This window comes from Neorhizobium descurainiae (assembly GCF_051400715.1).
GTDB lineage: Bacteria > Pseudomonadota > Alphaproteobacteria > Rhizobiales > Rhizobiaceae > Neorhizobium.
This window is the reverse complement of record NZ_JBLFFK010000026.1, coordinates 1-55,690: the sequence shown is the minus strand read 5'-3', so window position 1 is coordinate 55,690 and position 55,690 is coordinate 1. Positions and strand designations below refer to the sequence as shown.

Genomic DNA, 55,690 nt, shown 5'->3' with positions numbered 1-55,690 from the left:
TCATCCCGCTTTTCGAGGGTGATCGTCTCCTCGTTCGGCCTCAGGCCGTACCAGGCCGGACCGTTGAGCGAGGTGAAGGCTTCCAGCTTGTCGAGCGCATCCTCTTCCTCGAAGACATGCGCCAGGCAGCTCATGGTGTTCACCGAGGTATAGATGCCGGCGCAACCGCAGGCGCATTCCTTCAGCGGATCGACATGCGGCGCGGAATCCGTGCCCAGGAAGAAGCGCGCGTCACCCGATGTCGCGGCGGCCCGGAGCGCCAGCCGATGGTTCTCGCGCTTGGCGACAGGCAGGCAGTAATAATGCGGGCGGATGCCGCCGACCAGAATGGCGTTGCGATTGATGATCAGGTGATGGGTGGTGATGGAGCCGGCCAGATTGCCCTTGGACGACTTGATGTAATCGATGCCGTCGGCGGTCGTCACGTGCTCCATGGTGACCCTGAGCTCCGGCAGACGCCGGCGCAGCGGATCAAGAACCGTCTCGATGAAGACGGCCTCGCGATCGAAGATATCGACTTCCGGCGTCGTGACCTCGCCGTGCACGCAGAGCGGCAGGCCGATCTTCGCCATGCGCTCCAGCACCGGCATGGCCTTGTCGAGATCGCGCACACCGCCGTGGGAGTTGGTCGTGGCACCCGCGGGATAGAGCTTCACCGCTGAGATGAGGCCGCTCTTCCTGCCCTCCTCCACGTCGTCCGGATCGGTGTGCTCCGTCAGGTAGAGCGTCATCAGCGGTTCGAAGCGATCGCCCTTCGGAAGCGCCGCGAGGATGCGTTCCCGATAGGCCCTGGCATCCCCTGTCGTCACCACCGGCGGAACCAGATTGGGCATGATGATGGCGCGGGCGAAATGCCGGCTCGTGTCGCCGATCACCCCTTGCAGCACGGCGCCGTCGCGCAGGTGGAGATGCCAGTCGTCGGGGCGGCGGAGGGTGAGCGTCTTCATGGGGAAACTTCCGGAACTGATCGATGCGCCCCCATACCACCAACGGCTCGCACAAGACAATCCAAAGTGATGGGGTGGCGCCCGCCGTACCCCGATCTGTCGAATACCGACGTTCACGCAAATGTGCAGGATAGGAGGGAAGAAACCGTCACGAAAGCTCAAGACAGCAGGAACCGCCGCCCGCTTTTCTGCGTTCGTACGCAATCTGAAGAATCAGTTAAATCGGAGCACAGAATGAAATCCCGTGCCTCTAAAGTCAACAGGGGTTTTGTGATTGCCACAGGCACTGCCGTGGCGCTCTGCGCATTCGCGGCTTCTCCGGGCGCCGAGGAACGGGCCGGCCTGCAGCTCGTCCCGGCCGTGCAGACGGAATGCGACCGCCTCGCCGGCAGTCCTTACGACCAGCAGCGCAACAGCGAGTTTGCGCCGGTCGGCATCGACGAGATCGACGGTTCGGCGGTCGATGCCTGCCGGACGGCCTATGAGGCGACCGGCAATCCGCGTTTCGCCTATCAGCTCGGCCGCGCGCTCAACAAGACCCAGCAAGCCGACGAGGCGATGAGCGCTTATGATGCCGCCGTACAGGCCGGCTATCCGGCCGCCAAGGTGAATTTCGGCATGCTGATGGGCCGGCTCGGCGACGAGCGGGCCGAATTCCAGCTCTATTCGGAAGCGGCGCAGAGCGGCAACGTGCTCGCCGCCTACAATCTCGGCGTCGCCTATCGCGATGGTCTCGGCACGCAACCGGATGTCCAAAAGGCACTTCAATGGTTCGAAAAAGCCGCCGGGGAAGGCGACGACACGGCCGCCTTCAACATCGGCGCGATCTATGACGAAGGCCAGCTCCTGCCGCAGGACGACCAGACGGCGATCGCCTGGTACGATCTCGCCGCCCAGCGCGGCAACACGGATGCGATGATCAATCTCGGCCTGATGTACGAGGCCGGAGAAGGCATCGAAGCGAATGCCGTGAAGGCCGCGGAAATGTACCGCCAGGCTGCGGAAAACGGCGATGTCTTCGGCGCCTACAAGTTCCTGCAGATGCAGGAGCAAGGCATCGTTCCGGCTCCCGTCACCCCCTCCGCACCGGAAGGCGTCAATTCGCTGGTGCTGAAGCCAGACGACCTGAAGCAACCCGCCGCCGCCGGCAAGGAAATCTGAGGTTCAGATTTCGAAGGTTCAGATTTCGAAGGTTCAGATTTCTCCGGCGGACGGACCCCAGACGTCGGTCATGGCAAAGCCTTCCGACAGCGGATCGAAGGGATCGAGCGCCACCTGGTGCAGGCCGAAGGTAAAGCCGCGGCCGGCGATCGTGGGAATGATCGCCGGCTTTCCCGCAACCGTGGTTTCCGCCGCCAGTCCCACTTCAAACTGCGAGCCGATGATCGATCGCGACTGGAAGACGTCTCCGACCTTCACCTTTCCTCGCGCATGAAGCGCCGCGAGATTGGCTGAATTGCCGGTGCCGCAGGGCGAACGATCGGCCCGGCCCGGCCACATGGTGGTGCAGGTGCGCACCGTGCCGTCGGCCTCCGTATTGCGGAACATCACATAAGCCACGCCGGAGATAGCCGGGATTTCCGGATGCACGACGGGGATTTCCCGGTTGATGAGGTCCTTCAGCACCATGCCGGCCTGGACGAGAGCGGCGGCATTGCCTTTCTCGATCGTCAGATTGATCTGGCCGACGTCCACCAGCGCATAGAAGATGCCGCCATAGCAAAGGTCGAGCGTGATCTCGCCCCAATCCGGGGTCCTGAGCCGGACGTCGAGCTCATGCACAAAGGACGGCACCATGGTGAGCTTCACCTTTTCGCAGCGGCCGTCCCGGCAGGTGGCGACCGCCTTGACGAGGCCGGCAGCGGTTTCCAGCGTGACGATCGTCTCGGGCTCCTTCATCTCGACGATGCCGGATTCCAGAAGCGCAGTGGTGACGCAGATGGAATTCGAACCGGAGCTCGCATGCGCCTGGTCCGGCTGCAGGATGATGAAGGCGGCATCCGCGTCCGGATGCCTTGCCGGCAAGAGCAGATTGACCGAGCCGATCGGCGCGCCGCGCGGCTCCAGGCAGAGGAAGCGGCGGAGCTCCCGCCCTTTCGGATCGGTATTCAGCCAGTGAAGCTGGGCGGCCACCGTTTCCCCCGGGATCTTCGGCACGCCGCCCACCGCGACCTTGCCGATCTCGCCTTCGCAATGGACGTCCAGAAGCTGGATCGTGCGCTTCCATCTCATGAGATATGCTCCAAATCAGACGTGCCGGGTGATGCCGCCATCGACGCGGATGTTCTGGCCGGTGATGTAGCCGGCGCCGTCGGACAGCAGGAAGGCCGCCGTCTTGGCGATCTCCTCCACATGGCCGACGCGCTTCATCGGCACCTTGCCGGCGGTTTCGGGCTTGTGGTTCAGGCTGTCGATGTAACCGGGCAGGATGCAGTTCATGCGGATGTTGTCGGCGGCATAACGGTCCGCGTAGAGCTTGGTGAAGGCGCCGGCCGCAGCGCGATAGGTGCAGGATACCGGAAAGACCAGCGAGGGCTCGTAGGCCGCGAACGTGGTGATGTTGACGAAGGCGCCCTTGCCCTGTTTCAGCATCACCGGCGTGGCGAGCCGCGCCATGCGCACCAGCGACAGGATCATCATGTCGGAACCGAGCGTCCAGGCCTCGTCGGCGATGTCGAGCAGGTCTCCCTTCGGCGGATGGCCGGTATGGTTGACCACGGCGTCGATCCGCCCGTAGGTCTTCATCGTCAGGTCGAAGATCGCCTGGATGTCCTCCGCCTTCTCCGCCACGCCGCGGGAGGCGACGCCGCCGAGCTCCGCCGCCAGCTTTTCGCAGCTTTCCGACGGCGACATCAGCGCCAGCCTGTAGCCCTGCCCGTGCAGTTCGCGGGCGATCGCCTCGCCCATGCCGCGTCCGCCGCCGGTGATCAGCGCCACCTTTTCCGTCTCAGCCATCGGATTCTCCTTGAAATTTCGCCGCCCGAAGATCGGCATCCGCGAACAGATATCGCAGCCCCGCGGCTTTGCCTACCGCCTTCAGCCGGTCGAGATACCGTTTGATATGGCTTTCGATGCGCTTTCCTTCGGAGCCGTCGACACTCGCCCGGGCCTGCGACCACAGCCCTGTCTGGAAACCCAGATAGCAGACTTCGAAAGCAGCAAGGACGTCTTCACGCAGATCGCAATCGGCTTCCCGCATGACGAGCTCGGCAAGGCGGTTGCGCTCCTCGCCCGTGAGTTCGAATTCCACACCGGCACCCGCGACATCCCAGGCGATGTCCTGACAGCCGACGAGATCATGGGCGGCATTGTGGTCCAGCGCATCCGTCTTGATCAACCGGCCATCCGCCGTCAACAGCCATTCCCACGGATGAAGCCGGTTATCCGTATCGACCCGACGCAGCCGCCCGCGGAACCGGTTCGGCGAGCCTATCAGGCGCCTCAGCTTTTCCGCCGTTTCCGGTGTCGCCGCTTCCCCAATATTAAAGGCAGCCATATGGCAGAGATCATGGATCGACGCGCCGCCACCCGGCGCGGGAAGATGGCGCGCGCGAAAGCCGAGATAGCGGCCGAGATGCTCCACAAGCCGCGGCCTGTCCATGCTCACCCTGTCGAGGGACGCTCCGGAGACCCATTCTTCAACGATGAACCCGTAACAGGTGCCGGCAATTTTCGGAATAAACCCCGCTTCGCTCAGCAAAGCGCCTCTTCTCGCCTTGTCCGCATCGGCTCCGCAAAGGCCGGCAAATTTGACATGCCAGGCCTGCCCGTCGGCTTCCATCAGGAACTTGCGTTTTTCCATTTGCGTATAGCTCGGCGGCCAGAGCGAGGGATCATCATGCGGGAGGGCGCGCCACGCGCCGCCGGACAAATCCCGCCATGACGGCTTCGCGACGCCCACGGTATCGGCCGCCCATGTCTGCAGTCGATGTTTCGGGTCCCGGGCCTTGAGAATGAGGTCGTCGAAACCGACGACATGGCGTGGCCGTTCTTTCCAGCGCATCCGGTGGAGCTCGCTTGAATGGGGTCCCGGATCGCCCCCGTGGCTGGGGAAGAAATGAAGCCGGCCCGGCGCCACGCCATTGGCCTGCAGCCAGTCCGCGACGCTGCCGAACGAGCTCCCCGACAATCCCGGCCCTTCGTCGACGATGGCGAAATCGGTTTCAGGGTCCGCGAGAATGCGCCGGGAAAGCGCAGGCGTCACTTGCACGCGCCGTTCGAACGGGTGCCCCGTCGGCCGAAGCGAACAGGCAGGCCCGGCGCCGAGCGCCGCGGAAACCAGGGCCGCAAGCCCGGTGCCTATGCTGCGGATCCCGATCACGACCGTTTTGGAGGTCAATTTCGAGATCGACGCCGCTTCCATATAACTCTCGGGATACAGCGCATAAAAAGCATAACCCTCCGCCCGCTTCGTCCGTATCGGCTCGGCGCTGTCCAGATATTCCAGCCTGTCTGGCCAATCCTCGGGGAGCAGCAATTCCCCGACAAAGCCGTTCCGCCAGGATTGGAGAATTGCCCGGGCCTGTCCGAGCAGAAGTTCTGCGCCCGCATCCTGAACCTCGGACACATCGTCCGCGCCCTTTATGCCGAATTCCCGATCGGCCAGCCCCTGGACCAGTTCCCCCGTCCGGATAAACGCTTGCACCAGTGTTTCATGACGCTGCCGGCCGGGCTGCCTATCGACGGAGGCGGCCATCATTCCTGCAATCGATGCGCGTATCGCCGCTGCGTCCTCGATGCGCTCGACATCGTCATAGACCAACATCCGGTCCTTCCTCTCCGTTGCAGCGCATCGAACGCCTGAAACGGGAAGAGCGATCCATGAGGGAAGATTAAAAGTGAGGCATCTGGAACTGTTGCGGCTTCCCGTTGTTAGCTTTGTAGATCCTGCAGCTCGCAAATGCCGGAGGGAAGCATGCGTTCGAAATCCATTCGCGTCGGATTGGTGGGTGTTGGCAACTGCGCCTCGTCATTGGTTCAAGGGCTCACCTACTATCGTAACGTCCGGGAGAACGAACCGGTTCCAGGCCTCATGCATATCGATCTCGGCGGATATCATGTTAGCGATGTCGAAATATCCGCCGCGTTCGATGTCGCGGCGACCAAGGTCGGGCACGACGTTGCGGAAGCGATCTATGCGGAACCCAACAACACCCAGCGTTTCGCGGATGTCGCGCCGACCGGCATCGAAGTGAACCGCGGCCGGACGCTGGACGGGATAGGGAAATATCTCCGCGATCGCATCGAGGAGTCGGCCGAGCCGGTGGCCGACGTCGCGGAAATCCTGCGGCAGACCCGGACGGACGTCCTGGTCTCCTATCTGCCGGTCGGCTCGGAGGAAGCGACGAAATGGTATGCCGAACAGGCGCTCGCAGCCGGCTGCGCATTCATCAACTGCATTCCGGTGTTCATAGCCTCCAAACCGGAATGGCAGCAGAAGTTCGCTGCCCGCAAGCTGCCGCTCATTGGCGACGACATCAAGAGCCAGGTCGGCGCAACGATCGTCCACAGGATGCTTGTCAATCTCTTCCGGGAACGCGGTGTTCGGATTGACCGGACCTACCAGCTCAACTTCGGAGGAAACACGGATTTCCTCAACATGCTGGAACGCGAGCGGCTGGAATCGAAGAAGATTTCCAAGACCCAGTCGGTGACGAGCCAGCTGGACGTTCCGCTCCCCGCCGATGACGTCCATGTCGGACCGAGCGACCATGTTCCCTGGCTCGCGGACCGCAAATGGGCCTACATCCGGCTGGAAGGCACGACTTTCGGCGGCGTGCCGCTCAATGCCGAGCTCAAGCTGGAAGTCTGGGATTCCCCCAATTCCGCAGGCGTGGTCATCGATGCGATACGCTGCGCAAAACTGGCGCTCGATCGCGGCCTGGGCGGTGTCCTGACCGGCCCCTCCAGCTATTTCATGAAGTCCCCGCCACGGCAATTCACCGACCACGAGGCCCGCCGGCGAACGCAGAATTTCATCGACGACCAGGAAGACGTCCTGCGCGGAGCGGCGGAATGACGGTGACGTTCTTCCTGGTGCGTCACGCAGCCCATGACGATGTCGGGAGTTTTCTGGCGGGCCGGACAGGCGGCATTTCGCTGGGAGACGCAGGCCGCGCGCAAGCCCGGTCTCTGGCGCAACGGATGCGGCGCGAAGATATCGGCGGGATATATACGAGCCCGCGCGAACGCACCCGGGAAACGGCGGCCGCCATCGCATCGGCTTGCGGCCTCGATGCGCCGGAGATTGCCGTCGAGCTGGACGAGGTGGATTTCGGCGCCTGGTCGGGAAAGACGTTCGCGGTTCTCGATGCCGACCCCCTGTGGCGCCGGTGGAATACCGTCCGAAGCCTCACGCGCACCCCGGGAGGCGAAACGATGCTGGACGTACAAAGGCGGGTCCTCCGCCTCATCGAGACCCTGACGAACGGCAACAGTGGCCGGAGATTGGCTCTGGTGTCCCATGCCGATGTCATCAAGGCGGCCGTCAGCCATGTCCTGGGGTTGCCGGTCGATGCCTGGCCCAGATTCGAGATCGCGCCCGCCTCCATAAGCACGCTCGTGGTGGGCGATTGGGGCGCGAAAGTGATGACGCTCAACGAAATAGCCTTGGAACCCAATCCTATCGGGGAAGACACATGATCGAAGCTGCCATGATCTGGAACGAGCCGAACAACAAGTCTCACTGGGATCCGGAAATCGATCCCGAATGGAACCTGTTTGCGCAGATGGCAATTCTCGCCGCCGATGCCATCGCGGAAAAAAATCCGGAGCTTACCAAGGTGCTCGGGGGGATATCGCCGATCGATCCTTTCTTCATCGGCCGCATGAAGGATTACGGCGTGCTCGACCATGTCGACGCGGTCGCCGTGCACGGCTTTCCCCTCGACTGGAACCTGTGGCAGATTCACGAATGGCCGGAGAAGATCAACGAAATCCGTGCCGTTACCGACTTGCCGATCTGGGTGAGCGAGGTGGGCGTTTCGACCTTCGGCGCGGAAGAAGTGCAGCTATGGGGCCTGAAGCGAACCGCCGAACTGCTCAAGGGCAAAGTCGAGCGGTGCCAGTGGTACAGCCTCTACGATCTCCCCCGATCGTGGGAAGCGACGACGCGCCACCGGGAAGCCGAAGGCTCTTCCTATTATCGGCACTATTACATGGGCATCCTGCGGGAAGACGGGACGCCCAAACCGGCGCTTGACGAGTTTGCGAAGCACACGCCGGAACTCGGGCTGGTGCAATGGTTCCATTTCGAGGACCCGCGGCTGGACGACGCTGCCGCATGGATGAAGCGGCTGGGTGTGAAATCCATCCGCACCGGCCTGTCCTGGGCCGACCGGTTCCGGCCCAATGCGCTCGACTGGTTCGACCGGCAGATGCGCGCACTTGAGGATTTCGACGTCACCGTCACATTCTGCTTCACGCCCGAGCACAGGGGCATAGCACCGCATCACACCAGCGCACCGCTCGTGCCCGAGGAATTCGCCGAGTTCTGCGCGGAGATGATCGATCGATACGCACCGCGACAGGGTAGCGGATACGTGTCGCGCGCTGCCAGGTCGGCCGCGCGGCTGCTGGGGCTCGAATCACGCGCCTCCCTCGGAGCCCGCTAATCCGAGCCGCCGGGCAATCCGGCCAACCGGTCCCCGCGAGTAGGCCAGCCCCTGATAGAAGGCCAAGGCAGCGCGGGCCCAGAGAATGTAGAGCCCAGGGCTATGAAGCAGGCGGGCAGCCAGGAAAACCCGGTGGCTCCAGAAGCTGATCCCGCAACGCATGATATAGATCATCTTGCGCTGCAAAGTCAGATAATGGCTACCGGCCTGGACGCGCTTGCGCGGGCGCAGACCGAGACGGGGCCAGGTCAGACGGAACGAGAGGCCTTCCCGTCGCTGACGGAATCCGGCAGCCTGGGTGGCGACCACGAAATCAGCAGCCACAGGCGACAGCGCGATCCGGTTCGCACCCATTCCCGCGCGGAGAAGGGCGAGAAGCACCTGCGACCGGACGAGCACGACGTTCGTTCCCCGTCCATCCGATGAATAAGGTTCCTTCCAGGCGTCGCCGAATGCGATATCGGCCGTTTCGGCAACCACGTCGTCGCAGAAATTGCATGCGGAATTCTGGAAGAAACCTGCCCCCCAATCGCCATCGGCCAGGTGCCACCAATCCCGGGCACGGATCTCGCCGTTTCCAAGCGTCAATTTAGCCCGGTACCAGTTCGCCGGCCGGTCGGGGGTTTTCACCCGGTAGTCGAGCTGCTTCACGCGGCTGATGTCCTCCTCCATCTGCCAGGCGAAGCTTTCGGCCATGCGCGCGCTCTTCATGTGGCCGCAGAAGAGCCCAAGGGTGAAGACCACCCGCTCCTTCAATACCGGATCATGGGCGCAGGCCAGCCGCACGGCCTTGATGAAGCAGGGAATGGCGACCACCGCATACCGGCCCGGCGTCTCCCGAATCTCCCGGAGCACTCCGGAAAACTCGACCGGATAATATCGGGACTTGGCGCCCGCCTGAAGCTCCTGCAGATCGCGCGACAACGTATAGTGGAACAGGCGTCCCTCCGTGTGCGGATCATCGCTCTGCCTGACATGCGCGACGCCATCGACAAGCCCGCAACGCAGGAGTTCCGCCGCCACCCAGGTGACCATGCCCCCGGAACTGCCGTTCGCCCTATATTCGTCCTCCACGACATGGCCGACATAAGCGGCCTCGAAACGGCCGAGCAGGGGGTGCCGGTCCTTCGCGGACGGGAAATGCTCGGCCGCCAGATCATCCTCGTCCCGCGCCGTAGGGGAAAACGGACAAATCCGGGCAAACTCACCATCTCGGCCGCGCAACCAGGCTTTCGGACCTCGCGGCTTCAATTGCCCATACCGGTCGAGCTGCATGCGGACATCGGGCCGTGCCGAGCTTGCGGCGCAAGAGCCGCAACCGATGCAGAGGCCGGATTTGACGATATCTCTGGGCCTCACGCTTGCCGCGAGCCGGTCCTGTCGAGCGGAGCTATTGCAGGACATGGCTGAGATAGGCGTTGGAGGCATGGCGCAGGGAGGAGATCCGCTGCGAAACGCCCGCTGGAAGGGGATTGCCGAGAATGACATCCAGATGCGTTGGCTTCATCTCTTCGGTCATCACATGATCACCCGCTCCGACCGTCAGCGTCAGGTCGCGGATCTTGTTGGAGCGATAGTCGGACAGCACACCTGCAAACGGCTTGTCTTTGACGAGCGAAAAGACGCATCCATGAAAGAAGTTCGTCACGACCGCCTTTGCTCCGGCAATGAAGCCGGCGAACTCTTCCGGTCCGGCATCGATCCATTGCTCGTCGGCCCAATCGTTCCGGTAACCGATGCTGACCAGCGGAAGGCCTCGATCCTTCGCCCATTGCCGGACGGCGTTCCGAAACCAGGCGGGAAAGCTGTGTCCATAGACGGCAACATAGTCGGGCTCTCGCACGCCACCGGCCTTGGCACCTATCGCCTCCGGAAACTGGAGGCACGGGTCCAGAACGAGTTCCGGCTCGAAACCCAGCGTGTCGCGAATGAGCCGTTCGGAATGGAGGTCGCGGACCGAAATATGGGAGAACCTGCGCAGCTTTTCCGCCCAGCCTTCCAGTATTTCCGAAGACGCGAGGCTTCCGAAGGTCGCCGCATAGGAGGCGAGACGCCCGCACCGCAGACCCTCTCCATAAAATAGCGGGTGCCCGCCATACCAGGGATGCCGAAGGTTCCAGACCTCGTCGCTGCCGACGATGACGAGCGGAAAATCTTCCATCGCCGTCGCATCTTCCAGTGAAAACGGAGAGGAAAGCGGCAGCGCGGCGAACGATTCGAAGAACTTGCGGATCTTCGCCTTGTAGAGCGGAAAATCTTCCTTCGGCGTTGCGGCAGGAAGCAGCGGCTGCAGGGCGCAGCGCCATTCCGCGCGATTCACGCGATCGGATGTGTGTTCCAGGAGAACGGCCTCCACCCCCATGGAAGCGAGACCTTCGGCAAGGCAGCGCGCCTGCCAGTAGGAGCCATAGTTTATGCAGCGATGGAATGTCAGAATCCCGACCTTGAGCATGTGTCCCACTGAAACAGATTGAATATTCCGGATAACCGGTCAGCCCCCTTTACGTTCCAATCGGCCGAGGTACCTCCCGGCGTCGAGGCCTTTCCCGTGCCGCTTAACAGGTTGCCTTCCGAGCCTGCCGCCCTACCTTGCAGTATCGGGAGAAAAACGATGCTTTCGGTACGATGGGACAAGCCGGTTCTGGTCGGCGACAATCTGATTTTCGGGCCATTGGAGGCTCACAAATTCATGATGTCAGGCTGGCCGAACATCAAGGACCGCGAATTCGCGATCGCGGAGAGCACCATTCTCGCCGCTCTCGACGGCAGGAAGACACCGGACGAAGCGCGCGAAAAGTTCGAGGCTGCGCTGAAGAGCGCGCAGCTCAACTGAGCCGACGAGGAAAGAAGCCGGCTGCGCCGACCGAATTCTATTTCACGCAGGCCGCCGAAGCATTGTTCTGGTTGGCCGTAGAGCCGTTTTGGGCAGCCACATCAGGGTCGCACTTGTTTGGCGGCTGGGCTGTGTGTCCCGGGGTGCTTCCAGTCGTGCCGTGGTCGAGTTGCCCACCCGTTCCGGCTGTCGATCCGCCGGTATCGTTGGTATTGCCCGGCCCCGTCGTCGCTCCCGTCGCGCCCCCGGCCGTATTTCCGGACGTGCCGCCGGTCGATTGCGCAGATGCGCTGCCGGCAGCAAGAAGAATTGACAGGGCGGCAGCGGAGATCAGTCTGGTCATGGTGCACCTCGTTGGCAGGTCTCGGCTACCGAACCTGAGGGCGGCCAGCATGTTCCACGGAAACCGTTGCCATCCTCCGGCGAAGGACGCGATCAGGGTGGCAATAAAAGACCGGTCAGCCGCGTTTCAGGGCGGTGACTTCCAGCTCCACCTTCATCTCTTCCATGGCAAAGCCGCAGATGATCGTCGTGTTGGTGGGGCGCGGATCGGAGAAGGTTTCGCCCAGGACCCTGGAGACGGCCATGACGTCGTCTCGGCTCGCCAGATAGACCCTGACCCGCACGACATCCGAAAGCGACGACCCGGCCTTCTGCAACGTCTCGGAAATCGTCTTCAAAGACTGGCGCGCCTGCTCGGCTGCGTCACTGGAAATCGTGCCTCCGTTCGCAAAGTCATAACCGGCCGTGCCGGATACGAAGACCCACGGATCCTGCACGACGGCGCGGGAATAGCCCGCCATTTCCTCGAAGCGCGAGCCTGAGTTGATCGTCCAGCGTGCATCCGGCATGAATTTTCCGCTCCATCCATCTTGTTTGATCACATGATCACGACTAAGCTCCCCAGTCAACAACCATAACGGGGAACATGAATGACCAAGGAGCCCTTGCCGCTTGCCGGCAGGCGGATATCGGGCCGTCTGGACATCAGGAATGCCGTGCGCAGCTTCAACGCGGTGCGCGCGGTCGACGGCGTTTCTTTCACGGCGGAACCGGGCCGGATCACAGGCCTGATCGGCCCGAACGGCGCCGGCAAGACGACGCTCTTCAACGCCATCGCCGGCGAGCTTGCGGTCGACAGCGGCGAGATCGCGCTCGATGCGGAACGCATCGACGGACTTCCCCCGTACAAGGTGTTTTCCAGGGGACTTGTCCGGACCTTCCAGATTCCCCGTCCATTCGGAGGCATGACCGTGCTGGAAAACGTCATGCTGGTCCCGGCAAGACAGCATGGCGAGCGCTTCTGGAACACATGGTTCCGGCCGGGCCTCGTCGCCCGCGAGGAAAAGGCAAACCGCGAAAAGGCCCGCGCCATCATCGAATTCTGCGGGCTCTCTCCCGTGGAGAAACAGCTTGCGGGCGCCATCTCCGGCGGACAGCAAAAGCTGGTGGAGCTCGCCCGCGCGCTGATGGCCGATCCGAGGATCATCCTGCTCGACGAGCCCGGGGCCGGCGTCAATCCCGCGCTGCTCGACACGATCGTCGACCGGATCGTCGAACTGAACAAGCGCGGCATGACCTTCCTGATCATCGAGCACAACATGGATTTCATCATGTCGCTCTGCGACAAGGTGGTCGTCATGGCTGCAGGCAAGGTGATTGCCGAGGGCTTGCCGGAACAGGTCCGCGCCGACCGGATGGTCGTCGACGCCTATCTCGGAGGGGCCGCGGCATGAGCGCCCCCCTCCTCGAAGTCCGCGACGTCACCGCCGGCTACCGTCCGGACCTGCCGATCCTGCATGGCGTGTCGCTTCATGTCGGGGCGGCCGAGATGGTAACGGTGATCGGTCCGAACGGCGCCGGCAAGTCGACGCTCGTCAAGGCGATCGCCGGCCTCGTGCCGATTTCGACGGGTTCGGTCGCCATCGAAGGTACCGAAGTCACCAATCTCCTTACCCACAAGCTCGCGACCGCCTCGATCGCCTACGTGCCGCAGACGGCGAACGTATTCACCAGCCTGACGATCGACGAGAACCTGAAGCTCGGAGCCTCGACGCTATCCAAGGCCGATGCCGGACGCCGCATCGCCAAAGCCTATGAGGATTTCCCGGCGCTTACCCAGTATCGGGGCCAAAAGGCGAAAGTCCTGTCCGGCGGGCAGCGGCAGATGCTCGCCGTCGCCCGCGCGCTGCTTACCGAACCGCGTCTGCTGATGCTCGACGAGCCGAGCGCCGGCCTCTCCCCCCTGATGGTGAGCGAGGTTTTTTCACGCCTCAAGACGCTGATTGCGACTGGAGTCTCCATTCTGATGGTCGAACAGAACGTCAAGGCGGCGCTCGCCATATCCGACCGCACCTATGTGCTTGCAGAGGGCCGTAACCGCATCGACGGCGCTTCGGCCAAACTCGCCGGCGACACGGAAGTCGCCGCCATCTATCTCGGCGCCGGAGGTCGCAAACGCTGATGCTTCAGGCTCTCGCGGACGGAATTCTCACCGGATCGATCATCGCGCTCGGCGCGATCGGTCTGACGCTCACCATGGGCATCCTGCGCTTTGCGAACTTCGCCCATGCGGAACTCATCACCTGGGGCGCTTACATGGCGCTCGGCGTGCTTGCAATCACCGGCACCTTCGCCGGGCCGATCTCCCCCTTCTCCTTCGGCCTGCCGCTCGTCTTCGCGACCCTGATCGCCGTGGTGCTGACGGCGGCGCTGGCGCTGTTGATCGACCATCTCGTCTTCCGGCCCCTGCGCAGCCATACCAGCCACATGACGGTGGTTTTCGCCTCCTTCGGCGTATCGCTTTTGGTGCGCATGGTGATCCTGCTGATCTTCGGCGGCAGCGCGGCATATTATTCGAACGAATTGCAGATCGCGGTCCGGGTGATGCCGGGGCTGCGCGTCATGCCGGACCACATCTTCACCCTGGCACTCACCGTCGTCATCGTCGTAGCGTTGCATCTCTTCCTGCAGAAGACCCGGCTCGGGCTCTCGATGCGGGCTCTCGCCGAAAATCCGGATCTCGTCCGCATCAACGGCATCGACACCCGCGTCGTCGTCCGCTGGACATGGGTCATAGGCGCGGCTCTCGCCGCCGTTTCCGGCGTGCTCTACGGGTTGACGGTGCAGCTCCGGCCCGAGATCGGCTTCCAGCTTCTGCTGCCGCTTTTCGCCGCCGCAATCCTCGGCGGGGTCGGCAATGTCTTCGGCGCCGTCATCGGCGGCCTGATCGTTGGACTGGCTGAATCCCTCTCCGTCCTTTTCGTTCCGGCCGGCTACAAGATGGCGGTGCCCTTCTTCATCCTGCTCGCGGTCCTCTACGTCCGGCCGAGCGGCATCTTCGGCGCCCTTCGCGGAGGTGCGAAATGAGCGGTTATCTCGCCTATCTCGTCTTCTTCCTGATCGTCGCGCTCACCTATTCCATCGTGGTGATGGGGCTGAACCTGCAATGGGGCTATACCGGGCTCTTCAATGCCGGCGTGGTCGGCTTCTTCGCCATCGGCGCCTATGGAACCGCGATCCTGACCGGCCCCGACCGGCCAGAGCTGATCGGCGGCTTTGCCTTACCCTTCCCGGCGGGCGTCGCCGGAGGGATGATCCTTGCGGCACTCGCGGCCCTTCTGGTCGGGCTCGCGACGCTGAGGCTGCGGGAAGAATATCTCGCTATTTCCACCTTCGGCATCGCCATCAGCATCCAGCTCGTCGGCCTGAACTTCGATGCGCTGACGGGCGGTGCGCAGGGCCTCACCGGCATTCCGCGGCCGCTGTTTTCCACCCTCGGCACGCCGGGAGCCTACAATCTCTTCTATCTCTGCCTGGTCGGCGCGATAACGGCAATCGTCTTTGCCGGCCTCCAAGTCGCGCTGCATTCGCCCTGGGGCCGCCTGCTGAAAGCCATCCGTGAGGACGAGACCGCCGCCGCATCGCTCGGCAAGAACCCGGCGCTGGTCCGGCTGCAGGCCTTCGTGCTCGGTTCGACGCTGATGGGACTGGCCGGCGGGCTCTATGTCGGCTTCATCGGCTATGTCAGCCCGCTCGATTTCCTGCCCCTCCTCACCTTCCAGATCTGGGCGATGCTGATCGTCGGCGGCAGCGGCAACAATCGCGGCGCGATCGTCGGCGCGGTGGGCGTCTGGGCGCTCTGGACCATGAGCGGCTTTGCGATCAGCCGCCTTCTGCCGGTCCAATACCAGAGCCAGGGGGGCGCGATCCAGGTCATCATCATCGGCCTCATCATCGTGCTGACGCTGCTTTTCCGCCCCCGCGGGCTGATCGGCGAAGCCCAATCCGTTTCCCGGCATGCGAGGTAGACATGCCGCACCCAAACCCGCCCACCTTCTGGCATGCGACAACGGAGATCACCGGCTATCCGAAGCTCGAAGGCAATCTGACGGCCGACGTCGCCGTCATCGGCGGCGGGTTCACCGGACTGAGTGCCGCCCTCAGGCTCTCCGAACGCGGCGCCTCCGTCGCACTCATCGAGGGAGAGGCGATCGCTTTCGGTGCGAGCGGCCGCAATGCCGGCTTCGTGGTGCCGAATTTCTCCAAGGCGGATCCGGCCTACGTGATCGCGAAGCTGGGCGAGGAAAAGGGGCAGAGACTACTGCGGCTCGTCGCCCAGGGCGGCGACCGCGTGTTCGAGATAGCCAGACAATATGGGCTGGAAGACGCGCAGCGCACCGGCTGGCTGCAGCCCGCTCATTCCGCCGAAATGGCGGAGGCCTTGAAGAAGCGTGTCGAGGCCTGGCAGCTCTTCGACCGGCCCGTGGAATGGATCGATGCGCGCGAGACCCGCGAGCGCACCGGCATGCCGATCTATCACGGCGCGCTGTCCGATCGCTCCGGCGGCACGATCAATCCCGTCGCCTATGCGCGGACGCTCGCGCGGGCAGCGGTTTCCGCCGGGGCACAGGTCTTCGAGCAGTCGCCGGCGACGGGCGTGGAAAAGGACGCCAGCGGCTGGCGCGTCGTGACATCTGCGGGTTCCGTCAGCGCCGGGTACGTCCTCCTCTGCACCAATGCCTTTGAAACCGGCGCTGCCGCACGCCTCGGCAAAACCGTCATACCACTCCAGGTCTATCAGATCGCGACCGAACCGCTCGACGCCGCCTTGATCGAGCGCTTCTCGCCGCGCCGGGAGCCGGTGTCGGATACCCGCGCCAACATCTTCACCTACCGGCTGACCCGCGACAACCGGCTGATTTCCGGCGGCATGGCGATCCTGCCCGTCGGGGCGGAACAGCGCATGGGCCGCACGATCGCGGAACGGCTTGCCTTCGAGCTCGTCCTGCCGTCCGTTCCGCGAACGGATTACATCTGGCGCGGCACGGCGGCCGTCACCACGGACTTCCTGCCGCATCTTTATGAATTCGGCCCGAACTTCCTCGGGGCGACGGGCTGCAACGGCCGGGGCGTCGCCATGACGACCATGCTCGGCGACGTGCTGGCGGATGCAATACTCGGCTCGTCGCCACTCGATCAGCTCGCGGTTCCGCTCGTACCGGCAGACGCCGTGCCTTTCCGGTCTTTCGCGCGAGCTGCCCCGTCCTTCTTCCTGATGCGCGGACTGGTATCCGACCGCCGGGCAATCACAAGAACAGCGCATAAACCATCATCAACCGCCGCATAAGAAAAAGGGAACACACATGACGAAACATCTTCTTCTGTCGGGCGCCTTCGGCCTCGGCCTCATGGCAAGCGCGCTGCCCGCAGCCGCGCAGTCCTGCGAAATCCCCGTCGGATCGGTGCTGTCGATCACCGGCTCCATGGCGGCGATCGGCAAGGCGATCGGCGATGCCGGCCAGCTTGCCGTCGACCAGTTCAACGAAGCCGGCGGGGTTGCCGGCTGCAACGTGAAATATATTATTCGCGACGACCAGGGCTCGCCGAATGTCGGCGTCGATGCCGCCAAGACCCTGGTGGAGATCGAGAAGGCGCCGGTCATCCTCGGCGCCATCCAGTCCGGCGTCACCATGCCGATCCTGACCTCGGTCAGCGTGCCGGGCAAGGTCGTGCAGATCTCCTGCTGCTCCTCGGCGCCGACCTTCACCCAGCTCGCCCGTGACGGCGGCACCGGCGGCTACTGGTTCCGCACGCTGCCGACCGACCGGCCACAGGGCGTCGTCATGGCGAACATTGCCAAGACCAAAGGCTACAAGAAGATTGCCGTCATCCACGTGAACTCGGACTATGGCGTCTCGCTCGCCCGCTCCTTCAAGGCCGCGTTCGAAAAAGTCGGCGGTACGGTGAGCAGCGTGACACCTTACAACCAAGAGCAGGCGTCCTACCGGGCCGAGGTCAATGCCGCGATGCAGGGCGATCCGGACTCGCTCTTCCTGATCGCTTTTCCGGCGGACGGCGCGACGGCCCTGCGCGAATGGATCTCCTTCGGCGGTTCGCAGAATCTTCTGCTCAGCAACTCGCTGCGCGCGGACGAGTTCGTGAAATCGGTCGGCGCCCAATACCTCGCCAAGGCGGAAGGCATCGACAACGCACAGACGGAAGGTCCGTCTGTCGACGCGTTCAACAAGGCCTGGGCGGCGAAATTCGGCTCGGCCCCGAACGGCCCCGGCCTGCACACCATGTATGACGCGGCGGCAGTCGCCCTTCTCGCCATGGAAAAGGCGGGAAAACCAGACGGCACCGCGATCCGCGACAACATCCGTGCCATCACCACCGGCGACGGCGAGGTCATCCATCCCGGTCCGGACGGCTTCAAGAAGGCCAAGGAGCTGACCAAGGCCGGCAAGCCGATCCGCTACGAGGGCGCAACCGGCCCGATCTCCTTCGACCAGTTCGGCGACGTCACCGGCCCCTATCTCATCTGGGGCGTCGGCAGTGACGGCAAGCTGACCGTGGTGGACAAGTGGGACAAGACCCGCGTCGCTGACGCGATCGCTGAGATCGACAAGTAGGCGGCGGGCTCGACGTTTCGCGCGGCGGCCGGATACCGCCGCGCGTATTCAGACGGGCATGCCCATCTGGCGGCGAACGGCCTGATTGAGGACGTTCTCCGGCTCGGCGAGCGCTTCGCTGAGGACGGTGATGTGGTTGGTGCGAGGCACTTTCAGAAGCGAAACCGGAAAGCGATCCTGATGGCAATGGCGCGTGAACAGTTCGGACTGGCGGTGGAATTCCCCCGTCTCGTCGTCGCCAAGCGTGACGATCAGCGGCGCAGCCAGGTCGTAAACCCGGTTGAGCGGGCTGAAGGCTGTCACCTCGTCCGGCGTCAGATTGAGCGAATCGTCCTGGAAGGAGCGCGTCACCGGTTCGAGATCGTAGATGCCGCTGATCGCCGTTACGCCCTTGACCGCATCTCCCGGCAGGCCGGACCCGATCAGCGAGGGCCGGTCGGCGAGCTCGGCCACCAGATGCCCGCCGGCGGAATTGCCGGATATGAACAGCCGGTCGGGGTCGCCGCCGTATCGGGCACAATTTTCATGCGTCCAGGCCAATGCCTTACGGCACGCCTCGACCACGCCCGCCATGCGGGTCGCCGGCATCAGCGGATAGTCGATCACCACCAGCATCGCACCGAAGGGCACGAACCCGTTGGCGAGAAAGCTGAAAAGATCGGCGTCCAGCGAGCGCCAGAAGCCGCCATGGATAAAAAACTGGACGGGCGCCGGCCCGCCGGCACCTTCGGGCGGGAAGATGTTCAGCGTGTGGTCCGGCAAATCGGCATAGGGAACTTTGCGATGGACCATGTAGCGCCTCAAAGCCGCATCCGCCAATTGCTGGCGGCGCTCGAAAACCGCCGGAAGCCCCGGCACATGATCGAGACTGAATTGTGCATCCATACCGCGCTGCATTGAAATCTCCTTGATCTGCCGCTCACGCCACAATAGAACATCCGCAGATTTGATCAAATGCTCACTTCAAGGGCGGATAAAAGAGAAGACATACGAGGAACCGATGGTCCGTTTAGCCCGCCGCGTCACTGAAACCTCCAAGAAGAGCTTCGGCATGTATGCCAAGGCGGCCGCCATGGCGGGCGAAGGGCGCGACCTCATCCATCTGGAACTCGGCCGGCCGTTCCACGACACGCCGGAGCATATCAAGCAAGCGACCATCGCGGCGCTGAGGCGCGGCGAGGTGCATTACAGCGATCTGCAGGGCCTGCCGGAATTGCGTGCGGCACTGGCCGCCAAGCTGCGCGACTACAACCGCATCGATACCTCGGCGAACGGGATCATCGTCACCAACGGCCTGACACAGGCATCCTTCGCCGCCTTCATGGCGCTGATCGACGACGGCGATGAGGCTATCCTGCTCGAACCCTACTATCCGCAGCATCTCGGCAAGATCGAAATGGCGGGAGGCAAGGCGGTCATCGCACCTCTCGACAGGGAGAACGGCTTCCGCATCCGGCGCGATCTGATCGAGGCGAAGATCACTAAGGCGACGCGGATGATCGTGCTCGTCAACCCGGTCAATCCGACGGGCCGCGTCTATTCCCGCGAGGAGCTGCAGATCGTCGCCGATCTGGCGATCGAGCACGATCTCGCGGTGCTGTCCGACGAAGTCTACGAACAGATCCTGTTCGACGGCGCCGAGCATGTCAGCATCGCCTCGCTGCCGGGCATGAAGGAGCGCACCGTCGGCATGTACGCCTTCACCAAGGCTTATGCGATGGACGGCTGGCGGCTGGGCTATATCGCGGCCGATGCAAGCCTGATCCCCGGTCTGATGAAGATCACCTCCACCGAGGTCACGCACGTCAACACCTTCATTCAGCACGGCGCACTGGCGGCCGTCACCGGCCCGGCCTCCATCCTCGATGCCATGGTCGAGGACGACCGCCGCAAGCGCGATCTGGTGGTGGCGCGGCTGAACCAGATGCCGGGCGTCATCTGCGCCCGCCCCGAAGGCACGATCTACGCCTTTCCCGACATCCGCGGCACCGGCCTGAAATCCCAGGAGGCCGCGGATCTCATTCTCGAACGAACGGGGGTCGTGGTCGAGGCCGGGAGTTTTTACGGCGGCATGGGCGAAGGCCACCTGCGCGTCTGCTTCGGCTCCGAAAGCATCGAACGCATCGACGAGGCCATGAACCGGCTTACCAAACTTTTCAATGAACTTTGACAAGCGGCAGGCAGTCGAGGCTCACAAGCGGCAGTCCGTCATCGCCCCGAAGCACGGCAGATCATAAGGTGAGCGTTTCGATCCTTATGATGAACAGGATCGTCATGGTGTCCGGGTGGAAGGTCACAGTGCCGTCGCCCGGTTCCAGCAGGACCGTATCGAGCGGGGAAAGTGCATTGCTCTCGCCGTTCAGTCCGCAGCGATCGGTCGTCACGACCAGGCCGACCGCGTGGTCCGACCTCACCTGCACCTGGCCCTGGCATATCCGGCGCGTGACGTCGTGGGTGAACCGGCCGCGCCTTGTCATCACGTTGAGATCGGTGATCGGGCCGCCGGTGAGGCGGGCGCCTGTCGGCACGTCCGCCGCAAAACGGCAGGGTTCGGAGGCGGGAACGAGGGCAATGGACGGCTTTCCCGAAATCGTCAGCTCGATGCCTTCGCCGCTCAACACGCTCAGGGTACGATCGATGCCCGGAAAGATGGAGAAAGGCCCATCTTCCCCGACCGTCGCCATGCTGATGCGCCAGTCGAAGTCGTTGACCGTAGCATCCGGCGGAAAGATGGCGATCTCCGTCGTCTGACCGCCGCCGTTCTTCCACGGCATGCGCTTGTAGTCCGCGGACCGGAGGATGCGCATGGCGTCAGTTCCCGAGGATCCCGGGCAGGCGCAGGCCCTTCTCCCCGGCGCAGTCGAGCGCGGCGTCGTAGCCGGCATCCGCATGGCGCATGACGCCGGTCGCCGGGTCGTTCCAGAGGACGCGCTCAATACGGCGAGCGGCATCTTCGGAACCGTCGCAGCAGATCACCATGCCGGAATGCTGGGAATATCCCATGCCGACCCCGCCGCCGTGGTGCAGCGATACCCAGGTCGCGCCGGACGCGGTGTTCAGCAGCGCATTGAGCAGCGGCCAGTCGGAGACGGCATCCGAACCGTCCTTCATCGCCTCGGTCTCGCGGTTCGGCGAGGCGACCGAGCCGCTGTCGAGATGGTCGCGACCGATGACGATCGGCGCCTTCAATTCCCCGTTGCGGACCATTTCGTTGAAGGCGAGGCCGAGCTTGTGGCGATCGCCCAGACCCACCCAACAGATGCGCGCCGGCAGACCCTGGAAGGAGATGCGCTCCTTCGCCATGTCGAGCCAGTTGTGCAGGTGCTTGTTGTCCGGCAGCAGTTCCTTCACCTTGGCATCGGTCCTGAAGATATCCTCCGGATCGCCGGAAAGTGCCGCCCAGCGGAAGGGGCCGACGCCGCTGCAGAAGAGCGGGCGGATATAGGCCGGCACGAAGCCGGGGAAGGCGAAGGCGTTCTCAAGCCCTTCGTCCTTGGCGACCTGGCGGATGTTGTTGCCGTAGTCGAGCGTCGGGACGCCCGCATCCCAGAAGGCGACCATGGCTTCCACATGCTGTTTCATGGAGGCGCGGGCGGCGGCTTCGACAGCCTTCGGATCGCTTTCGCGCTTGGCCCTCGCCTCCTCCACCGTCCAGCCGACGGGCAGGTAACCGTTCAACGGATCATGGGCCGAGGTCTGGTCGGTGACGATGTCCGGCCGCGGACCGCCGGCCTTCATGCGCCGGACCAGCTCCGGGAAGATTTCGGCCGCATTGCCGAGCAGGCCGACGGATTTCGCCTCGCCCGCCTTGGTCCACTGGTCGATCATGGCGAGCGCCTCGTCTAAGGTCTTCGCCTTTTCATCGACATAGCGGGTGCGCAGCCGAAAATCGATGCGGGTCTCGTCGCATTCCACGGCAAGGCAGCAGGCGCCTGCCATGACGGCGGCAAGCGGCTGCGCGCCGCCCATGCCGCCGAGGCCGCCGGTCAATATCCATTTGCCCTTGAGATTGCCGCCGTAATGCTGGCGGCCGGCTTCCACGAAGGTCTCGTAGGTACCCTGCACGATGCCCTGCGTGCCGATATAGATCCACGAGCCGGCCGTCATCTGGCCGTACATGGCAAGGCCCTTCTTGTCGAGTTCGTTGAAATGGTCCCAGGTCGCCCAATGCGGCACGAGGTTGGAATTGGCGATCAGGACGCGCGGGGCATCCTTGTGGGTGCGGAACACGCCGACGGGCTTGCCCGATTGCACCAGCAGCGTCTCATCCTCGTTAAGGGTCTTCAGCGTCGCGACGATCGTGTCGAAGTCGTTCCAGGTGCGGGCGGCGCGGCCGATGCCGCCATAGACGACCAGCTCATGCGGGTTCTCGGCCACATCAGGATCGAGATTGTTCATCAGCATGCGAAGCGGCGCTTCGGTCATCCAGCTCCTGGCATTGAGTTCCGGCCCCCGTGGCGCACGGACTTCACGGATATTGTGACGCGGATTGATCATGGTCTGCTCCGGCTTGTTTTCTTGAGCTCGGACGCGATCCGTTCGATGCGCACGAGAATGTCCTTGAGATGGATGCGCAGGTGCTCGGCCTTCGCCGTGTCGTAGGCGAAAGGAGGCGCTTCGGTGAAGAGATGGGTCGATTGGGCGAGCTCCATCTGGATGGCATGCACACCCGTTTCCGGCCGGCCGTAATGGCGCGTGGTCCAGCCGCCCTTGAAGCGCCCGTTGAGGACGCTGGTGTAACCCGTGGCGGCTCCCGTCACGTCCACGACGATCCCTTCGATTGCCGGGTCGCAGGTGCGGCCGACATCCGTGCCGATGTTGAAATCCGGCAGCCTGCCTTCAAAGAGGAAGGGAATATGCGAGCGGATCGAATGGCAGTCATAAAGAACGGCGATACCGTGGACCGCCTTGACCCGCTCGATCTCGGCCTTGAGGGCCGCATGATAGGGTGCATGAAACGCGGCCACACGCTCGGAAATATCCTCTGCCGCCGGCAGGGCACCTTCCTTCCAGATCGCCTTGCCGTCGAAATCGGTCTCCGGGACAAGGCCGGTGGTGTTCTGGCCTGGATAGAGACTGGTGCCCTCGGGATCACGATTGGCGTCGATGACGTAGCGATGGAACGTAGCGCGCACTGTCGTCGCATCGTCGAGAAGCCCGGCATAGAGTTCGTGGATATGCCAATCGGTGTCGGCAAGCACTCGCCCGTTGTCGTTCAGCCGGTCCCATATGGCCGCCGGGACTTCTGTACCCGTATGCGGAAAGGCGAGGATGACGGGAGATGTGCCCCTGCGGGTTTCGAAAACGCCCATCGTCACACCTCCAGCACAGGCAGGATGCCGGGAGCAATCGCCGCGGCGAGCGCGCCGGAGGCCACAAGCTCGCTTGCGGCCTTGAGGTCGGGCGCCATGTAGCGGTCTTCCTCCAGCGGCGGTACTGCGGCGCGGATGGTCGCAAGCGCCTTCTGAATTTCCGGGCTGGTCTTCAAGGGACCGCGCAGCTCGACGCCCTGGGCCGCGGCCAGCGCCTCGATGCCGATGATCGAAAAGAGATTGTCGGTCATCTGCAGAAGGCGGCGGGCGCCATGGCAGGCCATGGATACGTGGTCCTCCTGGTTCGCGGAGGTCGGCGTGGAATCGACCGAGGCCGGGTGCGAAAGCTGCTTGTTCTCGCTCATCAAGGCGGCCGACGTCACTTCCGCGATCATCAGCCCGGAATTCAGACCGGGTTTCTTCGCAAGAAAGGCCGGCAGGCCGTAGGAGAGCGCCGGATCGACCAGCAAGGCGACACGGCGCTGGGCGATCGCGCCGATCTCGCAGATCGCGAGCGCCGTCTGGTCGGCGGCGAAAGCAACGGGCTCGGCATGGAAGTTGCCGCCGGACACTACCTCGTTGTCGGACAGCACCAGCGGATTGTCGGTGACGGCATTGGCCTCGATCTCGAGCGTGCGGGCGACCGAGCGGAGCAGGTCGAGACAGGCTCCGTCCACCTGCGGCTGGCAGCGGATGCAATAGGGGTCCTGCACGCGCTCGTCGCCCTGGATATGGCTCATGCGGATTTCCGAGCCTTCGAGAAGCCGGCGCAGCGCAGCGCCGGCATCGATCTGCCCCTTGTGGCCGCGAAGGGCATGAATATCCGGATGGAACGGCGCCGAGGAGCCCATGGCCGCGTCGGTGGACATCGCGCCCGTCACGAGCGCGGACTGGGCGGCGCGGTGGGCGCGAAACAGCCCGGCAAGCGCCAGCGCGGTGGAAGTCTGCGTACCGTTGATCAGCGCCAGCCCCTCTTTCGCGGCGAGCACGATCGGCGCCAGCCCCGCCGCCGCAAGCGCCTGCCGGGCCGTTATCTGCTCGCCCTGGAAAGAGGCCTCACCCTCGCCCATCATGACGGCGGCCATATGGGCGAGCGGCGCGAGATCGCCGGATGCGCCGACCGAGCCCTTTTCCGGAATGACGGGAATGACGCCCTTCTCCAGCATGGCTTCGATCAGCCGCACCAGTTCGATGCGCACGCCCGACGCACCGCGGCCGAGCGAAATGAGCTTCAACGCCATGACGAGACGCACAACGTTTTCCGGAAGCGGCGCGCCCACGCCGCAGCAATGCGACAGGATGAGATTGCGCTGCAGCGTTGCAACGTCTGCGGCGTCGATCTTGATCGAGGCAAGCTTACCGAATCCGGTATTGATGCCGTAGACCGGCGCGTTTCCGGCGGCGATTTCAGCAATGCGGGCCGCGCCCTTTTCGATAGCGCTGTCGGAAGACGGATCAAGCCTGGCCGATCCATTGCTCCAGTAGATCTGGGCTAGGTCGGCAAGCGGAACCTTGCCCGGCTGTAGAATGATCGTCATGCGGATACCTGCTGGCCTTTGAAGACGCGGCTGTGAAGAGGGTTGAAACCGATGCGGTAGACGAGCTCGGCCGGCCGTTCGATGTCCCATATCGCGAAATCTGCCGATTTTCCGGCCTCCAGCGCGCCGGCCTCGGCAAGCAGGCCGAGGGCTCTCGCGGCCTCGCGGGTCGTGCCGGCCAGGCATTCTTCGACCGTCAGCCCGAAGAGCGTCGCCGCCATGTTCATCGTCAGAAGCAGGGAGGTCAGCGGCGATGTGCCGGGATTGCTGTCCGTTGCGATGGCGATATGCGCACCGGCCTCGCGGAGGGCCGCAACCGGCGGCACCTGTTTTTCGCGAAGCGTATAGAAGGCGCCGGGAAGAAGCACCGCGACAGTGCCCGCCGAGGCAATCGCAGCAGCACCCTCGGCATCGAGATATTCCAGGTGATCGGCGGATAGCGCGCCGTAGGATGCGGCCATTTCCGCCCCGCGGAGGTTCGAAAGCTGCTCGGCATGCAGCTTCACCGGCAAGCCGAGTTGCTTTGCCTTGTCGAAGACGATCCGCATCTCATCGACCGAAAAGGCGATGTTCTCGCAGAAACCGTCAACGGCACCGACAAGGCCTTGTGCGTGTGCGGCTTCCAGCCCCGCCAGCACCACCTCATCGAGATAGGCAGCACTCCGGCCCTTGTATTCCGGCGGAACGGCATGTGCGGCAAGCCAGCTCGTCACGATCCGCACGGGGCGAAGATCGCCAAGCCGCCGAGCGGCCCGCAGCATTTTCAGTTCGGCGTCGACATTGAGGCCGTAGCCGGACTTGATTTCAACCGTGGAAACGCCCTCCCTCAGAAGCGTATCCAGCCTCGGCAGCGCCTGTTCCACCAGCGCATCCTCGGAAAGATTGTTGGTCGCCTTGACCGAGGAGATGATGCCGCCGCCGGCGCGGGCGATTTCCTCATAGGACGCGCCGGCCAGCCGCATTTCGAATTCCAGGGCGCGGTCGCCGCCATAGACCAGATGGGTGTGGCAATCGATCAGCGCCGGCGTGATCCAGCGCCCTTCGCAATCGATCTCGGACGCATCGCGCGGAAAGTCCTGCGGGAGATCATCGGCGGCGCCCGCATAGGCGATGCGGCCATCGCGAACCGCGAGAACCCCATGCTCGACGATGCCGAGGCCTGCCGCGTCGGACGAAAGCGTCGCGAGCCTGGCGTTGCGCCAAAGCGCCACCCCTGCCCCCTGCGCAGGTTCCTCGGAGGAATTCCTAAGCCTGCTCATCGCCTTCCCCTTTCTTTCCGCGTAAAATATGTATATACATAATAGAGGTACTGACAAGCGAAAAATCTGGTAGGCCGTGACTGGCGAGAGGGAGGCTGCTCAACGATGACGCGATCGATCGGGACCACGCTGCATGCGGACGCGGCTCTCCTGCCCGAAGGCTGGCGTTCCGACATACGCCTCGCTCTCGACGACGGCCTTATCTCCAAGGTCGAGACCGGCGTGCCGGCGGAGGCAGGAGACGAGGCCCATCCCGTCCTGATCCCCGGAATGGGAAACCTGCACAGCCACGCGTTCCAGCGCGCCATGGCGGGGATCGCGGAGGTTCGGGGGCCTGCGGCCGACAGCTTCTGGAGCTGGCGCAGCGTGATGTACAAATTCGCCCTGACGATGGCGCCCGAACAGATCGAGGCAGTGGCGGCGCAACTTTACATGGAAATGCTCGAAGCCGGCTTCTGCCGCGTCGGCGAGTTCCATTATTTGCACCACGACAAGGACGGGCGGCCGTATGCCAATATCGCCGAACTTGCCGAACGCATCGGAGCGGCAAGCGAGGCGGCAGGCATCGGGCTCACCCTGCTGCCGGTCTTCTACGCCCATTCCGGCTTCGGCGGGGCAGATCCCGTCGAAGGGCAGCGCAGGTTCATCAATTCGATCGACCGCTTCTGCGACCTCATGCTGGCCTGCCGGGCGATGAAATCCCGGCTGGACGGAATGGAATTGGGCATCGCCCCGCACAGCCTGCGGGCAGTGACGCCGGACGAGCTCGCCGAGCTTCTGCCGATGGCCAGCGACGGGCCAATCCACATCCACGTCGCCGAACAGGTGAAGGAAGTGGAGGACTGCATCGCCTGGTCCGGCGCGCGCCCGGTCGAATGGCTGCTTGCAAACGCGCCCGTCGACCAGCGCTGGTGCCTGATACACGCCACCTACATGACGGACCGCGAAGTCCAAGCCATGGCGCGCAGCGGTGCCGTCGCAGGCCTCTGCCCGATCACCGAGGCCAATCTCGGGGACGGGACTTTCGCCGCCTCCGCTTTTCTGGCCGAAGGCGGCCGATACGGGATCGGTTCGGACTCCAACGTTCTCATCTCGCTGCCGCAGGAACTGCGCCAGCTCGAATATTCGCAGCGTCTGGCATTGCGGGCGCGCAACGTTGTCGCCGATCCCAACGGATCGACGGGCCGCAAGCTCTTCGATGAGGCAATCATCGGCGGCGGGACGGCGCTGCGATCAGCGACAGGCCTCGTTGCCGGCGCTCCCGCCGACATCGTCTCGCTCGACATCGGCGCGGTTCCCTACCTTTCGGAAGACCGCCTGCTCGACCACTGGATCTTCAGCAGCGGCATATCGGTGGACAGCGTCTGGGCGCGCGGCCGAAAACGGGTGGCGGGCGGCCGTCACCTGAGCCGGGACACGATCAACAAGCGGTTCGTCCGCACCATGCGTTCCCTTCTGGAAGCCTGATCTGCTGGGCGATTGGCCTTGCAATATCCCCGTGTTGCGCTAGTGCCGGAAAAGATAAACAGGCAAAGGACGACGACCATTTCCCAGGATTCCACGCTGCACCGGAAGATTCTGAGCGACATCGAAGGGCGCATCGTATCCGGCGAATGGCCTCCCGGGTTCCGGCTGCCGTTCGAAGTCGACCTTGCCCGGCAATACGGTTGCTCGCGCATGACCGTGAACAAGGTCATGACACAGCTTGTCCAGACCGGGCTGATCGAGCGCCGGAAGAGATCGGGCAGTTTCGTCACCCAGCCGAAGGCCCAATCCGCAGTTCTCGAGATTCACGACATCAGGGAAGAGGTCCAATCCCTGAACCTCGCCTACGGTTATGCGCTGGTATCGAGGGTCCGGCGCGAAGCGGATGTGGATGACGGCCGCCGGCTCAGGCTTCCCTTGCCGGCCCGCGTCGTCGACATTGCCTGCCTCCATTCCGCCGGCGGGCAGCCCTTCTGCCTCGAGGAACGATTGATCAATCTCGGAACCGTGCCGCAGGCGGGCCAATTCGAATTCGAAACTCTGGCCCCGGGGCCATGGCTGCTGGCGCAAGTCCCCTGGACGGCTGCCGAACACCGCATTCAGGCAGTATCTGCAGGAAAGAAGGAAGCGAAATTCCTGAAGCTCGCTCTCCAGCAAGCCTGTCTGGTGATCGAGCGGCAGACCTGGAGCAGTGCAGGCCCGGTCACGAACGTCCGCCTGACCTATCCCGGCAACCGGCATATGGTCACGGCCCAGTTCAAGCCCGGCGGCGGTTGATCCGTCTTACCGTAAGGGGGCCGTTGCCGGCGGCGGGCTGTCATCGGAGGGTGAGCTTGGCCCGCGCATCAGGAACGCGCCGACCAGGATGACGATTACGACAACGAGCACGCCGATTATCGCGTTCTTCGTCATGGCGATGCTACCCAGGCTCAGAAGCCCGCTGAATACCAGATGCCTGCGGCAATGAGGCCGGCGAGGGCAGCGTTGAGGCCGATGTAGAAGACCCAATCGTGATGACTGTGCGGTGATCGGTTCATCTTCTTCCTCCTAAAAGGAGAACCATCGCACGCATGGATTGTTCCGATGGACGCGTTCCGGCATTGGCTCCATTGAGATTTCATGCGGAGAGCTGCGCTGGCGCATCAAGAACGCCTCCGGTTCAGGGCACCGAGCCAAGCGCAAAATTATGAGTTGACATCACAACTCATTAAAGCCTTAATACGGATCGAGTTGTGATCGCAACTCGTCGGCTTGGCTGGCTATGGAGGATTTTGGCCGCCGCCGTTTGACGCTTTGGGAGGAAATCATGAACAATCTTGTACGCGCCGCGCTTGCGGCTGCGATGGCGGCGCTTTGCGCGGGCGTCTGTTGGGCGGATACCATCAAGGTCGGCGTGATCGCCGAATTCTCCGGCCCCTTCGCCATCTACGGCAAGCAATACAAGGAAGCGATCGAGACCTATGTCGCCCAGCATGGCAGCCAGTCCGGCGGCCATGACATCAAATTCATCTACAAGGATGTCGGCGGTGCCAATCCGGACCTTGCCAAGACGCTGGCCCAGGAACTCCTCATTCGCGACCGGGTCAATTATCTTGCCGGTCTCACCTTCACGCCGAACGCGCTGGCGCTCGCACCGCTGATCGAGCAGTCGGAGACGCCGACGGTGATCTTCAACGCCGCCACCTCGGCGATCAACAAGCAGTCGCCCTATTTTCTCCGCACGAGCTATACGCTCTGGCAGGTTTCCACACCGCTTGCCGACTGGGCCTATGACCAGGGCATTCACACCGTGGTGACGACGGTTTCCGACTATGGACCGGGCATCGACGCCGAGAACGCCTTCAAGGCGGCCTTCGAAAAGAAGGGCGGCAAGGTGATCGACACGATCCGTATGCCGCTGGCGACCACCGACTTCACGCCCTTCATCCAGCGGGTCCGCAGCCAGGCACCGAACGGCGTCTTCGCCTTCCTGCCCGGCGGCCCGCCGACCTTCGGCTTCACCAAGAGCTACAACGAAAACGGCCTTGCAAAAGAGGGCATCCGCTTTCTGGGAACCGCCGAAACCGAGGAATCTAATCTCCAGGCGCTCGGCGACGCGGCAATCGGCCTGACAACCGCGTTTCATTATTCCGAAGCGCATGATTCCGACGTCAATGCCGCATTCACCAAGAAGCTCGATGAGCTGTCCGCCGGCGCAGTGGCCAATTGGGCCTCGGTCGGCGCCTATGACGGCACGCACCTGATCTACAAGATGGTCGAGGCTGCCGGCGCGGACGGGCCGAAGGCCATCGAGGCGGTGAAATCGCTGAAATGGGAAAGCCCGCGCGGACCCGTGGAGATGGACCCGAAGACCCGCACCCTGATCCAGAACGTCTACATCCGCGATGTCGAGCGCGACAAGGACAGCGGCCGGCTCGTCAACCGCGAGAAGGGCGTGATCGCCACAGTCGGCGACCTCGGCTGGACCGACTGACCCGTGCCGGTGGCCGGCGGCGTCGCCGGTCCCATGCATCTCTGAACTGTCGATCGAAGAAGGCGGCTATTCCCGCGCTGGAAAGCGCGGGCGGGCTTCCCGCGCCGCCGAAGCAAGGACCGGACGATGTCACTCCTACTCAACATTGCCGTCGACGGCATAGCCTACGGGATGATCCTGTTCATGATCTCCGTCGGCCTGTCGGTCACGATGGGCCTAATGCGCGTGATCAATCTCGCCCACGGCGCCTTCGCGCTTCTCGGGGGCGCGGCCGCCCATGCGCTGATCGCCCGCGCCGGACTTTCCTTTATGGTTGCCGCGCTGATCGCCATTGTCGCAACCATGGCCGTCGCCTTCCTGCTCGAGCGCCTGGTCTATCGCCGCATCTACGGGCTCGGTGAATTGCAGCAGGTGCTGGCAACCATCGGCATCACTTTCATCTTCATTGCCCTCGTCAATCGACTGCTGGGTTCCAGCCTGCTGGCAATCCCGCTGCCCGGTTTTCTGCAGCAATCGATCGATCTCGGCTTCCGCGTGCTGCCGGCCCACCGGCTGACAGTGATACTGGCCGGGGTCATCGTGATCGTCGGGCTCTACCTGACGATCGAACGGAGCCGTTTCGGCACCAGGCTGCGCGCTGCCGTCGACAATCGCAGCATCGCAAGCGCGCTCGGCATCAACATCGACGCGGTCTTCGCCGCAACCTTCTGTCTCGGCGCGGGGCTTGCGGCACTCGGCGGCATTCTCGGCGCCGAACTGCTGCCCATCGATGCCTATTACCCGCTCCGCTACATGGTCCTGTTCCTGATCGTCGTCTCGGTCGGCGGCATGGGCTCCATCACCGGCTCGTTCATGGCGGCGCTCGCGCTCGGCATCCTCGAAACGGCTTCCCGCTACCTGATCCCCGACTTCGGCACGATCGTCTTCTTCGCGGCCGTCATGGCCGTGCTCGCGATCCGCCCCAGGGGCCTTCTCGGAAAGGCGTGACATGAGCGTTCAGGAGATCCCATTGACCACGATCCGAACCCGCATTCGCGGCGTGCCGCTCATGCCCGAGGCGGTCATGCTGGCACTCGCCGTCATCGCCTATTTTCTCTTCCCCTACGATCTCGCACTCCTCACCCGGATCATGGTGATGATGCTGTTCGTGCTGTCTCTCGACCTGGTGCTCGGCTATGCCGGCATCGCGACGCTCGGCCATGCCGCGCTTTACGGCACCGGCGCTTACGCCTCCGGCCTTTTCGCGGTGCATGTCTCGGCCGATCCGGTCACCGGCCTCGTCGTCGGAGCGGCGGCCGGCGCAGCCCTCGCCTTCGTTTCCGGTCTGTTGCTGATGCGTGCCCACGGGCTGACGCTGCTGATGCTCTCCATCGCCGTAACCTTGATCTGTCAGGAAATCGCCAACAAGGCGCGCGACCTGACCGGCGGCGCGGACGGCCTGCGCGGCATCCGCATGGAGCCCGTCCTCGGCCTCTTCAAGTTCGACTTCGTCGGCCGGACCGGCTTTTGGTATGCACTCGCCGTCCTCTGCATCTGCTATGCGATCCTGAAGATCGTCACGCTCTCGCCGATCGGTCTTTCGGTGCGCGGCATCAAGGACAGCGCGGCGCGCATGGTGGCGATCGGCAGTCCGGTCTATCGCCGGCTGGTCACGATCTACACCATCGGCGGTGTGATCGCCGGCGTGGCGGGCGCGCTCGCGGCCCAGGTGACCCAGCTCGTCAGCCTGGAGGTCTATGCCTTCAATCTCTCCGCCGAGGCTCTGATCATGCTGATCCTCGGCGGCGCCGGCAGGCTCTACGGCGCGATCGTCGGCACGCTCATTTTCATGGTGGTTCACCACGTCGCCGCCTCCGTCGATCCGTTCAACTGGCTCTTCATCATCGGCGCGCTGGTTCTCGGCATCGTCTTCTTCGTGCCGGCGGGCATGCTCGGCATTCCTGCCGCCCTTCGCAATCTCATCGGGAGGAACGGCGATGCAAGGCCTTGAAGTCCGCGGCCTTCGAAAGTCCTTCGGCGGCCTGACCGTCGCGCAGGAGATCGACTTCGACCTGCCTCCCGGCGCCCGGAAGGCGCTGATCGGCCCCAATGGGGCGGGCAAGACGACATTCGCCAACCTGGTAACCGGCAAGCTGAAGCCGAGCGGCGGAAGCATCCGTTTCGACGGCAGGGATATCGGCAGTCTGGGCGAGAGCGGGCGCGTCAAGCGGGGCATCGCCAAGACCTTCCAGATCACAACGCTCTTCCGCACCATGACGGTGCGCGAGAATATCCGGCTGCCGATCCTCGAAAGGCAGGGACGCGGCGGGCGCATGTTCGGACGGGCGGCTGCAAACCGTGCGACCGAAGTGGAAATCGATGCCCTGCTCGACCAGTTCGCCCTGCTGCCCCTCGCCGACAAGCCGGTCCACCTGCTTGCCTATGGCCAGCAGCGGCTTGTCGAACTGGCGCTCACGCTCGCGCTCAGGCCGCGCGTGCTGATCCTGGACGAACCCGCGGCCGGCGTTCCGTCGAGCGAAAGCCACCTGATCCTGCAGGCGATCGAGCGTCTGCCCGCCGATCTCGCGGTGCTGATCATCGAACACGACATGGACCTGGTCTTCCGCATCGCCCGATCCATCGTCGTGCTCGTCAACGGCCGCATCCTCACCGAAGGCGCGCCCGACGAGATCAGCCGCGATCCCATGGTCCGCCAGCTCTATCTCGGAGAAGTCCATGACTGAGACCGTGCTTGCACTGGAAAACATCATCGCGGGCTATGGCCAGACCCACGTCCTGCGCGAGCTTTCCCTTACCGTTTCCCGTGGAGAACGGCTGGCGGTCATCGGCCGCAACGGTGCCGGCAAGACGACACTGCTGGCGACGATCATGGGGCTGACGCGGCTTCATGGAGGACGCATCACGCTTGCGGGCACCGACATATCCCGCCATTCGCCCCACCGGCGCTCCATGCTGGGCCTCGGGCTGGTGCCGCAGACCCGCGACATCTTCCCGTCGCTGACGGTCGAGGAGAACCTGACCGTCGTCATGCGGGGCGATGCCTCGCTGGAGGAGGCCTATGCGCTTTTCCCCCGGCTCAAGGAGCGCCGCAGAAACGGCGGCGCCCAGCTGTCCGGCGGCGAGCAGCAGATGCTCTCGATCGCCAGAACCCTGATGACCGAGCCGGGGGTCGTGCTTCTGGACGAGCCTCTCGAGGGACTGGCACCCGTCATCTGCGAGCAGCTGATGCATGCCTTCGAGCAACTGGCCGCGGACGGACGGCGAACCGTGATGCTGGTCGAGCAACACGCCTCTGCCGCGCTCGCCTTCGCCACGCGCGCGGTCGTCATCACCAACGGAACCATCGTCTACGACGGCAGCGCCGCCGCCCTGCGACAGCAGCCGGAGCTGCTGGAGCGGCACATCGGCGTCGGCCGCACGACCAATTGAGGAGGATATCGCCATGAACATGATCGAGGGACATGCCGCCTTCGAACCCGCCCCCGGCATTCCCGTCTGGGACGTCGATCCCTATGCGGAAGAGATGCTGCTCAATGCGGAGGATTACTATGCGGAACTGCGCCGGCACGGGCCTCTGGTCTATATCCCGAAATATTCGGTGCTTGCCTGCGGCCGCTACGACGAAACGCGCGAAATCTTTTCCGATCATACGCGCTTCGTCTCGTCCCGGGGCGTAGGGCTCAACGACTTCAAGTACGGCAAACCCTGGCGGGCACCGTCCATCATTCTGGAGGTGGACCCGCCGGATCATACGAAGACGCGCAAGGTGATGGCGCGCGCCTTGTCGCCCAAGGCCATTTCCGGCTTGAAGGACGCTTTCCGCGAGGCGGCAGAGCACATCGTCGACGGCCTGGTCGCAAAGGGCAGCTTCGAGGCTGTCGCCGAACTCGCGGAAGCCTTTCCCGTGACGGTCTTCCCGAAAGCGCTCGGCATGGTCGACAGCGACCGGCGCCGGCTGGTGGATTACGGCGCCATGGTCTTCAACGCGCTCGGTCCGGACAACAAGTTCCGCCGGGCGGCGATGGCGCAGGTACCGGATATCGTGCCCTGGATCACCGCGGCATGCGCCCGCGACCGCTTGACCAAGGACGGGCTCGGGGCACTCATCTACGGTGCCGCGGACGACGGCGAGGTCACCGAGGAGGAAGCCGCCATGCTTGTGCGCTCCTTCCTGTCGGCCGGCGTCGATACGACGGTGACCGGCATCGGCAACGCGCTATGGTGCCTCGCTTCCAATCCGCGGGAATACGACAGGCTGAAGGCCGATCCGGCGCTCGCCCGGCCCTGCTTCGAGGAGGTGCTGCGCTACACCTCGCCCGTCCACACCTTTGCGCGCACGGCCAATCAGGACACGGAAGTGGCTGGATACCGCATCGCCGAGGGCACGAAGATCCTCTGCGCGCTTGCTTCCGCCAATCTCGACCCGGCCAAATGGGGCGATCCGGACATCTTCCGCATCGACCGCAAGCCGGTCGGCCACATGGCCTTCGGCGCCGGCATCCACGGTTGCGTCGGGCAGAACCTCGCGCGTCTCGAACTGGAAATCGTGCTCTCCGTACTCGCGGAGAAGGTGGACCGGATCGAGTTCGACGGCGGACCCGTCTGGCGGCCCAACAACGCCATCCACGCGCTCGATCGCCTGCCGCTGAAATTCGTCGCGCAATAGGAGCACACGGATGACGAACGTGACTTTCATCGCCCACGACGGCGCGGAGACGACCATCGACATCGCCAACGGCGACAATGTCATGCGGGCCGCGCTTGCCAACGATATCGACGGCATCGTCGGCGAATGCGGCGGGTCCATGATGTGCGCCACCTGCCATTGTTATGTCGATGACGCATGGGCCGACCGGGTCGGCCCGCGCGCCGACGGCGAAGAGGACATGCTGGAAAGCGCCGCCTGCGAGGTAAAGCCGACGAGCCGGCTGTCCTGTCAGATCCGGATAGAGCCCGAGCTGGACGGTCTCGTCGTGCATCTGCCGGAGAGCCAGACATGACGGGCGTCGTCGTCATCGGCGCCGGGCAGGGCGGCTTCCAGCTCGCCGCCAGCCTGAGGCAGGAAGGCTATGAAGGTCCGATCACCCTGATCGGCGACGAGCCCGGACGGCCCTATCAACGCCCACCCCTCTCCAAGGCCTATCTCAAGGACGGGCGCATCGAAGCCATCGAGCTCAGACCGGCAAGCTTTTTCGAGCGCAACGCCATCACCCTGATGACCTCGGAGCGCGTGATCCGGATCGACCGGAACGCAAAGGCGATCGAGACCCTTGGCGGCATCGCCATCGCCTACGACCATCTCGTGCTCGCGACAGGGGCGCGCAATCTCGTCCCGCCGATCAGGGGGCTCGACGGATCGGGCGTCTTCGGGCTTCGCACCGCAGAGGACGCGTGCCGCCTACGGGACGCCCTTGCCCGGGGCAGCCGACGCCCGATCGTCATCGGCGGCGGCTTCATCGGCCTGGAATTCGCCGCCGTGGCGACCGCGAGCGGCCACGCGGTGACGGTAGTGGAGGCGGCGGACCGTCTGATGGCGAGAGCGCTTTCCCCGGCCATGTCGCAACATTTCCTGGGCTATCACACGAAATCGGGTACCTGGCTCGTCCGTGGTGCCACGGTCACCGAGGTCTTGCGCGACCAAGCGGGCGACGTGGTTGGCGCGCGCCTCGCCGACGGCGGCGTCATTGATGGCGACATGGTGCTCGTCGCGGCCGGCATACGCCCGAATGTCGAGCTTGCGGAGCAAGCGGGGCTTACGGTCGCCAACGGCATCGTGGTCGACGGCTTCATGCTGACCTCGGATCCGGACATCTCCGCCCTCGGCGACTGCGCGTCCTTTTCGGACCCGTTCTCCGGGCAGTCGATACGGCTGGAATCGGTACAGGCCGCCACGGATCATGCCCGCACGATCGCCCGCCGCCTCACTGGCAAGCCGCATGCCTATGACGCCGTGCCGTGGTTCTGGAGCGATCAGGGGGCGCTGAAGCTCCAGATCGCCGGTCTGGGCCTCGGCGCCGACGAAGATCACGCGATCGAGAAAGAGGACGGACGCAAGCTTGTGTTCCGCTTCAAATTGGGCAAATTGCTGGCCTTGGAGACAATCAATGCCGCCGCCGAACACATGGCCGCGCGCCAGCTGCTCAAGTCGCCCGCCAAGGTGAAATTCAACGAACTGGCGCAATGCGGTTTCGACATCAGTGGACTGGCAAAGGCTAGGAAAGTGCAAACCTGATGACACCGACCGAGAGGCAGACCAAAGCGCCGCCAGCGGACCCGCGCGCGCCGTGCCCCCAAGGACGTATTTCGGAATCGACGACCACGCGAGACGGCGTCGAGATCCTCGACATCACCAACTACGTCCCCTTCTTCCTCTCCAGCATCAACAACGCGCTCTCGCGCGGCGCATCGAACCTCTATCGCGAGCGCTTCGGCATCGGCATCAGCGAATGGCGTACCGTCTCGATGCTCGCCATCGAGCCCGGGATCACGGCTGCGCGCATTTGCGAGGTCGTCAATCTCGACAAGGCGGCCGCAAGCCGCGCACTCGCCACGCTCGACGAGCTCGGCTATCTGGATTCGGTCTCGTCCGAGAAGGATCCGCGCAAGCGGCTGTGGTGGCTCAATAAAAAAGGCTACGAGCTTCACGCCAAGATCATCCGCATCGCGCTTCGACGCGAGGAGACGCTCATCGAAGGTGCCGATCCCGACGATCTGGAGGCCGCCATCCGCGTGATGCGGCTGATGATGAAAAACGTGCGGAAACTGTAATACGACGTCCGCTTCCAGGAGCGGGGCGAACAAGGCAGGCATGCCCTGACACGCACGTGGCCTCTGAGGCGTCAAGGCAGTATGGCCCGGAAAGCCTCCTTGAGATTTTCATACCTGTAGAGGATTTCCGCTTTTTCATCCTTGAGGCGCCTGAGAAGGGCGAGCTCTGCATCGGACACGTCAGGCGCCATCGCGCGCAGCCGGATGTGCGCTTCTATCTCTGCAATTTCTGAACGGTAGGCGGAAACCGCGTGGGAGACGCGTTCCTGATGCTCTTTCAGAATAATGCTCATTGCACCATGCCGTGGGGCAGGATCGTTGCGATCAGACATGCTGTATAGCGAAGAAAGGCGATTCTGTCTTCACGTTGCCTCGTGCCGGAAGAGCGCAGATGCCGATTTGCCGCATGGGTGACAAGAGCTTGGCCCACGAGACGTGGCAGGACTGCCCGTGGCGCTTGCATCCGGCTTCGGGAATAACGTGAAAGTAAGCTTTTGCGTTCAACCATTATGCTTCTGACGCCTGCAGAAACCGCGAAACGCAACCGTGGCTGGGAAGCGCCATATGCCGCCGATCGACATCATCGTTCCGCAATCCGGCGCCCGCAATTGGCAGATGATCGTGATCGAGCGGCTTCGGGCGGAGGGGTACGATATCGCTGTGCTGCATTGGCCTCAGCCCGCGGATTGGCCCGCTGCGGTGAGTGCCGTACTTGCGCTCGAACGGCGCATCTTTCGCCGGACCGGCCCCGGTCTTGCCGCCCCCATAGCGGAAATTCGGGCCAGTTCCCGCAGCCGCTCCGCCGTGCTGCGTCTGGACCTTGCGGGCGACGTCGCGCCGTCGGACATCCCCACCATCGCGCTTGTGTTCGACGGATCCCGTTGCGACCTGTCCGCGGCCGTAGCCGTCGCAGCCGGTAATCTGCCCGTGATCGAGGCCGTTCTCGACCATAATGTGGTCGTGGGCCGGGCCTGGCCGATGATCGACAAGCGGGAGTCTGCGGCACTCGGCATCGAGGACGTACTCGCCCGCGCCATAACCCTGGCTGTTTCGGTCGTTCGTGCCTTTGCCGAAGGCCGCCTTGCCGGCAACGAGCGGGTGCTCGAAACCACCGGGAGCGGTAACGGCACGGCCATACGGTTCGCCTCCGCCTATCTGACGAAAGCCCTGCCGCGCCTCGGCCGGGAGGCCATTCGGCGGACGCGTTTCCGCCAGGCGCACTGGCGTGTCGGCTACCGCTTTACCCACGGGCCGGGTGTGGCGGAAACAGGCCGTCTTGGGGAAGGCTGGTCGGTCCTGCCGGACCTGGGCGACCGTTTCTATGCCGACCCCTTCGCTTTCGAATGGCAGGGGCGATCCTTCGTGTTCGTGGAAGACTACCCCCATGCGACCGGCAAGGCCGTCATTTCCGTCGTGCCGTTCGATGTCAACGGCGTCCCTCAGGAAGCACGGGTAGTGCTGGAAGGACCGCACCACCTCTCCTATCCGCAGGTGTTCGAACGCGACGGAGCGATCTGGATGCTGCCGGAGGCAAGCTCCGGCGGAAAGCTGACGCTTTACCGCGCGACGGCATTTCCGGACCGTTGGACCGCCAAGGCCGTGCTCATCGAAGGCGAAATTTCGGATGCCACGCTTCTCGAGCATGAGGGGCTGCTTTGGCTTTTCGCTACGCACCGTGACGGCTATGGCAGCACGTCCGACACGCTTGTGGTTTTCAACGCTACGGCACTCACCGGACCGTGGATACCGCATCCGCTGAACCCGATTCTGATCGATCGCCGAAGTGCCCGTCCAGGCGGCGCTTTCGTCCGCAGCCCTGAAGGGCGCATCTTTCTGCCGGTCCAGGACGGGACGCTCGGCTATGGCGGCGGCCTTGGCTTCTCGGAAGTGCTGGCGCTCGACAGACAGACAGTGCGGCTTTCGGCACCCCGGCCGATTGCTGCCGACGGCGACTGGCCCTATCCGAAAATCCACACCCTGAACCGCTCCGGCCGGCTGGAGGTGATCGACGGGATCGCGGCCGTGCGGAAGCGTTCAGGAAGACAGTAGCGTCTCGTAGCCTGCGCACATCCTGGCAGGCGAATATCGCTCCTTGAGCCGCCGTCCTGCCGCGGCAAGCCCGGCCGCAAGCCCCGGCCTTGCGACGAGGGCGGCGAGCCCCTCGGCCATGCCCTTCGCATCGGCTTCGACAAAGAGCGCGGCGGGTTCTCCATCCTCCGCCGTCAGCACCTCCCGCATCACGTCGAGATTGCTGGCCACCACCGGCAGACCGGCAATGGCCGCCTCGACCGCAGCGAGGCCGAAGGTCTCCGTCGTCGACGGAAACGCATAGGCGTCGCCCGCGGCGAGGAATTCGAAGATGCGCGCGGGAGGGACCTCGCCGACCAGATGCAGCCGCTCGGCGACACGCCGGCTTTTGGCAAAGGCGACAAGCGCGTCCCACTCGGGACCTGTGCCGGCGATTGCGATGTGGATGTCGGGCAGGTGAACGAGCGCCCCGACCAGCGCGATCTGGTTCTTCGAAGGCGCCATCCGGCCGGACGAAACGGCAATCCATGCCTCCCGGGGCAGGCCGAAGGCGGCGCGGGCCGCCGCCCTGTCGAACTCTTCCAACGGCGCGGGAACGCCGTGGTCGATACGCAGGATCCGCCGCCGATAGGCTTGCGGATAGCGGTTGAATTGCGCCTTGGTCCAGGCCGAGTTGACGACATTCGCGTGGTAGAGCCCAACCGTGCCCATCAGCTTGTCGATCTGCGTGAGGAGCCCCCTCACCCCTCTGCTCTGCGGCGCGCCGCTCTGGTTCGCGACGATCGGCCGGACGCCTGACAGGCGCGCGCCGATCGTGCCGAAGATATTGCCATAGTGCTGGAAGGTAATGACCGCGTCCGGCCGCGCGCTGCGCAGATAGCCCGCAAGTCCAAGGGCCGCCCGCATCTGCCCCGGCAATCCTCTCGGCGGTTCGGTGAGGATGAAATCCGCGTGAGGATCGCGGTCGTAGACGTCGGTCTTCCTGTACATGAACACGGTGCGCACCTCGTGGCCGCGGGCACGCAGGCCCTCGCCCACCATGTCGGAAATGCGCTGCGAACCGGCGGCCTCCGCCTGGGTCTGCACCTGGACGATCTTCATGCGCGGTCCCTCAGGAAGGCGCGGGCGGCGAGCGCGTCCTGCCCGGTAAAAAAGCCGAGGATCGACGGGTTGATGCCTATTTCCCGCCGGGCGATGAACACGGCGATCACGCACCACGCGGCGATCGTGCCCGCGATGCTGAGCGCCGCGCCGATCGGTCCCAGAAGATAGGTCAGCGCCGCCGTCGCCCCGAGCCCCAGCGTGTTGACGACGACGAGCAGCTTGAAGAGCGCATGCTGCAGGCCGGTCAATTGCAGAAGGATTTCGGTCGGACCGCAGGCCGTCCCGACGGTTGCCCCGATGCCGAGGATGATGAGCGTCACGTGCATCGCCGGCGTGCCGTAGGCAGGATCGAAGATCGACAGAATGAGGTTTCCGAAAATTACGAAGAGCGCCAGCGCCAGGAGCGCGACGGCAAAGCCGCCGAGGGCGGCGAGGCTGGTGATGCGCTGCACATGCGGCCTGTCGCCGCTGTAGAAGGCATTCGAGATTTGCGGCGCAAGCGCCTGATTGATCCCGTTGAGGGTCAGCACCACAAGCCGCATGATGCGGTCGGCGACGAAGATCGCGCCGGCAGCCTCGGGCCCCAGGATTGCCGCGACGAGCAGCGTGCTTGCCTGACCGAGCGCCGGCGGCAGCGCGGTGACGCCCCAGACGCCGAGCGTCACGGTCCTGAACTCCGCCTTCTGCCCTTCCGTCAGCGGTCCACGCTTGGCGCGGACGGTGTCGCGCAGCAGGATGATCGTTTGCGGAAGGACCGAAAGAAGAAGAAGCCCGGCCGTCAGCCAGGTTGCGGCAACCGCGCTCATCTCGGCATGCATGAAGCTCGCCGCGGCAAAGGCCGCAATGGTCGCCGCCCGCCATATGATGTCCCGCGGCAGCAGACCCGCTATGAGCGCGTTTTTGGCGCGGAAGGCGCAGGAGGTGAATTCCGACCATCCGAGCGCGAAGGCCAGCACCGTCGTGGCCGCGCAGAGCGCGCGCCATTCCGGCACGTCCCTGCCGAGAAGCGGCAGAAACCCGACCGCGATGATGAACAGGCTGAAGGCGGCGAGCCCGGCCAGTGCCACGAGAATGGCGCGGGCCATCAGGCCATTGGCAGAGGCGAGATCGTTGTTTCCCGCATATTGGGGCCAAAAGCGCAGGACGGTGCTGTGCTGGCCCACCAGGGAGAAGAAGGAGACAAGGCTCGCTCCGGCATAGGCGGCGCTGTAAAGGCCGAATTGCCGCTCGTCGGTGACCATCGCGACCGCCACCAGCATGAGGAAGGACAAGCCGGCGCTGGCGAGTTTTATGACGCTTGCGATGGCGCCGCTTTTGGCAAGCGCGCCGATCGACAGGCGCATGCCGGCCGCGGGAGCGGTCGTCGCGGCGGACGTTGTTTCGCGGTTACTTATATAGTCGTCCACTAATGCAATCCTGAGATGATTTATCCTGGCCGGCGGCCGGTGAACCCCGCGGCAGAATGCGCCTCTGAATAGCTTGAAAGCGCACGACCACGCCACAACGAACTCGCGGCATGGTTACCGGCACCCCGGATAGATCACGCACTCAATGGTAGCGAATTTAACGGATAGCTAATGTTGATAATCGATACTGCCCTGTGACTTGGGACAGGGAACCGGCGGCTGGGGAGACGAAAAGGATGAAACCGTTTAGCGTCGACGAACGCACCTTTCCGCCGCTGTTCGATGTCGACGCCATCTGGACCGTCCTTTGGCAACGGCGGATGATGGTGCTGGCATGCGTCGGCGCGATGCTGGTGTTGACGCTCCTTTATCTTGCGGCAGCAAAACCGAGCTATACGGCAACGGCATCGATACTGATCGATCCGCGCGATTCCCACGCGACCAATTTCAACAGCGTTCTTCCCGGAATCGGCCCCGACAGCGCCGCCATCGCAAGCCAGGTGTTCATCATTGAATCGCGGGATCTGCTGATGAATGTCTTCGAAGGCGAAGGCATCGAAAACGACCCCGAGTTTTCGGACCGCGGTCTCCTCTCCTTCCTTTACGCCCGCGGTGCTCTCGCGAAGGATTCGACCTTCAAGCGCTTTCAACGCGCGGTCTCGGCGGAGCGGGCGGGCCTCACCTATGTCATCGATGTCAGTTTCAAGTCCCAGTCCTCCGACAAGGCCGCACGCATCGCCAATGCGATCGTAGACCGCTACAGAGCCGGTCTTGCGGGAGAAAGGGAGACCGCCAACAGCGATGTGAACTCCCTGCTTGCCGGCAGGATCGGCGGCCTTCAGAAAAATGTCGGCGATGCCGAGCGCGCGGTTGCGGATTTCAAGTCCAGGCATCAGATCCTGGACCCTGCTTCCGGCGGCACCTTGCAGTCTCAGATCGACCAGCTCACCAGCCAGTTGATCGCCGCGCGCGGTGACGCCGATCAAGCGAAGGACAAGTACGATCAGGCATTGGCGGCGGGCACCTTGCCGGCCGACCTCAGCCTGCTCTCGGAAATACTTTCCTCCAGCGCAACCGAGAAGCTGCGTGAAGACTACAATCAGCGGGCGGCGGAGCTTGCCAGCTACGAAATCGTCTACCAGCCGCGCCATCCCACCATCAAGCGGCTTCAGTCCGAACTGGACAGGACCAGGGGCCTCATGGCTGCGGAGGCGAAGCGGATAACGCGCGAGCTGAAGGCGAAATACGATCTCGCCGCACAAAACGTGGCAACGCTTCAGGCGAAGCTCGACGAGTTGCGCCGTCAGTCGGAGAACTCGGATGTGGCGCAGGTGGAATTGCGGCGGCTGGAAGCCAAGGCGCAGGCGGCCCGCGCCGTACTCGACGATTTCCTGAAACGTGCCGAGGAAACGTCGCAGCTGCAAGGCCTCCAGCTCTCCGAGGCGCGGGTGATCAGCGCGGCCGCTCCGCCGGTGCAACCGACGTGGCCGAAACCGTTGCTGCTTTTGCCGGTGAGTGCCGTCCTGGGCCTCCTTGCCGGATGCGGCCTTGCCTTGATGCGCGGACCGATCCATCCGCCGGAAGACGGCCCGGAAGGCCCCCCAAGGGGTCGTCTGCAGACGGTCGAGCTCCCCAAAGGCGACGTATCGGCCACGGCGCCTGCCGACCTTGGAGAATATCGCCGGCCCGGAATCGCCGGAACCGGCGTGCATGCAGGCATACGGGCGATCAGGAGGCGGTTTTCGCAAACCGGCAGCGAGGCCTTCTCGCGCGATCTGCTGCAGCTCGTACGGCGGATCATTTCCCGCCTCACCGAGCACCCCAAACCCTATGTGCTCGCGGTGTCCTCGATCCATAACCCTTTCGAAGCGAAGCTCGCGGGCGCCATGATCGGGATCGGCCTTCAACATGCCGGCCAGGATGTGCTCGTCGTCGAGTTCGGCGGCCGGCCGCGGCTGGAAATCCCGGCGCGACGCGGCACCGGCATGTTCGTCGACAGCGCAAGCGGCCTTCAAACCGTCACGTACAATACCGCAGCGGAAAGAAGCCCGGCATCGCGGGATCGCCTTATCATGGACGACATCCTGACGGATGCCGAGGCATTCGATTTCGTGCTCATGATGGCCCCCTCCGTCACCGACAGCGGCTGGAACACGGAACTTTTTGCGGATGCGGATCTCATGCTTTTTGCGCTTGGCCCCTCCGAGGAGACTTCCGAAGCCGTAAAGCTGCTGCGGCAACGTTTCGATGCCGAGCAAATCCGCCGATGCGCTACGCTTGCGATCGTCTCCGAAGGCATAGAGGCGGCCAACCAGGCAGCAGGACATATCCGACCGGCCGAGGACGGAGAATGGGCGCGCGGCGTCTTGGGAAGGCGTGGGCATGCGGTTGACGAATAGCGGGAGCCGAACGACGACGATCACACGTCGGCGCGTCCTCGCGCTGGCAGGCGGCTCCGCCCTGACGGCGCTTTCCCTCCCTATGTCCGGTTCGGTACAGGCCGCCAAGCCTGCCGTTCCTACGCGCGGTTTCAATCTGCCGGACTGGCTCGACCGGAAAGATGGGATCGCACCAAGCGAAGCGGTTCTTGAAAAGCTTCGCCAGACGGGTTTCGAATCGGTCCGGCTGCCGGTAAACGGCGACCTTCTATCGGCGGGCGACACGGCGGCGCTCCACCGGATCCGCGACGGGGTGACGGACCTCGTCGGCCGAGGCTTCGCCGTCATCGTCGACATGCATCCCTCCGCGGATCTTCATACCGCTTTACGAGATGATTTCGATGCGGGAGCCGAAAGGGCAGTCCGGGCCTGGACGACCCTTCGCGACGTCATAGCCGATCTGCCGGCAAGTTCCGTTTATCCGGAACTCCTGAACGAACCGCCCCTGGAACGAGCCGTATGGGTCCCCCTGCGGGACCGGCTTGCGGAAACCGTGCGATCCAGGTGCCCGCTTCATACGCTGATCTGGGGTCCTGCCCCCTACCAGGGAACCTGGGAACTGGCGGACACGCCGCCGCTTGCCGACGACAACCAGATCGCCGCAATCCATTTCTACACACCCATGGCTTTCACGCATCAATGCCAGACCTGGGATACGTCATCGCCGCTTGCCCGCATCGCCAACCTGCCTTTTCCGGCGACGAAGGAAACACCCCGTGTCCGCGAGCTTATCGATGAGCTGCGGGCGGCCGGGGATGGGCAGGCGGCGGACCTGATCGAGGAGCAGTTGTCGACGCCATGGACAAAAGCGGCGATCGCGGCGGAGTTTGCCGGGCTCGCGCATTGGTCCAGGACACATGGCTGCCCGGTGATCGTGGACGAGTTCGGCGTACTCAATTTCTGCGTGGATGCCGAAAGCCGCACCTTCTGGATCCGCGCCGTCCGCCGGGCGGCCGAGGCGCACCGGATCGGCTGGACCTACTGGGAGCTCGACCAGGGATTCGGCTTCATCGGGAGCCGGCGGAGCACGGAAGGGTTCGACCGATCGATGATCGCCGCCCTCGTCGGAGACGGATAGAGGCGCTGACACAAAGACACGGCATGCAGCGGAGCTCGGGAGAGGCCGGCAATGAACAACATCACGAGGACGCCGATCGGATTCGGCGCGGAAGGTCTGAGATGGCAAGGCTCCGACGCCCTGTTTCACCTCTGCATCGCGTTTCTCGCCATCGTCGCGGCCGTCGCGGCCTTCGCGGTCTGGACCCCGTTCGGGATCGCCGCGACGTTCTTGCTGACGCTGATCCTCTCGATCGCCCTGCCCTGGGGGATCCCCGTCGTCATCGCCTGTGCCTTTCTTTACCAGAACCTCGTGGTCGCCTGGTTCACGCCCTTCGTGCCCGACGATACTACGTTCGACGCATTGCGCGGCGCCAACTTCGTCATCCTGATGACTGCCTTCGGCCTCTTCCTGCTGGCGTCGTTTCAATATCGCGTGCGCAGCGTGACCGCGCTGCGTCCCTGGCTGCTCTTCACTTTCGCGCTATGCGGACTGGTCTGCTTCTATTTTGCCGTGGGAGCCCTGCGCGGCGGCCCCAAGGACGCCGTCATCTACTTCCGCAATACGATCACACCCCTGGCCTGCTTCCACATAGCCGTCCTTACCGCCAGCCTCTATCCCCTCGACATGCGCAAGAGCATGCTCTGGCTCTGTGCCGGCGCGGTCGCCTACGGCTATCTGGAACAGATCTTCAGAATGGACTTCCTCAGCCTGTTCCACGGCGACCTCTATATCCAACGCGGCCTCAAGGAGCAGATCGAGGCCGGCGTATGGGAGAAAGCGCTCAAGGAAACGGGATTCGTGCTGCGCGGCCTGGAGGACACGATGATGACCACCTTCTTCAACACCCGGCTTTTCAGCGACCTCTTCCCGCCGATCTTCCGCAACGGCGGCCCGAACTTTCATCCGATCAGCTATGCCTATGGCTTGAGCATCCTGTCTGCCTGGCTTCTCTTCAAGGGGCGCTGGCTGCTGCCTATCGCCGCGCTGCCCCTGCTTCTCGTGATCGGCTCGAAGGGCGCCACATTCATGCTGGCCGTCGCGCTCGCTGCACGGCTGATCCATCGTCCGGCCCGGGCTCAACCGACACTCATAGCGGTGGTTGCGCTGGCGGTGATCTGGACCGCGGCGGCAACCGCCTATGGCGCAACCCACGGCGACTATCATGTTCTCGGCCTGATCGCGGGTGTCCGCGAGTTTCTGTCCAATCCGCTCGGGCAAGGGCTGGGGATCGGCGGCAATCTGTCGAGCACCAGCATCAATCTCGATTGGGGGCGGGCCCAGGGAGAAGGCGTCGCCTCGGTTCCCGTCGAAAGCGCCGTCGGCGTCATGCTTTACCAGATGGGAATAGGCAGCTTCGTCTTCTTCGGTTTCCTGGCCGCGCTCGCCTTGTCCGCGCGCAAGCACCTGGTCGAAACGGGCGATCCCGACTTCCTGTTTGCCTTTGTCGCGATCGTCACGATCTCGGCCAATGCCGTATTGCAGGAGGAGGCATTCTTCTCCCCTCTCGCTCTCGGCTTCTGTCTGTTGCTCGTCGGCATTTCCCTGGGCACGCGTTGGCGTGAAATGGGCAAGACAAGAACCCGCCTCGGATAGGCCATCGGCATCAACCCGGACCGATGTCTGCCCAGCAGGCGTTGCAGCAAAATTTTATTAATGAGAATGAGCTAATATGACTGCAACATGAGACATACATCACCACGCCATTAATATTGCGGAGTTGATCGTGGCTGTTTTAGGCGCACTTCCCCCGGGCCTCACCTGCCGGCCGATTCACGAAGACGATTGGGACGGCGTCATCGAATGCCTCGGCAGAGGCTTTCCGGAGCGTCCCCCAAGCTACTGGAAGCGGGCCCTGACCCGAATGGCACGGCGGCCCCTCGTCGCCGACCTGCCCCAATATGGTTTCGCCCTGGATATGTCCGGACGGATCGTCGGTGTCTTGCTGGCGCTCTATTTCCGTCATCAGGGGCAGGAAGGCGAAGAAATCCGCTGCAATCTTTCCAGCTGGGCCGTCGATCCGGAGTTCCGCCCCTTCGCGGGCAAGATGGTCATGGCCGCGTTCAGAAAGAAGAACGTGACCTACATCAACGTTTCGCCGGCACCCGAGACGATCAAGGTCAACGAGGCGCTCGGTTTCCGCCGCTTTTCCAACGGGCAGTTTGCCTTCCTGCCGGCATTGAGCCCCGTCAAGCTGTCGTACCGCGTGCTTGAGGCCCGCCCCGATCTGCCCGAAATGGCCATGCTGTCCGAAAGCGACAGGGAGATCCTTCTGGAACATGCGGCGCTCGATTGCCGCTCGCTGCTCTGCGTCGGCGCGGGGAAGGTGTTTCCCTTCGTCTTCAAGGCGCGCCGCATATTGCGGGGCCTCGTTCCATGCAGCCAGATCGTCTACTGCCGCTCGCCCGAGGAACTGAGCCAGTGCGCCGGAGCAATCGGCCGCTTCCTGCTGCGAAGAGGAACGTTCCTTTGCGTCGTCGATGCCAACGGGCAGGTGCCCGGCCTCACGGGCCGGTATTTTGCAGGCAGCGGACCGAAATACTTCAAAGGTCCGAAACCGCCCTCTCCCGGCGACCTGACATTCACCGAACTCGTCATATTCGGCTGAAAGGCCGCAAGAAATGGCTGCGCGAAAAGCATTCGCCAGTCATTTCGAATGCCGCAGGATCACATAGATAGCGCGGGGGTTGGTTGTGAGATACCGCCAGAAAAGCCGGCGCGGCTCCATCAGCATGCGCCAGAACCACTCGAAACCTGCTTTCTGCATCCAGAGCGGTGCTCGCCGCGTCTTCCCGGCCAGGTGATCGAGAAGCCCGCCCGAGGTCTTGATGATGCCGACATTGGCCAGTCGCGCGGCAAAGTCGTGCACGAAGATCTGCTCGCGCGGAACGCCGAGACCGAGCCACAGGATATCCGGCGCGAGCGCGTTGATTTCATCGAGCTTCCGTTCAAGGGCCTCGCCCGTGAGATAACCGTGGCAATGGCCGAGGATGCGCAGGTCGGCATAACGCGCCCTTATCGCGGCGACGGCCTTCGGGTTCTCCGCCTCGGTCGATCCCATCAGATAGAACGTTATGCCTTCCTTTTCGGCAAGCTCGGCCACGTCGTGGAAGAGGTCGGTGGTAGCCACCCGCTCCGGGAGCTTTATTCTGCACAGCCATTGCGAAGCCGTGACGAGCGGCTGGCCGTCGGCGAGGATCTGATCGGCTTCCAGAAAGAGGCTGGCAATCCTGGGATCCGCATGAACACGCGCAATCACCTCGCCATTCGCCGAGGTGAAATAGTAGGGCCGGCTGTCGTGACGGCGCCTTCGCGCAATTGCGATCATCAGCGCGGCGGCACTTCGGCGATCGACCGCGGTGATCGGCAATCCTCCGAGCAGCACGCTCGGGAATGCCAGGGGATCGTCTTGAAGCGACGGTTCCGCCGCATCCGCCGGCTTCGTTTCGTCTTCCAGTCCCGGACCATGCGCTTCCGGCATCGGGCACACGGCGGGCGCCGCGCATCCGTCAGGACACTGCAGCCGGCCGCTATCTATGATTGCGCAAACTCTGTCTGAGTTTTTCTGCGGGCCGGCGTCGAAATCCTGCACAATCATTACCTCCGATTGAGTAACGATTATCTAATATTATCTCGGAGGTTAAGCGGATCCTTAATGTTCGGTTAATGGGTAAAATTTAAATAAACTTTATATTTTTAAGCCGATCCGCGTGGACGCCTGCCCTGTAAGCGCGCCAAAGGGACTTCTTTACTTCTATCATTCGTTTTTGAAGGCCTAAAATTGAACACAACAGGCTGTTTTTCTTATGTTTTTCTCAATAAGATCATTCTTTACGCCGCATTCCAATGAATCTATATGGCCTGGAACATTCTACATGGCCCTGACCAATCTCGCTGTCCTTGCTGGAAGTTGTGCACGAAGGTCCGCAGCAATGCTCGTTGAATTGCGGAACGCTACCAGCAATTTCATTCAATCATTCTTATATGAAAATGTATAAATTCAATTAAAAGATGTCTTATTATTCCGAACTGATGGCGCCGATCCGCCAGCACCGGCCCGCATCCTGGATACGTCCGCATGAACCCTGCAACGGGCGGGCCTACAAGGCGGAATTCGGAGCGTGGACGTCCGTCCCTGCACGCCGGAAGGTCTGCGAGCGTGTGGGCGGGTGACGGCGATCAGGGCAATATCGGAGTGTTGGCAAAACGCGTGGCGAAGGCCAGGCGTCTGGCGAACTGCCGGATCACGGATGAGACGGTCCCAAAGCAGCTTGCCGCCTTGCTGGGCGAACTTGCCTTGATTTCTGAATTGAGAATCGAAAGCAGCGATGAACGCCCGCCCGCCGTCCGGAGCGACGACGAAAAACCCCGCAGACTGCTCGTCTTCCAGTCTGCGAACTGTCGTTCAATCGTTGGTGTCGAGTGACACGATAAATTACCTTTGACATCATTCTAAGTCATTGAAAACAAACATGTCAAATTTACTTGGTTTCAGATAAATTGCCTTTTTTGCCAAGGTATTTTGCCCTTGGCTGTCACGAGTCGACGATGGCAAAGCGTGCGCCGTCCAGAAGGTTGGTGACATCAATCAGAACGGTCGATCATTCCGATGAAAATCGGCCTCATTTATTCAGAACCGTACGGCGCAGACCTTCGGGATGCGCGCCCGACGACGCGCTGTTCCTACGGACAAAATCGCGCATGAACTCCCGTATGACCTGCGCGGCAGGCCGATCCAGAACCTGACAGGCTGCAAGGAATTCATCCCGCAGCTCTCGCTCGATCCTGATTCGCATACCGGCATCTTTTTTTGTCATTTTGAGAGTGTACCCAATGGATACACGTTTGACTAGATGGATGTAACAGGCGATGTTTGGCCAGCCAAGTTTGAAGGTCTGATGGTCAACAGCTTGCTTTGAATGATGGCAATTGCCATCTTATACGTGCGTGTCTCCATTGAAGTATAGTCTGTTATGGACAACAATCAGCCCATGCAAATCAAGGCCTTCCGGTACCGAAATCCACGAGGGTTCAATTGGGACAACGCGCTGCCATCTACTGCCGGGTTTCAACCGCAGATCAGTCCTGCGAGCGGCAGGAGCGCGACCTCGTCGCTTTCGCCGACCGCGCAGGGTATGGGGTAGCAGCGGTATTCAAGGAGACAGGCTCGGGCGCAAAGCTCGACCGTGCCGAACGGCGTAAGGTGATGGCACTGGCCCAAGCTCGTAAAATTGACGCGGTACTCGTTACTGAGCTGTCTCGCTGGGGCCGCTCGACGGTCGATCTTCTCCATACCCTTCGCGAACTCGAAACCTGGAAGGTCTCGGTCATTGCCATGAACGGGATGGCGTTCGACTTATCTTCGCCACATGGCCGCATGCTCGCGACATTTCTGTCCGGCATTGCGGAATTCGAGCGCGACCTGATCAGCGAGCGGGTAAAGTCCGGACTCGCCGCTGCAAAGGCGCGTGGAAAAAGGCTCGGCCGACAAATTGGCGAGCGCCCAAAATCAGATCGGCTTGCGCCCAGTGTTATGGCCCTAATTTCCGAGGGCCGCAGCTACCGCTGGATCGCACGCGATCTGGGCATCAGTAAGAACACCGTTGGCGATATTATTAAGAGATACAAATAGATGAGGTCGGCGTGAATATCCGTATCGGAAAAGCCAACCAAGATCACTTTTCGGCATTACGCACGATAGAATTATCTTCGTTTGTGACCTTGCTCGCAGCCGGTGCTGTTACCGGAGAAGCGGCAGCCAGTAGCGACGAGGAATTGCAGCAATATCTTGATGCCGACTTCCTATACGCCGCATTCGATGAGGCAGCCATTCCGGTTGGCTATGGCGGAGGATATATAGCGGAAGGCTGGCTGCACATTGGCGAAGTGGACGTGCATCCAAGCTGGCAGCGAAAGGGCATCGGAAGGCAAATAGTGAATGCTATGTTAAGCGAAGGCCGCGCAAGAAAACTCAAGGGTTCAACTCTCACGACCGATCGCTTGGCGCCCTTCAATGCACCGTTTTACACGTCGATCGGGTTCCATGCGGTCGAAGGTGATGCATGTCCCGAACGACTTCGCGCCATTCTCGCTGAGGAAAAGAACAAAGGCCTCGACCCACGTCGTCGGGTTGCCATGATGCTTGTCTTCTGACGCGCCTTTAGACAGGCTTCAATTTTTCTTCTCGGAGTATCCATCTTTGCGGCAGGCAAACGCTTAGAGTGTCATTTCGCCCCGCCGGAACCGCCCCCTTCATAAACACGCGCCCCATGGATTAGGCTGGTGACGCTTCGCGGACGGAGATCTCTATGGCGCTGACTAGCCAAATCTCAGAGTATGATTATCGATGGCCCGACATGTTCGATGCTGAAAAGGCTCGGCTCGAAAGAGTGTTCGGCTCTAGGTCAGTCGAAATCCACCACGTTGGAAGCACGGCAGTTCCCGGCCTTGCCGCAAAACCGGAAATCGATCTGTTAGTGGTAGTCCCTGATCACGAGGATGAAGCCGGAGTTGATCAGGCAATGGCATCCTTTGGATATTTCCGAGGAAAGAACCTCTCGGACGGACATCATTTTTATCGTCGCGATGTTGAAGGAGTACGGACCCACAAGGTCCATGTCTGCGTGGCAGGGCATGGGCAGATTTCCAGAATGCTGCGCTTCCGCGACATGCTCAGGCAGGATGACGACCTAAGGCAGGAATATGAGAAGCTGAAATTGGAGCTGGAATCTACGAACGAGCACGGGATTGGGGAATACCTCGCTCGAAAGGCACCCTTTATTGATGCGGCTTTAGGGCGCCCTCCCTCATCGACCGACTAGCTGAGATTTGAGACCCTTTGGGTATAGCTCCGGTCCTCCGTCGATATCGAGTTCTCGTGGATCGTACCAAGCTGCGACCAACAAGGTTCCATCGTCCTCTTGAAATCGAATGCGCTCTTGACCCTCGAAAGCTCCTTGAGGAAAGGCCAAATCAAAAATGAATAGGATTTCGTGACGGCTTTGGCCCTCGTGGACGAAGACGTTCTCCAGCACTGTAGGTCCTCCGAGAACGGAAACCTCAACACCAATTTCCTCTTTGAACTCTCTGACAACAGCGTCTCTTGCGGTTTCGCCGAATTCAACGCTACCCCCTAGTGGCCGCACCCCTTTGAGTCGCCCCTCATGATCGTACACCTCAAATGCCAGGAGCCGGGAATCTCGCCAATGAAGGCCGAGGGCTTTGACGCGGATAACACTGGATTTGGGTAGGGTTGTCATTCCCTTCGGCTATCGCAATCTCAAGCCGTTCGCAATAAAGCAGCGTGACTTGCTAGGAAATCTGCTTGGGCCGAAGGCCACTATAACGTTGTTCGCGGCGCGAGTTCGACCGTTTGGAAAAGACAGCAGCCCTGCCGCAAAGGCAACTTAGTGGCCAAGGTATTTTACCCCTACGGACCTGGTGTCGAAGACCGTTTTGCGATTGCGTTCATTGAACATTTGGGACTTGCGCGACAGGAGAGTGGCGGCTTCCCGACTACAAAACGGACTGTCCCCCATCCTCAGATTGACAGGCAACAGCCTTCTGCGCACAATTAGTCTTCGGTGGATACGACCTGCTGCTTGCGCCCCGCCGGGGTACGGTGAATGTATCGAGCCACTAATGACTCCCTTTGCCCGAACGAACGGGTCAGCAACGCAAGCTCCTGACGCTCTCCGTTCGTTTATGCAAAGGATCATCCCATGCGCGATTTCCGCGATGCCAAAGCTATGGCGAAAACGCTACGTGAAGCGCTTCAAGCCAAATCGTTCACCCTCACCAACAGTGAAAGCCAAGAGCTAGTTGCTCGGATTCTTGGCTATCGAGACTGGAACGTGTTGGCCGCGAGGATTCAAGCAGGCCAACTGCCTGCGACCTCGGCTCAGCCTAACTCGTCTTTTCCAGCCGGAGCGGAAATGCCCGTCGTCCCTATGCGGGACATGGTCCTGTTTCCGCACATGATCTCTCGGATTTTCGTGGCGCGCGACAAAACCCGGCAGGCCGTGGAGAACGCTCTTGTCGGCGATCGACGTGTCGTCGTTGTCGCCCAGAGGCGAGGTGCAGACGATCGCCCCTGCACGCTTGGCGCCCTCCATGCGGTGGGCGTACTTGCAAACGTGGTCGATCGCCAGACACAGGTGGATGGGGCTCTGAAGGTCACCGTCTGCGGGCTGCAGCGAACAGGCATCGTCCGCATTACCGATGGCGAGTACCTGGCGGCGGAGATTGCTCCGATTGGGGAGCAAGGCGGCCAATCGACGGAAGCAGCCGCTCTATCGAGTGCGGTTCTCGATGCCTATCAGACCTACGCTGAGGTGGATTTTTCGGCGCTTCCACCAGGATCCAAAGCCCGTTTCGGCCTACCTTCGGTCGGGGACCCGAGCCTGTTGGCCGACACAGTCGCCCCGTTGCTATCTATCACTATGGAGCAGAAGCAGCAGCTCTTGGAAACCAGTAACGTGGTAACCCGCCTAAAAAACTCATCGAGTTGATGAGCGCGGGTCGTCCAAAAGCTGTCGCATGAATCCTATTTCTTCTGCCTTGGGTGGAAGATTTTGGCGCTCGGCATTAGCATGCGGTTCAATGGCCTTTGGGATTGGACCGCGTCAATGCACGATGAAATTATCGCCTGGCGTCGTGATCTGCACGCCAACCCGGAGCTGGGTTACGAGCTTCCTCGGACTGCAGCCTTCGTGGCAGACAAACTGCGTGCCGTCGGCTGCGATCAGGTTACTGAGGGGATCGGCCGGAGTGGCGTTGTGGGCGTTCTTCATGGCCGGGAGAAAGCCTCCGGCAAGGTGATCGGTCTGCGTGCCGATATGGACGCGCTGCCGATTCAGGAAACGACCGGATTGCCTTACGCCTCCGCGACCGAGGGCCGGATGCATGCTTGTGGGCATGACGGCCACACAGCGATGCTCCTGGGCGCTGCGAAGGCCCTGGCAGAAAGGCGCAAGTTCAATGGTACGGCCATCCTGATCTTCCAGCCGGCTGAAGAAGGGCAGGCAGGTGCGAAGGCGATGTGCGACGACGGTTTGATGACCCGGTGGGGAATCGAGAGAGTGTTTGCCCTGCATAACGAACCTGGCCTAGATGTTGGCCGCTTCGCCACCCGCACCGGCCCATTCGGCGCGGCCGTGGCAAGCTTTAAGATAACCGTCGACGGAAAAAGCGCTCATGCTGCCAGCCCTCAAGCTGGCGTTGACGCCCTCCTTCCCGCCGCCAACATCCTCATTGCCCTGCAAACTGTCATCGGGCGCAACGTCCATCCGCTTAAGAGCGGCGTGATCTCCTTCGGTTCATTTCAAGGCGGAAAGCCTGGAGGAACGTTTGTCGGATCGAGCGAGCTGCGTGGCTTAGCACGCTGGTTTGAGCCGGAGGTGCGAGACACCCTAGCTCGCCGCATCATCGATATTTCGGAGGGAATTGCGAGGTCCTACGGGGCGACTGCAACTGTCACCTTCAGAAACCTTTACCCCGCAGTCGTCAATCATCCAATCGAAACAGCGTTGGCTGTGGAGGTTGCTCGTTCGGTTATGGGAGAAGATGCCGTCGATCCCGAGCACTCACAGCTCATGGGCTCCGAGGACTTCGCCTTCATGCTCGAACAACGGCCCGGCAATATTGCGCTTCTCGGCAACGGAAGCACGGCGGGGCTGCATGACCCGAACTACGATTTTAACGATGCCGCAATTCCTTACGGCATCGGCTACTGGACCCGTTTGGTCGAAGCGGCAATGCCGTTGGATAAATCCTAATTTCTGTATCAAATTCGGCTGATGCCATCGGTTCGGCCAAGTTTCAGGTATCTTCGGAAGATGTGATTCAGGTCGATGGAGCGAGGAATAGAATGATCGAAGATACAAGCATTCAGCTTTCTTTGTTTGTTGAGCATGGGCGGGAGCGAGAAGCCGCAACCTTTTACGCGGCGGCTTTTGGTGCACGGGAAATGGACACCTACACCATTGACGGTGTTCTGGCGGGTGTAGCAATGCGGTTTGGAGAATTGCCGGTGACGGTCGCCGGCTCCAATCCGAATCGGGAAAAGATGCCCTCCTATGGCGGTCCATTCTTTCCGAAACAGGCCGGGGCCGTCAGCGCGATATTTCAGGTCAACGTTGGCGATATTGACACCGCCTTCCCACGCGCCATCGCGGCCGGTGGTGTGATCCGCGACGAAATTCAGACCGATGCACTCGGCCGGCGAGTAGCCTCGATCTTCGATCCCTTCGGCCATATTTGGACGCTCGTGGAACGGAAGCCGGAAATAGGCTCACTGGCCGCGTGACCATTGCGCAGCGGCCCCGAATCCGGGCCGCGAAGTGTCGCGAAAGCCTGTCGCATAAGTTTGACTTTTGCACCTGACTTTCGCGACAGAAATTTCTGAAAAGTAAGCGCCGCCGATGTTTGCGCAAATGTTAGGCAGACCGTGTCAAAACCCATAGATAGCCACTGATTTAAGGAGCATGAAAACAGAACACGATTTCAGGATCGTTT

54 protein-coding genes (1 of these 54 cut by a window edge) are annotated in these 55,690 nt (G+C 62.6%); 35 read left to right on the top strand and 19 right to left on the bottom strand.

Going from position 1 to position 55,690, the window contains the following annotated elements:
- On the bottom strand, nt 1-947 hold the 5' portion of the coding sequence (gene pyrC / locus ACMGE0_RS29210; RefSeq protein WP_436819400.1) for a dihydroorotase. It extends 97 nt beyond the left edge of the window; the window shows 947 of its 1,044 coding nt (coding positions 1-947); the start codon lies at nt 945-947; its stop codon lies beyond the left edge, outside the window.
- Between the two features lie 234 nt (nt 948-1,181).
- Between pyrC and ACMGE0_RS29205 the strand changes: the two genes are divergently transcribed.
- Nucleotides 1,182-2,108: a tetratricopeptide repeat protein gene (locus ACMGE0_RS29205; RefSeq protein ID WP_436819399.1), complete on the top strand. Its 927-nt coding sequence runs from the start codon at nt 1,182-1,184 to the stop codon at nt 2,106-2,108.
- 33 nt (nt 2,109-2,141) lie between these two features.
- On the opposite strand, the gene ACMGE0_RS29200 is transcribed toward ACMGE0_RS29205, so the two are convergent.
- The 3 genes from ACMGE0_RS29200 to ACMGE0_RS29190 are packed head-to-tail and all read right to left on the bottom strand — an operon-like array spanning nt 2,142 to nt 5,712.
- A complete protein-coding gene (locus tag ACMGE0_RS29200; protein ID WP_436819398.1) occupies nt 2,142-3,179 on the bottom strand; it encodes a 4-hydroxyproline epimerase in 1,038 nt (345 codons plus the stop codon).
- 15 nt (nt 3,180-3,194) lie between these two features.
- Complete coding sequence (locus tag ACMGE0_RS29195; protein ID WP_436819397.1) at nt 3,195-3,902, bottom strand: SDR family oxidoreductase; 708 nt, start codon at nt 3,900-3,902, stop codon at nt 3,195-3,197.
- The gene (locus tag ACMGE0_RS29190) at nt 3,895-5,712 is read right to left on the bottom strand and encodes a hypothetical protein (RefSeq protein WP_436819396.1); all 1,818 of its coding nucleotides are present in this window, start codon (nt 5,710-5,712) and stop codon (nt 3,895-3,897) included. The genes ACMGE0_RS29195 and ACMGE0_RS29190 overlap by 8 nt, the downstream gene beginning before the upstream one ends.
- A gap of 150 nt (nt 5,713-5,862) precedes the next feature.
- On the opposite strand from ACMGE0_RS29190, the gene ACMGE0_RS29185 reads away from it, so the two are divergent.
- From ACMGE0_RS29185 to ACMGE0_RS29175, 3 genes are read left to right on the top strand one after another with little or no spacing between them, the layout of a single operon-like run.
- On the top strand, nt 5,863-6,966 hold the full coding sequence (locus ACMGE0_RS29185) for an inositol-3-phosphate synthase (protein ID WP_436819395.1): 1,104 nt from the start codon (nt 5,863-5,865) through the stop codon (nt 6,964-6,966).
- Nucleotides 6,963-7,589 carry a histidine phosphatase family protein gene (locus ACMGE0_RS29180; protein WP_436819394.1) on the top strand — a complete coding sequence of 209 codons (627 nt, stop codon included), beginning with the start codon at nt 6,963-6,965 and terminating at the stop codon, nt 7,587-7,589. Before ACMGE0_RS29185 ends, ACMGE0_RS29180 begins: the two co-directional genes overlap by 4 nt.
- Complete coding sequence (locus tag ACMGE0_RS29175; RefSeq protein ID WP_436819393.1) at nt 7,586-8,560, top strand: glycoside hydrolase 5 family protein; 975 nt, start codon at nt 7,586-7,588, stop codon at nt 8,558-8,560. Before ACMGE0_RS29180 ends, ACMGE0_RS29175 begins: the two co-directional genes overlap by 4 nt.
- Here ACMGE0_RS29175 and ACMGE0_RS29170 read toward each other — a convergent pair.
- Both ACMGE0_RS29170 and ACMGE0_RS29165 read right to left on the bottom strand, forming a co-directional pair.
- The gene (locus ACMGE0_RS29170; RefSeq protein ID WP_436819423.1) at nt 8,534-9,835 is read right to left on the bottom strand and encodes a Coenzyme F420 hydrogenase/dehydrogenase, beta subunit C-terminal domain; all 1,302 of its coding nucleotides are present in this window, start codon (nt 9,833-9,835) and stop codon (nt 8,534-8,536) included. The genes ACMGE0_RS29175 and ACMGE0_RS29170 overlap by 27 nt on opposite strands.
- 115 nt (nt 9,836-9,950) lie before the next feature.
- Nucleotides 9,951-11,012 (bottom strand): polysaccharide pyruvyl transferase family protein, encoded by a 1,062-nt coding sequence (locus ACMGE0_RS29165; RefSeq protein ID WP_436819392.1) that lies wholly within the window; start codon nt 11,010-11,012, stop codon nt 9,951-9,953.
- 159 nt (nt 11,013-11,171) lie between these two features.
- Between ACMGE0_RS29165 and ACMGE0_RS29160 the strand changes: the two genes are divergently transcribed.
- On the top strand, nt 11,172-11,393 hold the full coding sequence (locus ACMGE0_RS29160; protein ID WP_436819391.1) for a DUF982 domain-containing protein: 222 nt from the start codon (nt 11,172-11,174) through the stop codon (nt 11,391-11,393).
- A 37-nt stretch (nt 11,394-11,430) separates the two neighbouring features.
- On the opposite strand, the gene ACMGE0_RS29155 is transcribed toward ACMGE0_RS29160, so the two are convergent.
- Together ACMGE0_RS29155 and ACMGE0_RS29150 are read right to left on the bottom strand one after the other, a co-directional pair.
- Nucleotides 11,431-11,736, bottom strand: coding sequence for a hypothetical protein (locus ACMGE0_RS29155; protein WP_436819390.1), 306 nt, complete (start codon nt 11,734-11,736; stop codon nt 11,431-11,433).
- 115 nt (nt 11,737-11,851) lie between these two features.
- Nucleotides 11,852-12,244, bottom strand: a complete 393-nt coding sequence (locus ACMGE0_RS29150) for a RidA family protein (protein ID WP_436819389.1) — start codon at nt 12,242-12,244, stop codon at nt 11,852-11,854.
- A gap of 81 nt (nt 12,245-12,325) precedes the next feature.
- On the opposite strand from ACMGE0_RS29150, the gene ACMGE0_RS29145 reads away from it, so the two are divergent.
- Genes ACMGE0_RS29145 through ACMGE0_RS29120 form a run of 6 tightly spaced genes read left to right on the top strand, consistent with a single transcriptional unit; the run spans nt 12,326 to nt 18,307 of the window.
- Complete coding sequence (locus ACMGE0_RS29145; protein ID WP_436819388.1) at nt 12,326-13,129, top strand: ABC transporter ATP-binding protein; 804 nt, start codon at nt 12,326-12,328, stop codon at nt 13,127-13,129.
- Nucleotides 13,126-13,857, top strand: a complete 732-nt coding sequence (locus tag ACMGE0_RS29140) for an ABC transporter ATP-binding protein (protein ID WP_436819387.1) — start codon at nt 13,126-13,128, stop codon at nt 13,855-13,857. The genes ACMGE0_RS29145 and ACMGE0_RS29140 overlap by 4 nt, the downstream gene beginning before the upstream one ends.
- Entirely contained in the window at nt 13,857-14,762 is a 906-nt protein-coding gene (locus tag ACMGE0_RS29135; RefSeq protein WP_436819386.1) for a branched-chain amino acid ABC transporter permease, read from the top strand. The genes ACMGE0_RS29140 and ACMGE0_RS29135 overlap by 1 nt, the downstream gene beginning before the upstream one ends.
- A complete protein-coding gene (locus ACMGE0_RS29130; protein ID WP_436819385.1) occupies nt 14,759-15,703 on the top strand; it encodes a branched-chain amino acid ABC transporter permease in 945 nt (314 codons plus the stop codon). The genes ACMGE0_RS29135 and ACMGE0_RS29130 overlap by 4 nt, the downstream gene beginning before the upstream one ends.
- 2 nt (nt 15,704-15,705) lie before the next feature.
- Nucleotides 15,706-17,022 carry an NAD(P)/FAD-dependent oxidoreductase gene (locus ACMGE0_RS29125; RefSeq protein ID WP_436819384.1) on the top strand — a complete coding sequence of 439 codons (1,317 nt, stop codon included), beginning with the start codon at nt 15,706-15,708 and terminating at the stop codon, nt 17,020-17,022.
- A gap of 16 nt (nt 17,023-17,038) precedes the next feature.
- Nucleotides 17,039-18,307, top strand: a complete 1,269-nt coding sequence (locus ACMGE0_RS29120; RefSeq protein ID WP_436819383.1) for an ABC transporter substrate-binding protein — start codon at nt 17,039-17,041, stop codon at nt 18,305-18,307.
- A 48-nt stretch (nt 18,308-18,355) separates the two neighbouring features.
- On the opposite strand, the gene ACMGE0_RS29115 is transcribed toward ACMGE0_RS29120, so the two are convergent.
- A complete protein-coding gene (locus ACMGE0_RS29115) occupies nt 18,356-19,204 on the bottom strand; it encodes an alpha/beta hydrolase (RefSeq protein ID WP_436819382.1) in 849 nt (282 codons plus the stop codon).
- A gap of 103 nt (nt 19,205-19,307) precedes the next feature.
- Here ACMGE0_RS29115 and ACMGE0_RS29110 point away from each other — a divergent pair, with 103 nt between their 5' ends.
- Nucleotides 19,308-20,477, top strand: coding sequence for a pyridoxal phosphate-dependent aminotransferase (locus ACMGE0_RS29110; protein WP_436819381.1), 1,170 nt, complete (start codon nt 19,308-19,310; stop codon nt 20,475-20,477).
- 61 nt (nt 20,478-20,538) lie between these two features.
- Here the strand turns inward: ACMGE0_RS29110 and ACMGE0_RS29105 are convergent, their stop codons facing one another.
- The 5 genes from ACMGE0_RS29105 to hutI are packed head-to-tail and all read right to left on the bottom strand — an operon-like array spanning nt 20,539 to nt 26,416.
- Entirely contained in the window at nt 20,539-21,114 is a 576-nt protein-coding gene (locus ACMGE0_RS29105; RefSeq protein WP_436819380.1) for a HutD/Ves family protein, read from the bottom strand.
- Between the two features lie 4 nt (nt 21,115-21,118).
- Nucleotides 21,119-22,804 carry a urocanate hydratase gene (hutU, locus tag ACMGE0_RS29100; protein WP_436819379.1) on the bottom strand — a complete coding sequence of 562 codons (1,686 nt, stop codon included), beginning with the start codon at nt 22,802-22,804 and terminating at the stop codon, nt 21,119-21,121.
- Nucleotides 22,801-23,619, bottom strand: coding sequence for an N-formylglutamate deformylase (hutG, locus tag ACMGE0_RS29095; protein WP_436819378.1), 819 nt, complete (start codon nt 23,617-23,619; stop codon nt 22,801-22,803). Before hutG ends, hutU begins: the two co-directional genes overlap by 4 nt.
- Before the next feature lie 2 nt (nt 23,620-23,621).
- Nucleotides 23,622-25,157 (bottom strand): histidine ammonia-lyase, encoded by a 1,536-nt coding sequence (gene hutH, locus ACMGE0_RS29090; RefSeq protein ID WP_436819377.1) that lies wholly within the window; start codon nt 25,155-25,157, stop codon nt 23,622-23,624.
- Entirely contained in the window at nt 25,154-26,416 is a 1,263-nt protein-coding gene (gene hutI, locus ACMGE0_RS29085) for an imidazolonepropionase (RefSeq protein ID WP_436819376.1), read from the bottom strand. Before hutI ends, hutH begins: the two co-directional genes overlap by 4 nt.
- Before the next feature lie 105 nt (nt 26,417-26,521).
- Here hutI and ACMGE0_RS29080 point away from each other — a divergent pair, with 105 nt between their 5' ends.
- The 11 genes from ACMGE0_RS29080 to ACMGE0_RS29030 all read left to right on the top strand — a co-directional run bounded on the left by ACMGE0_RS29080 (nt 26,522) and on the right by ACMGE0_RS29030 (nt 37,142).
- Nucleotides 26,522-27,883, top strand: a complete 1,362-nt coding sequence (locus ACMGE0_RS29080; protein ID WP_436819375.1) for a formimidoylglutamate deiminase — start codon at nt 26,522-26,524, stop codon at nt 27,881-27,883.
- A 78-nt stretch (nt 27,884-27,961) separates the two neighbouring features.
- Nucleotides 27,962-28,678 (top strand): histidine utilization transcriptional repressor HutC, encoded by a 717-nt coding sequence (gene hutC, locus ACMGE0_RS29075; protein ID WP_436819422.1) that lies wholly within the window; start codon nt 27,962-27,964, stop codon nt 28,676-28,678.
- Between the two features lie 529 nt (nt 28,679-29,207).
- Nucleotides 29,208-30,374, top strand: a complete 1,167-nt coding sequence (locus tag ACMGE0_RS29070) for an ABC transporter substrate-binding protein (protein WP_436819374.1) — start codon at nt 29,208-29,210, stop codon at nt 30,372-30,374.
- 126 nt (nt 30,375-30,500) lie between these two features.
- The gene (locus ACMGE0_RS29065) at nt 30,501-31,361 is read left to right on the top strand and encodes a branched-chain amino acid ABC transporter permease (RefSeq protein ID WP_436819373.1); all 861 of its coding nucleotides are present in this window, start codon (nt 30,501-30,503) and stop codon (nt 31,359-31,361) included.
- A gap of 22 nt (nt 31,362-31,383) precedes the next feature.
- Nucleotides 31,384-32,364, top strand: coding sequence for a branched-chain amino acid ABC transporter permease (locus ACMGE0_RS29060; protein ID WP_436819372.1), 981 nt, complete (start codon nt 31,384-31,386; stop codon nt 32,362-32,364).
- A complete protein-coding gene (locus ACMGE0_RS29055; protein ID WP_436819371.1) occupies nt 32,351-33,097 on the top strand; it encodes an ABC transporter ATP-binding protein in 747 nt (248 codons plus the stop codon). Before ACMGE0_RS29060 ends, ACMGE0_RS29055 begins: the two co-directional genes overlap by 14 nt.
- Entirely contained in the window at nt 33,090-33,803 is a 714-nt protein-coding gene (locus ACMGE0_RS29050) for an ABC transporter ATP-binding protein (RefSeq protein WP_436819370.1), read from the top strand. Before ACMGE0_RS29055 ends, ACMGE0_RS29050 begins: the two co-directional genes overlap by 8 nt.
- 13 nt (nt 33,804-33,816) lie before the next feature.
- The gene (locus ACMGE0_RS29045) at nt 33,817-35,040 is read left to right on the top strand and encodes a cytochrome P450 (protein WP_436819369.1); all 1,224 of its coding nucleotides are present in this window, start codon (nt 33,817-33,819) and stop codon (nt 35,038-35,040) included.
- A gap of 10 nt (nt 35,041-35,050) precedes the next feature.
- The gene (locus ACMGE0_RS29040) at nt 35,051-35,374 is read left to right on the top strand and encodes a 2Fe-2S iron-sulfur cluster-binding protein (protein ID WP_436819368.1); all 324 of its coding nucleotides are present in this window, start codon (nt 35,051-35,053) and stop codon (nt 35,372-35,374) included.
- Nucleotides 35,371-36,606, top strand: a complete 1,236-nt coding sequence (locus tag ACMGE0_RS29035; protein WP_436819367.1) for an NAD(P)/FAD-dependent oxidoreductase — start codon at nt 35,371-35,373, stop codon at nt 36,604-36,606. Before ACMGE0_RS29040 ends, ACMGE0_RS29035 begins: the two co-directional genes overlap by 4 nt.
- Nucleotides 36,606-37,142 (top strand): MarR family winged helix-turn-helix transcriptional regulator, encoded by a 537-nt coding sequence (locus tag ACMGE0_RS29030; RefSeq protein ID WP_436819366.1) that lies wholly within the window; start codon nt 36,606-36,608, stop codon nt 37,140-37,142. Before ACMGE0_RS29035 ends, ACMGE0_RS29030 begins: the two co-directional genes overlap by 1 nt.
- A gap of 71 nt (nt 37,143-37,213) precedes the next feature.
- On the opposite strand, the gene ACMGE0_RS29025 is transcribed toward ACMGE0_RS29030, so the two are convergent.
- Nucleotides 37,214-37,435, bottom strand: a complete 222-nt coding sequence (locus ACMGE0_RS29025) for a hypothetical protein (RefSeq protein WP_436819365.1) — start codon at nt 37,433-37,435, stop codon at nt 37,214-37,216.
- 271 nt (nt 37,436-37,706) lie between these two features.
- On the opposite strand from ACMGE0_RS29025, the gene ACMGE0_RS29020 reads away from it, so the two are divergent.
- Nucleotides 37,707-39,191 carry a glucosamine inositolphosphorylceramide transferase family protein gene (locus ACMGE0_RS29020; RefSeq protein WP_436819364.1) on the top strand — a complete coding sequence of 495 codons (1,485 nt, stop codon included), beginning with the start codon at nt 37,707-37,709 and terminating at the stop codon, nt 39,189-39,191.
- Here ACMGE0_RS29020 and ACMGE0_RS29015 read toward each other — a convergent pair.
- Together ACMGE0_RS29015 and ACMGE0_RS29010 are read right to left on the bottom strand one after the other, a co-directional pair.
- On the bottom strand, nt 39,177-40,271 hold the full coding sequence (locus tag ACMGE0_RS29015; RefSeq protein WP_436819363.1) for a glycosyltransferase family 4 protein: 1,095 nt from the start codon (nt 40,269-40,271) through the stop codon (nt 39,177-39,179). The two genes, ACMGE0_RS29020 and ACMGE0_RS29015, sit on opposite strands and share 15 nt — an antisense overlap.
- Nucleotides 40,268-41,680: a lipopolysaccharide biosynthesis protein gene (locus ACMGE0_RS29010; protein WP_436819362.1), complete on the bottom strand. Its 1,413-nt coding sequence runs from the start codon at nt 41,678-41,680 to the stop codon at nt 40,268-40,270. The genes ACMGE0_RS29015 and ACMGE0_RS29010 overlap by 4 nt, the downstream gene beginning before the upstream one ends.
- Nucleotides 41,681-41,916: 236 nt before the next feature.
- On the opposite strand from ACMGE0_RS29010, the gene ACMGE0_RS29005 reads away from it, so the two are divergent.
- The 4 genes from ACMGE0_RS29005 (at nt 41,917) to ACMGE0_RS28990 (ending at nt 47,783) form a co-directional block, all read left to right on the top strand.
- Complete coding sequence (locus tag ACMGE0_RS29005) at nt 41,917-44,079, top strand: GumC family protein (protein WP_436819361.1); 2,163 nt, start codon at nt 41,917-41,919, stop codon at nt 44,077-44,079.
- Complete coding sequence (locus ACMGE0_RS29000) at nt 44,063-45,196, top strand: glycoside hydrolase family 5 protein (protein ID WP_436819360.1); 1,134 nt, start codon at nt 44,063-44,065, stop codon at nt 45,194-45,196. Before ACMGE0_RS29005 ends, ACMGE0_RS29000 begins: the two co-directional genes overlap by 17 nt.
- Nucleotides 45,197-45,247: 51 nt before the next feature.
- Nucleotides 45,248-46,771, top strand: coding sequence for a hypothetical protein (locus ACMGE0_RS28995; protein WP_436819359.1), 1,524 nt, complete (start codon nt 45,248-45,250; stop codon nt 46,769-46,771).
- Nucleotides 46,772-46,901: 130 nt separating this feature from the next.
- A complete protein-coding gene (locus tag ACMGE0_RS28990) occupies nt 46,902-47,783 on the top strand; it encodes a GNAT family N-acetyltransferase (protein WP_436819358.1) in 882 nt (293 codons plus the stop codon).
- Between the two features lie 39 nt (nt 47,784-47,822).
- Here ACMGE0_RS28990 and ACMGE0_RS28985 read toward each other — a convergent pair whose 3' ends face one another.
- Entirely contained in the window at nt 47,823-48,656 is an 834-nt protein-coding gene (locus tag ACMGE0_RS28985; protein WP_436819357.1) for a WecB/TagA/CpsF family glycosyltransferase, read from the bottom strand.
- A gap of 678 nt (nt 48,657-49,334) precedes the next feature.
- On the opposite strand from ACMGE0_RS28985, the gene ACMGE0_RS28980 reads away from it, so the two are divergent.
- The 4 genes from ACMGE0_RS28980 (at nt 49,335) to ACMGE0_RS28965 (ending at nt 51,996) form a co-directional block, all read left to right on the top strand.
- A complete protein-coding gene (locus tag ACMGE0_RS28980) occupies nt 49,335-49,601 on the top strand; it encodes a hypothetical protein (RefSeq protein ID WP_436819356.1) in 267 nt (88 codons plus the stop codon).
- Between the two features lie 609 nt (nt 49,602-50,210).
- On the top strand, nt 50,211-50,807 hold the full coding sequence (locus tag ACMGE0_RS28975; protein ID WP_436819355.1) for a recombinase family protein: 597 nt from the start codon (nt 50,211-50,213) through the stop codon (nt 50,805-50,807).
- Between the two features lie 11 nt (nt 50,808-50,818).
- Nucleotides 50,819-51,328: a GNAT family N-acetyltransferase gene (locus tag ACMGE0_RS28970; protein WP_436819354.1), complete on the top strand. Its 510-nt coding sequence runs from the start codon at nt 50,819-50,821 to the stop codon at nt 51,326-51,328.
- A 155-nt stretch (nt 51,329-51,483) separates the two neighbouring features.
- Entirely contained in the window at nt 51,484-51,996 is a 513-nt protein-coding gene (locus tag ACMGE0_RS28965) for a GrpB family protein (protein ID WP_436819353.1), read from the top strand.
- Here the strand turns inward: ACMGE0_RS28965 and ACMGE0_RS28960 are convergent.
- Nucleotides 51,982-52,434 carry an NUDIX hydrolase gene (locus ACMGE0_RS28960; protein ID WP_436819352.1) on the bottom strand — a complete coding sequence of 151 codons (453 nt, stop codon included), beginning with the start codon at nt 52,432-52,434 and terminating at the stop codon, nt 51,982-51,984. The two genes, ACMGE0_RS28965 and ACMGE0_RS28960, sit on opposite strands and share 15 nt — an antisense overlap.
- Nucleotides 52,435-52,896: 462 nt before the next feature.
- Between ACMGE0_RS28960 and ACMGE0_RS28955 the strand changes: the two genes are divergently transcribed.
- From ACMGE0_RS28955 to ACMGE0_RS28945, 3 genes are all read left to right on the top strand, one after another.
- The gene (locus tag ACMGE0_RS28955; RefSeq protein ID WP_436819351.1) at nt 52,897-53,685 is read left to right on the top strand and encodes an LON peptidase substrate-binding domain-containing protein; all 789 of its coding nucleotides are present in this window, start codon (nt 52,897-52,899) and stop codon (nt 53,683-53,685) included.
- Between the two features lie 117 nt (nt 53,686-53,802).
- A complete protein-coding gene (locus tag ACMGE0_RS28950; RefSeq protein WP_436819350.1) occupies nt 53,803-54,951 on the top strand; it encodes a M20 aminoacylase family protein in 1,149 nt (382 codons plus the stop codon).
- Nucleotides 54,952-55,043: 92 nt separating this feature from the next.
- Nucleotides 55,044-55,481 carry a VOC family protein gene (locus ACMGE0_RS28945; protein WP_436819349.1) on the top strand — a complete coding sequence of 146 codons (438 nt, stop codon included), beginning with the start codon at nt 55,044-55,046 and terminating at the stop codon, nt 55,479-55,481.
- The last annotated feature ends 209 nt before the right edge of the window (nt 55,482-55,690 follow it).

Bases quoted from the DNA above. Each gene is read 5' to 3' on its own strand.
- ACMGE0_RS29205 (WP_436819399.1), top strand. From the start codon at position 1,182: ATGAAATCCCGTGCCTCTAAAGTCAACAGGGGTTTTGTGATTGCCACA.
- ACMGE0_RS29200 (WP_436819398.1), bottom strand. From the start codon at position 3,179: ATGAGATGGAAGCGCACGATCCAGCTTCTGGACGTCCATTGCGAAGGC.
- ACMGE0_RS29195 (WP_436819397.1), bottom strand. From the start codon at position 3,902: ATGGCTGAGACGGAAAAGGTGGCGCTGATCACCGGCGGCGGACGCGGC.
- ACMGE0_RS29190 (WP_436819396.1), bottom strand. From the start codon at position 5,712: ATGTTGGTCTATGACGATGTCGAGCGCATCGAGGACGCAGCGGCGATA.
- ACMGE0_RS29185 (WP_436819395.1), top strand. From the start codon at position 5,863: ATGCGTTCGAAATCCATTCGCGTCGGATTGGTGGGTGTTGGCAACTGC.
- ACMGE0_RS29180 (WP_436819394.1), top strand. From the start codon at position 6,963: ATGACGGTGACGTTCTTCCTGGTGCGTCACGCAGCCCATGACGATGTC.
- ACMGE0_RS29175 (WP_436819393.1), top strand. From the start codon at position 7,586: ATGATCGAAGCTGCCATGATCTGGAACGAGCCGAACAACAAGTCTCAC.
- ACMGE0_RS29170 (WP_436819423.1), bottom strand. From the start codon at position 9,835: ATGCAGCTCGACCGGTATGGGCAATTGAAGCCGCGAGGTCCGAAAGCC.
- ACMGE0_RS29165 (WP_436819392.1), bottom strand. From the start codon at position 11,012: ATGCTCAAGGTCGGGATTCTGACATTCCATCGCTGCATAAACTATGGC.
- ACMGE0_RS29160 (WP_436819391.1), top strand. From the start codon at position 11,172: ATGCTTTCGGTACGATGGGACAAGCCGGTTCTGGTCGGCGACAATCTG.
- ACMGE0_RS29155 (WP_436819390.1), bottom strand. From the start codon at position 11,736: ATGACCAGACTGATCTCCGCTGCCGCCCTGTCAATTCTTCTTGCTGCC.
- ACMGE0_RS29150 (WP_436819389.1), bottom strand. From the start codon at position 12,244: ATGCCGGATGCACGCTGGACGATCAACTCAGGCTCGCGCTTCGAGGAA.
- ACMGE0_RS29145 (WP_436819388.1), top strand. From the start codon at position 12,326: ATGACCAAGGAGCCCTTGCCGCTTGCCGGCAGGCGGATATCGGGCCGT.
- ACMGE0_RS29140 (WP_436819387.1), top strand. From the start codon at position 13,126: ATGAGCGCCCCCCTCCTCGAAGTCCGCGACGTCACCGCCGGCTACCGT.
- ACMGE0_RS29135 (WP_436819386.1), top strand. From the start codon at position 13,857: ATGCTTCAGGCTCTCGCGGACGGAATTCTCACCGGATCGATCATCGCG.
- ACMGE0_RS29130 (WP_436819385.1), top strand. From the start codon at position 14,759: ATGAGCGGTTATCTCGCCTATCTCGTCTTCTTCCTGATCGTCGCGCTC.
- ACMGE0_RS29125 (WP_436819384.1), top strand. From the start codon at position 15,706: ATGCCGCACCCAAACCCGCCCACCTTCTGGCATGCGACAACGGAGATC.
- ACMGE0_RS29120 (WP_436819383.1), top strand. From the start codon at position 17,039: ATGACGAAACATCTTCTTCTGTCGGGCGCCTTCGGCCTCGGCCTCATG.
- ACMGE0_RS29115 (WP_436819382.1), bottom strand. From the start codon at position 19,204: ATGCAGCGCGGTATGGATGCACAATTCAGTCTCGATCATGTGCCGGGG.
- ACMGE0_RS29110 (WP_436819381.1), top strand. From the start codon at position 19,308: ATGGTCCGTTTAGCCCGCCGCGTCACTGAAACCTCCAAGAAGAGCTTC.
- ACMGE0_RS29105 (WP_436819380.1), bottom strand. From the start codon at position 21,114: ATGCGCATCCTCCGGTCCGCGGACTACAAGCGCATGCCGTGGAAGAAC.
- hutU (WP_436819379.1), bottom strand. From the start codon at position 22,804: ATGATCAATCCGCGTCACAATATCCGTGAAGTCCGTGCGCCACGGGGG.
- hutG (WP_436819378.1), bottom strand. From the start codon at position 23,619: ATGGGCGTTTTCGAAACCCGCAGGGGCACATCTCCCGTCATCCTCGCC.
- hutH (WP_436819377.1), bottom strand. From the start codon at position 25,157: ATGACGATCATTCTACAGCCGGGCAAGGTTCCGCTTGCCGACCTAGCC.
- hutI (WP_436819376.1), bottom strand. From the start codon at position 26,416: ATGAGCAGGCTTAGGAATTCCTCCGAGGAACCTGCGCAGGGGGCAGGG.
- ACMGE0_RS29080 (WP_436819375.1), top strand. From the start codon at position 26,522: ATGACGCGATCGATCGGGACCACGCTGCATGCGGACGCGGCTCTCCTG.
- ACMGE0_RS29070 (WP_436819374.1), top strand. From the start codon at position 29,208: ATGAACAATCTTGTACGCGCCGCGCTTGCGGCTGCGATGGCGGCGCTT.
- ACMGE0_RS29065 (WP_436819373.1), top strand. From the start codon at position 30,501: ATGTCACTCCTACTCAACATTGCCGTCGACGGCATAGCCTACGGGATG.
- ACMGE0_RS29055 (WP_436819371.1), top strand. From the start codon at position 32,351: ATGCAAGGCCTTGAAGTCCGCGGCCTTCGAAAGTCCTTCGGCGGCCTG.
- ACMGE0_RS29050 (WP_436819370.1), top strand. From the start codon at position 33,090: ATGACTGAGACCGTGCTTGCACTGGAAAACATCATCGCGGGCTATGGC.
- ACMGE0_RS29045 (WP_436819369.1), top strand. From the start codon at position 33,817: ATGAACATGATCGAGGGACATGCCGCCTTCGAACCCGCCCCCGGCATT.
- ACMGE0_RS29040 (WP_436819368.1), top strand. From the start codon at position 35,051: ATGACGAACGTGACTTTCATCGCCCACGACGGCGCGGAGACGACCATC.
- ACMGE0_RS29035 (WP_436819367.1), top strand. From the start codon at position 35,371: ATGACGGGCGTCGTCGTCATCGGCGCCGGGCAGGGCGGCTTCCAGCTC.
- ACMGE0_RS29030 (WP_436819366.1), top strand. From the start codon at position 36,606: ATGACACCGACCGAGAGGCAGACCAAAGCGCCGCCAGCGGACCCGCGC.
- ACMGE0_RS29025 (WP_436819365.1), bottom strand. From the start codon at position 37,435: ATGAGCATTATTCTGAAAGAGCATCAGGAACGCGTCTCCCACGCGGTT.
- ACMGE0_RS29020 (WP_436819364.1), top strand. From the start codon at position 37,707: ATGCCGCCGATCGACATCATCGTTCCGCAATCCGGCGCCCGCAATTGG.
- ACMGE0_RS29015 (WP_436819363.1), bottom strand. From the start codon at position 40,271: ATGAAGATCGTCCAGGTGCAGACCCAGGCGGAGGCCGCCGGTTCGCAG.
- ACMGE0_RS29005 (WP_436819361.1), top strand. From the start codon at position 41,917: ATGAAACCGTTTAGCGTCGACGAACGCACCTTTCCGCCGCTGTTCGAT.
- ACMGE0_RS29000 (WP_436819360.1), top strand. From the start codon at position 44,063: ATGCGGTTGACGAATAGCGGGAGCCGAACGACGACGATCACACGTCGG.
- ACMGE0_RS28995 (WP_436819359.1), top strand. From the start codon at position 45,248: ATGAACAACATCACGAGGACGCCGATCGGATTCGGCGCGGAAGGTCTG.
- ACMGE0_RS28985 (WP_436819357.1), bottom strand. From the start codon at position 48,656: ATGCCGGAAGCGCATGGTCCGGGACTGGAAGACGAAACGAAGCCGGCG.
- ACMGE0_RS28965 (WP_436819353.1), top strand. From the start codon at position 51,484: ATGGCGCTGACTAGCCAAATCTCAGAGTATGATTATCGATGGCCCGAC.
- ACMGE0_RS28960 (WP_436819352.1), bottom strand. From the start codon at position 52,434: ATGACAACCCTACCCAAATCCAGTGTTATCCGCGTCAAAGCCCTCGGC.
- ACMGE0_RS28955 (WP_436819351.1), top strand. From the start codon at position 52,897: ATGCGCGATTTCCGCGATGCCAAAGCTATGGCGAAAACGCTACGTGAA.
- ACMGE0_RS28950 (WP_436819350.1), top strand. From the start codon at position 53,803: ATGCACGATGAAATTATCGCCTGGCGTCGTGATCTGCACGCCAACCCG.
- ACMGE0_RS28945 (WP_436819349.1), top strand. From the start codon at position 55,044: ATGATCGAAGATACAAGCATTCAGCTTTCTTTGTTTGTTGAGCATGGG.